The following is a 55393-nucleotide window of genomic DNA, read 5'->3' as shown; positions in this document are numbered from 1 at the left end:
GACCTGCGCAACATGGTCTGGCGCGGCCACTATCTCGGCTATGGGCCGGCCGACGTGATGCTGCACGTGCCGGTCGACCGCGCCTTCATGCGGGAGAACGACAAGGCGACGATCTTCGCGCCGTACTATCGCGAGCAGTTCGTGCTGGTGCACGACACCGCGCGGCTGCCGCGGATCCGCGACCTCGGCGATCTGGCGGGCCTGCCGCTCGGCGCCGAAGCCGGCTCGGCCGGTGCCAATGCCCTGCTGGCCGGCGCCGGCGGCGCGCTGCGAGACAAGGTCCGCATCTATTCGTCGCCGCGCGACAGCTTGCGGGCGCTGTTCGCCGGCGAGATCGCGGCGGCGATGGTCACGCGTTCGCAGTACGAGAGCGCGCTGAAGGACGAGGGTCGCGCCGCTTCGCAGTACGCGGCCGCGGAAGTCTCGTCGCCGCTGCTGCCGCCGCGCGGCTGGGCGGTCGGCATGGCGGTCAAGGCCGACAACAAGGAACTGGCCGACGCGGTGCAGCGCGCGCTCGATGCGCTGCGCGGCAGCGGCGAACTGCAGCAGATCTTTACCGCGGCGGGACTGACGCCGGTGGCGCCGTGAGGTCGTGATGTCGTGATCCCCGATGCAGTGATGCCGGCGGGTCTCAGGCTTTCGAGGGCCCCGCGGGCCTGGCGCGCGACTGGCGCGCTTTGCCGCGCGCGGCCTTGGCCGGATTGGCGGCGGGCGGTGTGCCCTTGCTGTCGGCGGCGCTGTCGGCGTTCATCCGCTCGAGCCGCGACAGCGTATCGACATAGGACAGCAACTGCTGCAGATAGCCCGGCGACAGCTCGCGCATCGCGGACAGCGCACGGTGGATCAGATGGTTGGAGTTCAGCGGTCCGGCGTTCTCGGGGACGCGTTCCAGCGATTGGCGCCAGGCGCGATCGGCGCTCAGACGGGTCCATGTGCGGCGCACATAGTCGACCAGCGCGGGATCGGGCTGCGGCGGATGCCTCGGCGCGATCGCCGCGGCTCCCGTGACCTCGCCCTGCGCGTCCATATCGCCTCGGAGCTCGCGGGCCAGCGCCGCAAGCGGCCCGGGCGTGCGTGTGCTTCGCTGCGGGTTGGACTCGCGCTGACGGGACTCGCCGGACTCGCCTGCTGCGCGCTGGAGCCGGTCCTCATAGGCTTGCACCAGCCCCGCGAGCCGGTCTTCCAGGCGCCGCCGGGCTTCGCCGCGGTGGGCGTCCATCCGGCGCGCCAGCGCCTCCAGCAAGCGAAAGCGGACCGGGTCGACGCGATCGGCGCCGCTGTCGCGCCATGCCTCGATGCGCGCGCGCATGTCGTCGGCGCCCAAGCTAGCCACCGGACTTCCCTGTTCCCATCGACACGCGCGGAATCGGCGCGATCTCGACGCGGCGGTTGCGGGCGCGGCCTTGCGCGTCCTTGTTCGACGCGACCGGCTGTTGCGAGCCGAAGGCGGCCGAGAACACCGACGCGGCCGGCACACCTGCATCGATCAGCGCGCGGGTCACCGTCAGCGCGCGCTGGGCCGACAGCTCCCAGTTGTCGGCGAACTGGCGGTTGCCGTCGCGCACCTGCCGGTCGTCGGTGAAGCCGCTGACCATCAGGATTTCGTCTCGATGACGCAGATAGGCCTTCAACGGCGCCGCCAGGCTCTTGAGCACCTCCTGGCCTTCGGGCTGCAGCTCGGCGGAGTTCAGCGAGAACAGCACGCTGCCGCTGATGCCGATGCGTCCGTTTACCAGCGTCACGCGCCCCGCCGCCAGCGGCCCGGCCAGCGCCTGCTCCAGGCTCTGGCGCCGGTGCATCTCCTGCTGGCGCTGCTTGACTTCGTTGTCCAGCCGCGAGGCGAGCTCGAGCTGGATGCCGATCACGCCCAGCAGAATCAGCACGAAGGCGCCGAGCACCACCGACATCAGGTCGCCGAAGACGGCCCAGGTCGGCACGGTCGGCTCGACGCCGGCGTCGATCTCCTCTCTCATGCCGCCTCTGCGTCCGGTGCGCGTTGGCCGGCGACCTGCTGCAGGTCTTCAAGGATCTGCTTCTGCGACCGCATGCTCAGGTCCACCACTTCGCGCGCCTGTGCCACGTAGTAGGCAAGCTGCTCGTCGCTGCGGGCCATCGACTTGTCGAGCGCGGCCTCGATGCGCTGCAGATGCGCGACCAGCTTGTCGTTCGATTCGCTGAACAGCTGCACCGCCACGCCGAACGCTTCCCCCAGGCTGGCGACTTCTGCCGCGCTGCCGTTGACCTGCGCCGCCACGTCGGTCAGCTTGCCGGTCTCGGCTTCGACCTTGTCGGTGAAGCGCGAGCCGATGCGCTCGAGCAGTTCCGCACTGGTGGCGACCAGCGTGTCGACTGCCTCGCGTTGCGCGGTCGAGGTCCGGCCGACTTGCTCCAGCAGCGTGGACAGGCTCTCCATCAGGCGCGTGCGTTCCTCGAGCATCGCGTTGTCGCGCGCCATTTCATCGGACAGCTTGCGCCGCAGTTCGGCAATCGCATCGGCCGCGACGCGCGGCGCTTCGCCGGCGACCTGGGCCAGACGGGCGACTTCGGCGATGGTCGAGGCAGCCTGCGCCTGTGTCTGCGCGGTGATCTCGTGCGCGGTGCGCTCCAGCGTCTCGCAGATCTGCTGCTGCCGGCTCGCGGCCTGCGCACCGGTCTGTTCCCATTGCTGGCGCAGTGCGGCGGCGATGCCGTCCAGCGTCGCGCTCCAGTTGGCAAGGCGCTGCTCGTCGTGCGCCGCCAGTTGCGCGCGCAGTTCGGCCTGCGCCTGTGCCACCGTGGTCAGCAGCGTGCTCGCATTCTGTTCGAACGCGCCCGTGGCGGCCGCCAGTGCCTGCTGGTTCTCGGCCGCGATCGCGCCAATGGCCCGCTCATGGCCGGACAGCGTCGCGCTCCAGTTGGCGAGCCGCTGTTCGTCCTGCGCGGCCAGTTGCGCGCGCAGTTCGGTCTGTGCCCGCGCCACCGTGGCCAGCAGCGCGCTGGCGTTCTGTTCGAAGGCGCCCGCGGCGGCCACCAACGCCTGCTGGTTCTCCGTCGCGATCGCGCCGATCGCGCGCTCGTGGCTGGACAGCGTCGCGCTCCAGTTGGCGAGCCGCTGTTCGTCCTGCGCGGCCAGTTGCGCCCGCAGTTCGGCCTGGGCCTGTGCCACCGTGCCGAGCAGCGCGCTGGCGCTCCGCTCGAACGCGCTCGCGGCGTTGGCGAGCGCCTGCTGGTTCTCGGCCGCAATCGCGCCGATGGTGCGTTCCTGGCCGGACATGGCCTCGTTCCAGCGGGCCGACACGGCCTCTGCCGCGGTGTCCATGCGCTGAGCAACCTGCTCGAGCAGGCCGGCCGAGCGCTGCTCGAAGCTGGCGGCGAAGCCATCGAGCGTGCCGCGCAGACCGTCGGCCAGCGCCGCGCTGGTACGCCGGTGGTCGGCCAGCGCGTCGTTCCACAGGCCGCTCACCTGCGCCGTAGTGGCATCGAAGCGCGACGCCAGGCTTTCCAGTTGCTGCCGCATCGACTGCGTGACGGTGTCGCGCAGCCCGGCCGCTTCACGGGCCAGGCCGCTCATGGTGGCCTCCACCGCTGGCTGGATCGCCGCGCTGGCGGCACGCGCGCTCTCGGCGACGCCGTCCTTCAGCGATTGCTCGACCGACGCGGCCAGGCGGGTGTAGACCGCTTCGGTCTTGCCGTGGAACGCGTCCTGACTGGCGGCGAGCCGTTCGGTCAGCGCCTGGCTCTGCTGCTCCATCGCGGCCATCATCGCGTTCAACCGGTCCACCAGCACCGGCATCGCCTCCGCCTGGCTCTGCATCAGGCGGAACGCCTCCTCGCGCTGATGGGCGCGCGAATGGACCCGCAAGGTCGTCGCGATATGGGCGTCCAGCGCCTGCGCGGCGTCGATACGCTCACGCCGGCACAGCGCCGACAGCAGCCCCAGCATGGCCGAGGTCGCCACGCCAGCGACCGAAGTACCGAACGCAAAACCCAGGCCCTTGACCGGCGCGGCCAGCGAGGCGCGGATCGCCTGCAGATCGGTCGCGGTTTCCAGCGCGAGGCCGGTCCCCTTCAGCGTGGCGACCATGCCCAGAAAGGTGCCGAGCATGCCGAGCAGCACCAGCAGGCCGACGAAATACGAGGTCAGCGCGGGCCCGGGCAAGGCCACGCGTTCGCCTTCGACACGCAGCCGCACCGCCTGGCGCAGGCCCGGATCGATGCGATCGAGCCAGGCGCCGAGGCTCGCCGGCGTCTCCGACAGGCCGTTGACCGCCTGCGTCAGGCTCGCCGTCGCGCGGCGATAGCGTTGCAGCTCGAAGGCGCCCCCGACATAGAAGCCGCCGATCAGCAGCGTCACGGCGAACGCCAGCGCATTCGAGCCCGCGTAGCCGGCACCGATCCAGCAGACGGCCAGCAAGCCGGCGAGGAACACAACAAGTTGAATAGGGAATCGGGTCATGATGTTCGGATTAGCTGCCGGATCGGTTGCGGCCCAAGGCTGCGACCAGTCCCTCGACGGGTTGGAAACGCAGGTCCAGCTCGGCCAGCAGCAGGTCTTCCATGTCGCGGCGGAACACCCGGCGCCATGCGCCAGGCGTGATCGCCGCCGCCACGCCACCAGGCTCGGGCCTTTCGACGATATTGGCGGCATTGGCGGTATTGGTGTCTTGCGCGGCTTCGGCGCTTTCGGCAGCTTCGGTCGCCGCAGTCCGGGCCAGCGCGCTTTCCTCGGCATGCCGCAGGCGCTGGTAGTGCGCCTCCAGCACGGCCGGCAGGTTGGCCAGCAAGGCCTGCTCGCGCGCGCCCATCACGCGTTCCATCACCGCATCGAGCATCGCCAGCCTGCCCTGGCCGGGCCGACGGGCCAGCGCCGCCCGCAGCCGGCCGCGCAGATCGCCGATGGCAGTTTCCATCCGCTGCTGCAGCGTCAGATAGCGCTGGCGGTAGATCGCAAAGTCGGCCGACGCGTCGAGCGCCTCCGCCGGCAACGGCCGGACCGGACTGCGCCGCCCCCGGGCCGAAGCGCGATCGTCGCGGATCGCCTCGACCAGCATCGCCCGAACCCGCTCGCTGTCGGCCGCTTCGTTGCTGGCGATGGCGCGCGCGCCGGCAGCCGGCACGGCCGGCGGATTGCCATTGAGCGCCGACGACAACGCGATCGCGTCCGTCCAGCCCAGCCATTGGCTCAGCTGGCCGGACAGCGACGGGGCCGATTCGGGGGCCTGGGCTTCGGCCAGGTGCGCAAGCAGCCGGATCAGCGTCTGTCCGCCGGGGCCTGCGCTCGGGGGCACTTGCAACATAGCGCCTGAGTGAAAAACCCCGCAGTTTACACTGCCGAGCCCTCGATTCGGCGCTGGCGCCGGCAACTCGCTGACGGCTATGGTCAGGGCTGCGGCTTGAGCTGGTCGTTCGCCAGTTCGAGCATGCGCAGCGCTTCGTCGAAGACGCCGGTATCGCGCAGATCGGTCAGCCCCTGGGCTTGTGCGCTGTCCCGGTCCGCCGCGACCCCACGGATCAGTGCGTCGAGCAAGCCGGGCTGCAGCTGTTCCGCGCGCTGCAGCAGCATGTGCAGCAGGTAAACGCAGGCGCCGATGCGGCGCTCGTCGGTGTGTTGGGCAACTGGGGCGCTCATCGTCATCCTCCCTGGTCGGTGTCGCCGCAAATATGGGCTTGCAGACGGGCATCGTCCGGCGCGTGGGCATTCTACCGCCGCCCGGAAGGCCGCTCGCCATATGGCGTTGGGCAGCAAGGCCTGCTTCCGTCCGTTGCCGCCGCAAATCGGAAGCGCGCTGCGGCGGGGCTCGTCAGAATCGCGCGGTCCGCGTCGCGGACACGAGCCGGACCGCGGCGGCGCAGCGGCACGCCTGCCGGCGCGGCGCGGTTTCCCCTCAACGCCTACCCTCCTTCCTTCACCCATGCACACCACTTCGACGGGCGCCGCCGCGCCCCAGCAAGCCATTTCTCTTCCACGCCTTCTCGAGTCCGACGCCAGCCCCGCGGCGGCACGAGAATTACCTCACACGGCATTCGGCGCCGGCGAAGCGCACGTCGCGCTCGAAGCGCGCCACGACCGCCTGTCGCTGAATGCGGTATTCGAGGCGCTAGAGCAGGAAAGGCAGCGGCATGCCGATGCACACCCGCGCGATCTGCTTGGCGCACTGCTGGAGAGCCACAACCTTCGGCTGAGCCACTGCCTCGTGCACGACGTCCTGCAGGCCGCCGGCCATGCCAACCCGCCGTGCGGCACCACGCCGGCAGACACGCCGACCGCGCGTTTGGCGCGGGTCCTCGCGGAGCCGAATCCTTCGCTGGAGGAAACGCTCAGGGCGCGCCTGGCCCGGGTCCTCGCCGAACGCGAGCGTCCGCAGGCGGCCGGCACGACGACCGCGGCTGCGCGCCTGTTGGAGCAAGCCGCGCACCTCGCGGCGCGCCCAGGGGCCCGCCCTTCGCTGGTCTCAGCCATGGAGCAAGGGCTTGCCGCCATGCCGGCAGATCTGCAGGCCGCCTGGCTGGCCGAATGGTTGTCGTGGCCGCAGCCGCCGGCCGGTATCCAGGACAAGGCAATGGCACTGATCCACAGCGGTCAACTGAGCGATGCGGCGCGGACGAACCTGCTGGCCAAGATCACGGTGCGCAATCTGATGAGTTCGCCGGCGAATTCGCCGGCGGCGCTGCATCCGCTTTGACGGCCGACCGCTAACGTCCGGGGGGCGGTGCAGGAACTGCCGCCCTCGCTTTCTGCCGCAGTTCCTCGGCGTTGCCGACCTGGCGGAACAGCGGCCCGCCGGGCGCGAAGCTGTCGGCGATCTTCAACGGGCCGACGACGACCGGCTCGAAGCCGGCGGCGCGTACCAGTTCGGAGGCGGTGTCGAGCGCGGCCCGATCGTCGCCAGCGATCGGGATTGCAATCCGCGGTTCCTGGTGGTGCCGGGTCGCGAAATCGCTGGCGCTGGTGAAATTGAAGGCCCGCACGATGCGCGCACCGGGCAGATACTTCGCCGTGGTCGGACCGATCCCGTTGGCCAGTGCGTCCTCGCCTGCCGCGCCATCGCGATGGCGATAGGCGTTGGTGGCGTCGAGCACCACCTTGCCGGCCATCCCTCGGCCATGCTCCTTGCCGACCTCGGGCAACGCGCCGTAGGGCACGGCGATGAACAGCACGTCGCCGAAGGCGACCGCCTCGGCCACGGTGCCGGCGCGTGCAAGCGGGCCGAGCCCGTCGACCAGCGGCTTCAGTTGCTCCGGATGCCGCGACGAGAACAGGACCGGATAGCCGGCCTTGACCCATAGCCCGCCCACCGTGCCGCCGATGCGGCCGCTGCCGATCACGCCGATCTGCATCGGCTTGCTGCCCGATGGCCTGGGCACGGCCTGCTGTGGCGATGGCGATGGCGATTGTGCCGCGGCCGGTCCGGGCCATGCGGCCGGCAGCAGCATCGCGCCCCCGGCAATGGCCAGCAGCCGTCGCCGGCGGGGATTGGGCCGCTGCAGCGGCGGCAATCGATGCGAAGGCCACAACAGGCGCGCGGGCCGACGCATGAACAAGCGATCCATGGCGATGTCCTCCGAACGGCGAGCCGCGGCAGGCGGACCGGCGCGAACGCTGCGTTGCCGCGGTGACTGTCGCCACTCTAGGCCAAAATGCGGCCGCTCTCCATGTCGCACTACGATGGCTGCGGCCCGGATTGCGCTGTCCAGAGCCGCCGAATCCCGCCGCCCCATTCCGCCAGGCGGCCGCGCAGCGCCGATCGATTTTCCCGCATGGGCCGAGTCTGTGCAGCCGCGCCATGTCACGTGCCTGGACCTCGGTCCGTGGGGAGCGGTGCTGACCGAGGGCTGGCAGCGCGAGGTCCGGCTGGCCGGTGCGGCAGCGAACGCGCTGAAGCGGCAGATCAACCAGCAGTGGATCTGTCCGCCGCTGGCGCATCGCGGCACGGCCTTTGCCGTGGCCGAGCCCGGATATCACCCGACGGCCGCTTGACGACCAGTGCGGCTTCGTCGTGGCGACCCGTGGATCATCGGATTGGCCGCTCCGCCAGGTTCAGCAGGCATCCCGCGACGCAGCCGATCAGCACATTGCCCAGCCCGAACACCGAGGCGGCGGCGGCCCAGTCATGGGTGGCGGCGAAGGTGGCGCCGCTCGCCCCTGCTACCAGGCCGAACGCGACACCGGCAACCGCCCCGGCTGCCACCCGCGGGTAATCGGACCAGAAGCGGCTACAGAGGCCTTGCTGGCGGGCATCGGCATCGACCCGAATGCGGGATTCCTGCAGCAGTCCGTAACCATCCTCCCAGGGGCGATTGACATCGATCGCCGCCATGTCGATTGCGAGATGGGTCGGAAGCAACGGGGTACGGTTTGTTTGCATGATCGGACTCCTGTCGTCTGGTGATTCGGAAATGGTGGGAGGCGCGGGGCGCCGATCGCCGACCGACTACACGGAACGGCGATGCGCGGATCGTAGGTGTCGCGCCGATACCGGCGAAGTGGTTCGTCCTGCATGCCGCCCAATTACGTACAAGGCAAACGCAAAAGCACAAGTACGCGGTTCGTTCGCACCGGCGTTGGGCAGCCGAACGGTTGGCGTCCGCAGCGCGTCGGGCCGCAGCGAACTCGCGTCGCCGTGCGGGCCCCCGCCGTCTACGATGAACTGGCAGGCCAAACAAGCGGCGAGCGCCCTGCTCCGCAGCCTGCCAGGAGACTCACCATGACCACACCGAACACCGACAAGCTGTTCACGGGCCCGATTCCCGAGCTGTACGAGCAATACCTGGTGCCGATGATCTTCCAGCCCTATGCCGACGACATCGCTGGCCGTGTCGGCGCGCGGCGCCCTGCCCGCGTGCTGGAGATCGCCGCCGGCACTGGTGCTGTCACACGCGCGATGGCGAAGGTGCTGCCCGACGAGGCGGAACTCGTCGTCACCGACCTGAATGCGCCGATGCTGGCGCGCGCCGAGGCGATCGGCCTGAGCGGCCGCGTGGCCGAATGGCGCCAGGCCGATGCGTTGCAATTGCCGTTCGACGATGGCAGCTTCGATCTGGTGGTGTGCCAGTTCGGCGTGATGTTCTTTCCGGACAAGGCCAGGGCATTTGCCGAGGCACGCCGGGTACTGCAGCCCGGCGGCACCTTGCTGTTCAATGTCTGGGATCGCATCGAGGAGAACGAGTTTGCGCACGCGGTGTCGCGCGCGCTGGCCGAATGCTTTCCGGACTCGCCGCCCGACTTCATGGCCCGCACCCCGCATGGCTACCACCAGCGCGACCGTATCGAAGGCGACCTGCGCGCCGGCGGCTTCGCCACGGCGCCCGATTTCGACACGGTCGCCAGGCGCAGCCGTGCCGAATCGGCGCGCGTGCCGGCGCTCGGCTTCTGCCAGGCAACGCCGATGCGCGCCGAGCTCGAGGCGCGCGGCGGCGACGCGATGCAACGGGCCACCGACTATTGCGAGGCCGCGCTGCGCAGCCAGTTCGGCGAGGGACCGATCGAGGGCCGGATATCGGCGCATGTCGTTGCGGTGACCGCTTGACGACGCGAGTGGCATGACGGAGCAGCGCGATCGCTGGTGTATGCTTGCCACGGCGCCTGTCGTGCCGCGCTGCCACATCGCCCTGCCCCATCACCCTGCTCCGTTGACCGCACCGCATGAAAGACCCGAGGCCGAGCGCATCCGTCCCGCCCCGACGCATCACCATCCATGACGTGGCCCGGGAGGCCGGCGTCTCGTTGACGACGGTATCGCATGCGCTGAACGATCGCGGCGTGGTCGATCCGGCCACGCGGGCGCGGGTCAAGCAGATTGCCCAGCAACTCGGCTACCGGCCCAGTGTCCGCGCGCAGCGGCTGCGTTCGGGACGCGCCAACAGCATCGCGCTGGTGTCGTCGATGCCGTTCGCGGTGGCAGGCGGCACCTCGCGCCTGGGCTTCATGATGGAAGTGGCGGCAATCGCCGCCGAAGCGGCGCTGGGCCGCGGCATTGGCGTGGTGCTGGTGCCGCCGCTGGAGGGTGCGGGCGGCCTGCTGGACAGCCTGGACATCGATGGCGCGATCGTCATCGAGCCGGTCGCCAACGACGCGCATATCGCGCTGCTGCGCCAGCGCGGCGTCAGCATCGTGTCGATCGGCCGCGAGCCCGGCACCGACGATCCGGTGCCCTTCGTCGATCTGCAATCCGAATACACCGCGCGGCTGCTGCTCGAGCATCTGCACGCGCAGGGCCGGCGCCGCATCGGCCTGCTGATCGGCGCCACGCCACGCCAATCCTATGTCGAGACCGAGCGCGCCTATCGCGCCTTCGTCGCCGAGGCCGGGCTGCCCTGCCATATCGTCACCGCGCAGGAGAGCGAAGGCGAAGCGGGCGGCGCGGCCGCTTGCGCGGCGCTGCTGCGCGAGCAGCCGGACATCGATGCGCTGTGCGCGCCGGTCGATGCGTTCGCGGTCGGCGCGATCGCGCATGCGCAAGCGCTCGGCAAGCAGGTGCCGCGGGACCTGATGGTAGTGACCCGCTACGATGGCATTCGGGCACGGAGCCATCGGCCGCCAATCACGGCGGTCAATCTGCATCTGGAACGGGTTGCGTCGCAGGCCGTCGAGCTGCTGTTCGAACATGTCTCGGGCCGGCACGAACGGTCTTGCGTTGCGGCGCCGTTGCCGGAGCTGGTGCCGCGCGAGTCGTCCGCTACATCGGCTGCGTCGGCGGCGTAAGCAGCGTCAGCCGCGCACCAGCACCACCAGTCCCGATACCAGCGCGAACACCAGCACGCCGAGGCGCAGCATGCGCTGGTTGATGCGCCGGTGCACCAGATGGCTGGCCAGCATGCCGGCGCCCAGCACCGGCAGCATGCCCAGTGCGTAGTGCCACTGCGGCGCGCCGAGGCGCTCGCTCACCGCCAGCACGATCAGCGAGATGACCTCGCCCACCAGGAAGCACAGCGCCACGGTCGCGCGCAGCGTCGCCACCGGTGCGTGCTGGTAGGCCAGCGCCAGCGGCGGCCCGCCGACGCCGGTGGCGGTCTCCGTCACGCCGGTAATCAGCCCGGTCGAGGCGAACGTCACCCTGCCCGGCGTGAAGGCCGGCGCAAGCAGCGACACCACTGCCGCCAGGATCGTGCTGCCGCCCACCAGCGCATTGAGCCAGGCCATCGGCACCGCCACCAGCACCCACAGGCCGCCGAAGGTGCCGGCCAGCCGTCCGGCGCTGATCCAGCCTGCGCCGCGCAGATCGATCGCATGCCGCTCGCGCCAGGCGACATAGGCGTTCAGCGGCAGCATCGCGATCAGCAGCGAACCGGGCAGCATCGCGGGCGCGGCCAGCGCCAGCACCGGCACCACGATCAGTGCGAAGCCCATGCCGGTGGTGCCCTGGACCAGCGCGCCGGCGAACACGGCGAGCCAGACGCTCAGCATCGTCGTATCGAGCATCATGCCTGCGCCCCGCCCTTTGCGGTCCGCAGCGAAGCCGCGCAGGCGGCGCGATGGACGTCCGCCGGATCGTGCAGCTTGGTGATCGGCGCGTTGGCGATGGTCTGCTCGGCCATCTGGCGGATCTCCGCCATCAGCGCACGCGCGTCCCAGTCCAGCGGCCAGCCGTCCCACAGGCGCAGCCGCCCGTCGACGAAGACGCCGCGGATCTGGTCTCGATTGGCCAGCCGCACCAGCTCCCAGCTCAGGTCCCACGACGGCGTCAGCTCCGGTACATCGCAATCGAGCAGCAGGAAGTCCGCCTGCTTGCCGGCCGCGATCTCGCCGGTGAGCTTGCCCAGGCCCGCCGCATCGGCGCCATCGTGCGTCGCCATGTCGAGCCAGCGCCAGCCTGCGCCGCAGGATGAATCGCCGACGCCGATGCCGAAGGCAAAGCGCTGCGCGGCCTCGGCATGGTCGAGCAGGCGGAAGCCGTCGCTGCGGGTGCCGTCGGTGCCCAGGCCCAGGCGTACGCCGAAGGTCGCCATGGTTTCAGCAGGCGCTACCGCATTGCCCTTCCAGGCGCTGGCGACGGGGTTGTAGGCGACCGCCGCGCCCCGCTCGGCCAGCAGGCGGATTTCGTGCGGCGTCACCAGCGTCGCGTGCGCCAGCAGCGCGGCCGGCCCAAGCGCGCCGACCGCGTCAAGATGTTCGATCGGCCGCTGGCGGCGTGCATTGAGCGAACGCTCCACGGCGACCAGATGCTCGTTGGCGTGCGTCTGGAAGACGCGGCCCGCTTCCTCGCACAGCCGATAGACGTCATGCAGCATCGCATCGCTGGCCACCTCGGGAATCGAGATCGCCAGCGACGGCACCACCAGCGGGTGATCGTCGTACATCGCCAGATGGCGTTCGGCACGGCGCAGGATCGGCGCGGCGTCCAGAGTCTGGCCGCCGGGACGATCGTTGCAGATCAGGCCCAGCACGCAGCGCACGCCGGCCTCCCCGACCGCCTGCGCGATCGCCTCCAGTCCCGCATCGGCACGCGTGCCGGCATCGCAGACCGTGGTGAAGCCGCCGCGCAGCGCCTCGAGCGCGGCGAGCTTGGACGACAGGTACAGATGCGTCTCGGTCAGGCTGCCCTCCAGCGGTACCCAGACGCGCCGGAAAATCTCCGACGGCTCGCCGAATACCAGCGACTTGCCGAACGATTGCGTCAGATGATGATGGGTGTCGATCATGCCGGGCATCAGCAGCATGCGCGGCAGCGCCAGCGTGGGCAGATGCGGAAATTGCGCGGCGATCTGCGCGCCCGGGCCGACCGCGGCAAAGCGGCCGTCCTGCACCACGATCGCGTGGTCGCGCACGATGCCGTCGCGCAGCAGCGTCCATTCGGGCAGCAGGACCTGCGGGCGGTCGAAGGACGCGGGACGCAGTGCGGCGTGCTCGGGATTGGAATTGGGATCGGGCAAAGCGGAAGGAAAAAGCGACATACGTTCTACGGGTTGCGGCGCATGCATGCAGCGGCATGCGCCTGGATGAATCGCACCCTCTCCCGCTTGCGGGAAAGGATCGGGGAGAGGGAAACCGGCGGTTGTTCAGCCAGCCGCAGCCATGACGAAGGCCCTTTCCTTCTCCCCACCTCTGCCGCAAGCGGGAGAGGGAAAAAAACCGGCGCGACGATCAAACGCGAACTCAATGCGCGACCGGCACCTTCCCCACACCGCGGCGCAGCCCGGTATGGAAGAACAGGAAGTTCATCAGCGCCGCGGTAATCGCGCCCATCGCCACGCCGTTGCCCACCAGGATGCGGATGTTGGCCGGCACGCTGGCATAGATGCCGGGCACCAGGATCGGCAGCAGGCCGACGGCGAGCGCCACCGCGACGATGTACATGTTGGCGTGGTCGCGCAGATCGACCTTGCGCAGCATGTCGATGCCCATGGTGCCGACGATGCAGAACACGATCAGCCCGGTGCCGCCGACCACCGCTTCCGGAATCGCGGCGATCAGCGACGACACCGGCGCCAGCAGGCCGAATACCACCAGGATGCCGCCCGAAACCGCGGTGACGAAGCGCGAGCGCACGCCGGTCGCCCGCACGATGCCGATGTTCTCGCCGCTGGTGATGATCAGCGAAGTGCCGAACAGCCCGCCCAGCAGCGAGGTCAAGGCATCGCCGCGAATCGTGCGGGGCACGTCGCGCTGTTCGTCGATCGGCTTGCCGACCGCATCGCCGATCGCGATGGTCTGACCGGTGGCCTCCACCATCGACACGATCGAGAACACCATCAGCGGTATCGCGGCGATCAGGTCGAACTTCGGCATGCCGAACGGCAATGCGGAGGGCAACGCCAGCACCGGCCACAGCGACAGATGCTCGCTGTGGAAGGCGCCGATTCCCACCGCCACCAGCGCCCCGCCGAGCAGCCCCAGCAGGATCGCCAGCTGCCCCAGCATGCCGGTCAGCACGCGCGAGAACAGCACGGTGAAGGCGATCGTCGCGAATGCCAGCAGCAGGTTGATCGGCGCGCCGAAGCCGGGCGTGCCCGGTTGCCCCGCGATCAGCTTGCCCGATACCTGCGCGAGATTGATCGCCACCAGCAACAGCATGGTGCCGACCACCGCCGCGGGGAAATAGCGCAGGCAGCGGCGAAACACCGGCAGCACGAGGAAATAGAACACGCCGGTCAGGATCACCGCGCCGGCGGCGGTCTGCACATCGGTCTGCTGCGCGATCAGGATGAACAGCACGATCGGCGCCCCGCCCGGCAGCATGATGAACGGCAGCCGCGCGCCGATGCCCTTGGGCCCGAACGACTGCAGCAAGGTGCCCAGGCCGCAGATCACGAAGGTCGCGCTGAGCAGCTGCATCGCCAGCGCGGGCGGGAAGTTGAGCGCCTTGCTCATCAGGAATACCGAGGCGATGGGCGAGGCGGCCATCACCAGCACATGCTGCATGCCGAAGGCGAACAGCCGCCGCCATGGCAATACCTCGTCGACGGCCGCGATTGCGGGTTGGGACATGGGGTCTCCTCCTTGGATGACAGCGGCGTCTATTGGTGAATGCGTCGGTGGCGCGGTCGGTGAGCCGCGCCGGCGTGTCCATGCGTCTATGCGCCCGTCTGTGCGTATTTCGCCGCTGAATGTTAGAAAACTGCCGAACCAAAACGTTTTGGTTAGTCTATGCGAAGGCCGGCAGCCATGCAAGCGGCCGGCCGAAACCAGCGGTATCGGCTGTGTTGCCCGCTGCTGCGGGCCACCAAGGCCTGGCGCAAGCGTGAGGTGGATGGGTGCGAAGGAAACGCGTGAAGGAATCAGGCCGGCAAGGATCCAGCCGCGGTCGCGTTCAGGCCCAGCGTGGACTTGAGCATCTCGTAGACCTGCCGCGTGGCCGGATTGATCACGTCGGGACGCATCCACAGGTAGTACGCGACGTCCGGCAGGCGCGGCATGCCGTCGTTCTCGCCGAGCACGCGCATGTCGGGTCCGAGCAGCTCGATGCTGCGTGCGGTCACGCCCAGGCCGGCGCGGATCGCGGCCTTGATGCCGATCAGGTTCGGCGCCAGATAGCCCGGCCGCCACGGCACCTGGGCCAGTTCCAGCGCCTCCAGCGCGAGCCGGCGGAACAGGCTGGGCTCGTCGGCCAGGATCAGCGGCACCGGCCGCGAAATGTCATGCACGTAGTCGGCCGCGCAGATCCACACCGTCGGTGAAGTCCGCAACACCACGCCTTCCAGCGTCGGATCGCTGCGCGTCGACAGCGTCAGATCGATCTCGCCCCGGCGCAGCGATTCCATCAGGAAGGGGCTGCGTCCCACATGGATTTCCAGCTGCAGCTTCGGCGAGCTGCGCGCGATATGCGCCAGCAGCGGCGGCAGCATCGTGTCGGCAATATCGTGCGGCGCGCCGATGCGCAGCGCCCCTTCCAGATTGCCCTCGCGCAGCGCGCGCAGCGCCTCGTCGTTGATCGCCAGCATGTGCTTGGCGTATTCGAGCAGCTTCTGGCCATGCGGCGACAGCCGCTTGCTGCGGCCCTGCTTGTCGAACAGCGGCAGCCCGACCTGCTCCTCCAGCCGCTGCATCTGCTGGGTCACCGCGGACTGGGTCTTGTGCGTCGCGTCGGCGGCGGCCGCAAAGGTCGTGTGCTCGGCGATGGCGACCAGCGTCCGCAGCAGTTCGAGGTCGAGATGGCGCATGAAGGATATATAAGGGATGCTTATATGATTGCGCAATATTCTAAGTTGTTCGGCCCTGACGCGTTCAGTACAGTGTGGCACCAGACCCGCACCTATTCCGCATCTTTCAGGAGTTGTTCGATGAGCCTCGCTCCCGCGCGCGCCGAATCCCGCACCGCAGCCGTCCAGGGCGCCATTCAAAGCATTAAGGATATTGTTGAAAACAAGGCGCTGACGCGCGAGGCGCTGGACCGGGTGCTGACCGTGGTCAAGGACCTGGCGGCGCACCGCGAATGGTGGGGCGAGGCCGATTTCGCGCCGCCCGAGGCCGGCGAGCGTCAGGCGCGCTATCTGATCACCGAGGACCCGGACCAGCGCTATGCGCTCTATCTGAACGTGATGCGCCCGGGCAAGCGGATTCCGCCGCATAACCACACGACCTGGGCCTGCATCGCCGCGGTCGAAGGCGAAGAACAGAACTACGTCTATCGCCGCGTCGACGACGGTTCGCAGCCGGGCATCGGGCAGCTCGAGCAGACCGATACCGTGCGCGTCGGCCCGGGCGAAGGCATCGCGCTGATGCCCGACGACATCCACTCGGTCGAGATCCAGGGCGAACAGATCATCCGCCATCTGCACATGTATGGCCGCGCGCTGGAAACGCTGAAGGAACGCATCGCGTTCGACCTCGAGACCGGCCGCTACCAGGTGATGTCGGTCGGCGTGCAGACGCGCCGCTGATTTCCGCGCGGCCCGTCGATCCGCGCCAGCGCATCGGCGACCACCGCCGCCTCCGAACGATTCCCCTCCCCTTGCCACCTATGGCTGTCCTCGGCCAGGGGAGCGTTTTGCCCGAATTCCGCCGGCCACCAGTGTCGCAACCGCTGGCCCATGAACCTGCAATGCCCCGCAATGACCCCGCAATGACCCAATACGTAGACGCCCCGACCCTGAAGGCCTGGCTGCATGACGGCGCCGAGATAGCGCTGCTCGATGTGCGCGAACACGGCCAGTACGGCGAATCGCACCTGTTCCTCGCGGTGCCGCTGCCCTACAGCCGCCTCGAGCTCGAGGTCGGCCGCCTGGTGCCGCGCCGCGCCGTGCGCGTGGTGGTCTACGACCACGATGAAAGCGTCGCCGTGCCGGCGGCCGCCGCACTGCGCGCCGCCGGCTACACCGACGTGCACGTGCTGCGCGGCGGCACCGCGGCCTGGGCCGCGGCCGGCTATGCGCTGTTCGCCGGCGTCAACGTGCCATCGAAGACGTTCGGCGAGCTGGTCGAACACAGGCTGCATACGCCGCGCATCGGCGCCCAACAGCTGCATGCGATGCAGGCGCGCGGCGACAAGCTGGTGGTGCTCGACGGCCGGCCGCTGTCCGAATACCGCAAGATGAATATCCCCGGCGCGATCTGCTGCCCCAACGGCGAGCTGGCCTACCGGCTGCGCGACCTGGTGCCGGACGACGACACGCCGATCGTGATCAATTGCGCGGGACGCACGCGCAGCATCATCGGCGCGCAGACGCTGATCAATCTGGGCGTGCCCAATCCGGTCTACGCTCTGGAGAACGGCACGCAGGGCTGGTATCTGGCCGATTACCAGCTCGAGCATGGCAACGATCGGCACTACCCCGACAAGACCGAGGCGAACACCGCCGAACTCGAGCCGATGCGCGCGGCGGCGGCACGGCTGGCCGAACGCCACGGTGTGTCGACCGTCGACGTTGCGACCGTGCAGGGCTGGGCCCGCGACACCACGCGCACGCTGTTCCTGTGCGACGTCCGCACGCCGGAAGAATTCGCGCGCGGCACGCTGCCCGGCGCGCAGCACACGCCGGGCGGCCAGCTGATCCAGGCCACCGATCAGTACGTCGGCGTGCGCGGCGCGCGGCTGGTGCTGTTCGACGACGACGGGGTGCGCGCGCCGGTGGTCGCGAGCTGGCTGCGGCAGCTGGGACACGACGCTCATGTGCTGGCGGACGGCTTGCGCAGCGGCCTGGCGCTTTCGCCCGCTCCCGCGGCCGCACTGCCGGCACTGGCCGCCATCGATGCGGCACGTCTGGCGCGCGAGCTCGACAGCGGCGAGGTCGTCGCGATCGAGCTGCGCGCCAGCATGGATTACCGCAAGGCGCATGTCCCCGGTGCGCGGTGGTCGATCCGGCCCCGGCTGGCACACGACTTGGCCGGCGAACTGCGCCCGCTGGTGCTGATCGCCGATCAGCCGGACATCGCCGCGGCCGCCGCGCTGTCCTTGCCCGCGCCGCAACGCGCGCTGGCGCGCGTGCTCGACGGCGGCATGGCGGCGTGGAAGGCCGCCGGCCTGCCGCTGGCCGCCTCGCCGACCGAGCCCGCCGACCCCGACTGCATCGACTACCTGTTCTTCGTGCACGACCGCCACGACGGCAACAAGGCCGCCGCCCGCCAGTACCTGGCGTGGGAAACCAATCTGATCTCCCAGCTCGATGACGCGGAGCTGGGCAGCTACCGCCTGCCGTAGTACCACCACGCCTGGAGGAGTCCCCATGAAAAGAACCATATCCCTGTCGATGCTTGGCCTGCTGACCGCGGTGCAACTGAGCGCGGCTCCCATCGCCAGTGCCAGCGCGCAGCCGCTGGCGCCGGTCGGCGGCTATCCGAGCCAGCCGATCCGCTTCGTGTCGCCGTTCCCCGCCGGCGGCGGCAACGACGCGATCACGCGCATCGTCACCAACAAGCTGGCGGCCGTCACGGGCCAGCCCGCGGTGGTCGACAACCGCGGCGGCGCGGGCGGCAATATCGGCGCGAAGCTGGTCGCCGAGACCAGGCCGGACGGCTATACGCTGCTGACCTCGCAGGTCTCGCTGATGGCCGTCAATCCGACGCTGTACTCGTCGGCGGGCTTCGATCCGATCAAGAGCTTCACGCCGATCACGCAGTTGAACGCCGCGCCGCTGGCCATCGTCGTCGCCGCCGATTCGCCGCTGAAGACCTTCGCCGACCTGGTGACGCAGGCCAGGGCCGAGCCGGGCAAGCTGACCTACGCGACGCCGGGCAACGGCACGCTGTCGCATCTGGTCGGCGTCGTCCTCGACAAGGACCACAAGATTGCGCTGACGCATGTGCCGTACAAGGGCGCTGGCCCGGCCATCACCGATCTGCTCGGCGGCCAGGTGGCGACGCTGATCACGTCGACCTCGTCGGTCGCGGGCTTCGTGCAGAACGGCAAGATGCGCGTGCTGGCGGTGACGAGCCCGAAGCGCCTCGGCGTATTCGCCAAGGTGCCGACGCTCGACGAGCTCGGCTACAAGAACGCCAGCTTCGAGGACTGGTACGGCATCTTCGCGCCGGCCGGCACCTCGCCGGAGCGCGTCGCCTACCTGCGCGCCTCGATCGCGCAGGTGCTGCAGTCGCCCGAGGTCGTCAAGCTCATCCACGACGGCGGCAGCGAGGTCGTCGCCAGCACGCCCGACGCATTTGCCGCGCAGCTCAAGAGCGATATCGCGAAGTGGTCGCGCATCGTCAAGCTGTCGGGCGCGAAGATCGACTGATTGCCGATGCCGACGCCGTTGCGCGCTGCCGGATCCGTTCGCGGCCAGCACCGCGCAACGGCCACCCGCCTTCGCCGCTTCCGTCTCACACCATTCCGCATCCATTCCGCGCCGACGCTCCGCCGTGATGGCCGCCTTGATGCCGCTTTGACGCCATGCCCGATCCCACGAGACATTCGCCGCTGACCACGCTGATCCACGCCGGCAAGGCGCTCGACTACCCAGGCGGCCGCCCGGTCAATCCGCCGGTGGTGCGCAGCAGTACCGTGCTGTTCGACACCGTCGCGCAGCAGCGCGAGGCGCGCGCCCGGCGCGGCGAGGAACGCCTGTTCACCTACGGCGCGCGCGGCACGCCGACCAGCTTCGCGCTCGAGGACGCGGTCTGCGCGCTCGAAGGCGGCTACCGCACGCGGCTGTATCCAACCGGGCTTGCGGCAATCGGCATGACGCTGCTGGCCTATCTGCGTCCGGGCGACCATGTGCTGATGGCCGACTGCGTCTACGAACCGGTGCGCAATCTGGCCCACACCTTCCTGCGCGACCACGGCATCCGCGTCGATTTCTACGCCGCCGACGGCCGCGATATCGAGGCCCGCATCGAACCGAACACGCGCATGCTGTACGCCGAATGTCCGGGCTCGCTGGTCTACGAGATGTGCGACCTGCGCCAACTGTCGGCGCTGGCGCGCCAGCGCGGGCTGCTGCTGGTGGCCGACAACACCTGGGGCTCCGGCCTGCAATACCGGCCGCTGGCGCTCGGCGCCGATGTCTCCATCATGGCCGCGACCAAATACCTGTCGGGCCATTCCGACGTGATGATGGGCACGGTGACGACTACCAAGGACGCCTGGCAGCCGCTGTCCACACTGGCCGACAGCTTCGGCATCGCGGTCAGCCCCGACGACGCCTATCTGGTGCTGCGCGGCATCCGCAGCCTGGCGCCGCGGCTGGCGATGCACGAGGCCAATGCGCTAGCGGTGGCCGACTGGCTGACGCAGCGCGCGGAGGTCGCCACGGTCTTCTGCCCCGCACTGCCCGGCGATCCAGGCCATGCGCTGTGGCAGCGCGATTGCACGGGTACCAACGGCCTGCTTTCCTTCGAACTGCGCGGGCACGGCGTGGCCGCGGCGGAGCGTTTCATCGACGCGCTGACGCTGTTCGGCATCGGCGCGTCCTGGGGCGGCTACGAGAGCCTGGCCACGCTGTCCGACCTGGGGCGCGCCCGCAGCGTGGACGACTGGTCGGCGCGCGGGCCGATCGTCCGGCTGCATATCGGCCTCGAGGATCCGCGCGACCTGATTGCGGATCTGGAGCGGGGCTTGGCGGCGATGGCGCGATGACATCTCGGTTCATCGAGCAGTTCGCTTGCTCCACCACGGCCTGCGCGCCATCCTTTGACCACGATATGGCGAAAACCGAGTTTTCTTCGTATGAGGGTACCGAGAGCCGGCAGCTGGATCTGAGCCCTACTCTTCGGCCGCGTCTGCATTGCGTTGAAGTGGACCCGTACCACCAAAGTCCTTGAAGGCGTTTCTCAACGCCATCGCGGATCTCCTCGGCGTTTAAACGCACCTGTTTACCGATTAAATATAGCCCATTCTTAGAAAAATTATTTAAACATCACATTTCAGTCGCCCTGCCGGGTATTCGGTCGAGCGGGTTTCGGCCGGTCGATGGCGCGTGTCATCGTGCCGTCAAAACCGCGTTTTCGGGCCCGCTCGGCAAAGCAGGTAAACTACCGCCCGTTCGCCGTACCGGGGACGACCCGGAACATGCCTTCACCGTCCGCCCTGCGATAGCCGGAACGACGCGCGAGGTGGGCGCCGGCGAACCCAGCCACAGGGCCCTCGGGTCCACTCCCGCGGCGCCGGACCGTCCGGCATCGCACAGGCTTGCCCGGCTCCACTGCCGGCATTCGCCGCCAGCAAGGCAACGTCGCCCATCTCGACCTTCGCCCGGGACACGCGCCACCGCGCACGTCCCGATGACGACCCGCGTGCCCGCGCGGGACTGGTACCGCAGGCCATCGGCCTGACGGGTCCGCCGGCGCCCCGCGCACCGGACGGGTCCGACCTCGGAGGACAATCCATGAAAAAGACAGCCAGCCCCTGGCTGCTGGCGGCCGGGCTATTGCCCGTCGCCGCTCTCCCCGGCGCCGCGCAAGCCGAGCCCGGCGTCACGCTGTACGGCATCGTCAGCTCGGCGGTGCGCTACACCTCGAATCTCGACGGCCATCACAACGACCAGATCGGGCTGGTCTCCGGCGGCATGGTCGGCAGCCGCTTCGGCCTGAAAGGCGACGAAGACCTCGGCGGCGGCAATCACGCGATCTTCCAGCTGGAAGCCGGCGTCGGCAGCGACGACGGCCGCCTCGGCTACAACGCGTTCTTCGGCCGGCAGGCCTATGTCGGCCTCAAGGGCGGCTGGGGCAGCCTGACCTTCGGACGCCAGTACAACGCGCTGAACAATATCGGCTGGGCCTTCAATCCGCTGGACCAGGGCTGGGGCAACTTCTGGTCGGACCCGCTGTATCTCGGCGGCGACATCTTTATCCAGGACTACCGCATCAACAACAGCGTGGTCTACCAGCACACGATGGGTCCGCTGACCGTGCAGCTGGACTACGGCGCCGGCGAGCAGCCCGGCAGCATGGTCCGCGGCACCACGCTCGGCGGCGGCGCGCTGTACCAGCAGGGACCGGTCGCGTTCGGCGTCGCCTACGACCAGCGCAAGAACGACGATGGCAGCGGCACGGTGCGCAACTACACGGTCGGCGGCTCGTATGCGTTCGGCAAGGCCAAGGCGTTCGTCGGCCATATGGGCCGGCGCGAATCGGCCAACGATGCGCGCTACGCGATCGCCTTCGCGGGGCTCGGCTACCAGTTGACGCCGGCGCTGCATCTGTCGGGGGCCTACTACCGCTATTGGCAGAACGGCAACGTCGCCACGCAGTTCCAGGACGTGCCGGTGCCGCTCGGCAGCGGCAATGCCGACAGCATTGCCGTGGTGGCCGACTACGCGCTGTCCAAGCGCACCCACGTCTACGTCGAGGCCGATGCCGCGCGAGCGCGCGGTGGCGCGGTCGGGCGCGAGACCGAGTACTGGGCCGGCACGCCGGCGCTCGATATCGACAGCACCACGCGCATCGGCGTGATGGTCGGCATGCGCCATCACTTCTGAGCGCCCTGAGCGCTCCTGGCGCTGCGCTGGCCGCGGAACAGCAGCCAGCGTTCGACGACCTCGAAGAGGCCCTGCGCCAGCAGGGCCAGCAACGCCGAGGGAATCGCGCCGGCCAGCAGCAGCGTGTCGTCGTTGAGCGCGAGGCCAGTGGCGATGCGTTCGCCATAGCCGCCGGCACCGACGAAGGCGGCCACGGTGGCGGTGCCGACGCTGATCACGACCGCGGTCTTGATGCCGGCGAGGATCACCGGCAGCGCCAGCGGCAATTCGACATGACGCAGGCGCTGGCGGGCGGTCAGTCCCAGCGCGCGGCCGGCGTCCGACAGGCCGGCCGGCACCTGCTGCAGCCCGGTGCAGGTATTGCGCACGATCGGCAGCAAGGCGTACAGAAACAGCGCGACCAGCGCCGGCCACAGGCCGATGCGGCCGAGCAGCGGAATCAGCCCGGCCAGCAGCGCGAGCGAAGGTATCGTCTGCAGCATGCCGGCGATGGCCAGCACCACCTGTCCCAGCCGGCGTCGGCGCGCGGCAACCACGCCCAGCGGCACGCCGGCCACCACCGCGGCGCCGACCGCGCCCACGACCAGCGCCAGATGCTGGCGGGTCAACCGCCAGGTGTCCGGGCCCAGCAAGGTGCCGAGCAGCCCGGCCCGCTTGTCCGCCGCGTTGTCCGACGCGTTGTCGGCTGCCATGCCGGCTGCGTAGCCGGTCGATTTGCCGGCTGCGGCACCATCGCCCGCCAGAAAGCGCCGCGCCACCGCGGCGAAGCTGGCGCCGTCCAGTTCGGCCTGCGCGTTCATCGCGATCATCCGTTCGCCGTCGATGCGGCCTTCGAGCGCGGCGATCGCGCGCCATGCCGCCGGATGGCGCTGCGGCACGTCGAGCCGGTACAGCACGATCGCGTCATAGCGCGGAAACACCTGGCGGTCGTCCTCGAGCACCCGCAACCGATAGGCGCGGATCTTGGCGTCGGTCGAATAGATGTCGATCGCATCGACCTGTCCGGCCGCCAGCGCTTCGTAGGCGATGCCGTGGTCCAGGCCGATCGGCTGCTGCGGCAGGCGGTAGCGGCTGGCCAGCGTGGGCCAGCCGTCGGCGCGGCCAAGGAATTCGTGTGACAAGCCAAGCCGCAGTCCCGGTGCGTGCGCCAGGTCCGACAGCGTGCGCAGGCTGTCGGGCGCCGCCGCAGCCTGGGCGCCGTCCCCTCCCTTGCCGCCCTTGCCGCCCGTGGCGCTCTGATCGCGCACGGCGATCGCATAGGTGTTCTGGAAGCCGAACGGCACCGCCGCGCCCAGGCCCAGCGGGACCAGTGCGGCCTGTATCTGCGCCAGTGTCGCGGTGGGCGGCAGCTTCAGCAGCTCGGCCGCCACGGTGCCGGTGTAGTCGGGGTACAGGTCGATGCTGCCGGCGCGCAGCGCGGCGAACACGATCGCGGTGTTGCCGAGCCCGGCCAGATGGCGGGCCGGTCCGGCGGTTGCGGCGGTCCGGGTCAGGATTTCGCCGAGGATGTAGGACTCGGTAAATCGTTTGGAGCCGATCTTCAGCGGCGCGATGGCAGCGGGCGGATCGCCCTGCGCCTGGCTGGGCAACGGCATGCCCGCCCCAAGCAGCAGCACCGCCATCGACAGCGCCGCCAGCAGCCCGGAAAGCGGCGCCGACCGCGCTCCCCATCGCGAACCGAAACGCCGGCCGCATGATTGCCTCATCGCATTTCTCCACGCGAACGATCGGCCCATGATAGCGACCCGCCGCCCGGCCGCGCCGGCAGGCACGACCGCCACCGGCGCCCCGCGGCAGAAGCGTATGCCGAAATAGTATTTGCGTTTGGCATCATAAGCGCGCAAGAATGCGATATACGCATAGTCAACCGCCATGGAAATCCGCCAGCTCGAAGCCTTCGCCGCAGTGATGTCGACCGGCAGCGTCACCGCCGCCGGCCGCCTGCTGGGCCGCTCGCAGCCGGCGATCACGCGCTCGATCCAGGAGCTGGAGAGCGAGCTGGGCTTCGCGCTGTTTGCCCGCAGCGGACCGCGGGTCAGCCCGACCGAGCGCGGCTTCCTGCTGTACGAGGAAGTCGAGCCGGTGCTGCTCGGCATGCAGCAGATCCGTGCCAGCGCGGCGGTGATCGGCCGCGAAGGCAGCCGCTCGCTCAATGTGGTGGCGACGCCGGCGCTGGCCGCGGGCCTGGTGCCCGCCGCCCTGGCCGCCGATCCGGCGCTGCCGGCGCAGATCCATCTGCACAGCGCCTCGCCCGAGAAGGTGGTGCACGCGGTGCTGACCGGCGCCGCGGAGGTCGGCGTCACCAGCCTGCCGCTCGAGCATCGCGGCGTGGCGGTGCACTGGATCGGCGAAGTGCAATGCGTGGCGGCGCTGGCCGCCGACGATCCGCTGGCGGCAGCCGATACCGTGCCGCTGTCCGCCTGCGCCGACCGCGCGCTGGTCACGATGCAGAACCCCTACCGGCTGCGCCAGCTGGTGGACCGGGCGCTGGAGAGCGCCGGCATCGCGGTGCCGCGCCGCATCGATACCAATACCTCGCTGAACGCGCTGGCGCTGGTGCGCGCCGGGCTGGGGCTGGCGGTGCTCGAGCCGGTGACGGCCTATGGCCTCCCGGTCGACGGCGTGGCGGTGCGGCCGATCGACGTGCCGATCCCCTTCCATTTCTGCGTGATCACGCCGCAGGGACGGCCGCCGACGCCGGCGGTGCATACCCTGGCCGAGCAATTGGCGCTGGCCGCGGCGCGGCGGCTGCCCGGCTTCGTTCGGCGCGATGGCGGCAGCCTTGCGCCGGCATACGAAGCGGACAGCGATGCCGGCACCCGCACCGTACGGGAGCCGGCCCGTCCTGCCCTGTCCCGACAGAACGATTGATGTCAGCCTGAAGCGCTCTCGATGTCCACGACCGAATCCACCCTCTCTCCCGCTCCCGCCGGCCTGCCCGCGCTGGAAGCCCGCCTGCGCCAGGACCTCGCCTGGCTGGACCTGCCCGCCAAGCCGTGGGTGCCGCCGCGCCAGTTCGACGGCGCGCCGGTGCTCGACGTCGCCATCATCGGCGGCGGCATGGCCGGCTTGGCCGCCAGCGCGACGCTGAAGCACCTCGGTATCGCTGCGCGCATCTTCGACCGTGCGCCGGCGGGTTTCGAAGGGCCATGGGCCACCACCGCCCGCATGGAAACTCTGCGCTCGCCCAAGCAGCTGACCGGCCCGGCGCTCGGCCTGCCCGCGCTGACGTTCCGCGCCTGGTACGAGGCGCAGTTCGGCACGGCGGCATGGGACGCGCTCGACAAGATTCCGCGCCTGCAATGGATGGACTATCTGCGCTGGTATCGGCGGGTATTGGACCTCGACGTTGCCAACGAACACACCGTCGATACCGTGCTGCCACGCGCCGACGGGCTGGTCGAACTGCGGATGACGACGCCCGCCGGTCCGCAGCGCGTGATGGCGCGGCGCGTGGTGCTGGCCACTGGGCGCGATGGCCTCGGCGGTCCGCTGCTGCCGGCCTTCGCGCAGGATCTGCCGGCCCATCTGTGGGCGCACTCGTCCGACCCGATGGATTACCGCGTGCTGCGCGGCAAGCGCGTCGGCGTGGTGGGCGCCGGCGCGTCGGCGATGGACAGCGCCGCGACGGCGCTGGAGGCCGGCGCCGCGAGCGTCGACCTGTTGATCCGCCGCGCCGAGATTCCGCGCATCAACAAGAGCAAGGGCTCGGGCAACCCCGGGCTGACGCACGGCCACTACGGCCTGCCCGACCAGTGGAAATGGCGGCTGCGCCATTACATCAACAGCGAACAGGTGCCGCCGCCGCGCGGCAGCACGCTGCGCGTGTCGCGCCACGACAATGCGCGCTTCCATGTCGGCTGCCCGATCGAGCGGATCGAGGTCCGCCGTGCGGGCACTGGCGATACGTTGCGCGTGCACACCGCCAAGGGCGTGTTCGAGCTCGACTTCCTGCTGCTGTCGACGGGCTTTCGCGTCGATTTCGGTGCGCGGCCGGAGTTCTCGGTCATCGCACCGCAGATTCGGCTGTGGGGCGACCGCTTCCAGCCGCCCGCCGGCCAGGAAGACCCGGAACTGCGCGATTCGCCGGACCTTGGCCCGGTGTTCGAATTCCAGGAGAAGACGCCCGGCGCCTGCCCCGGCCTGTCGCGCGTGCATTGCTTCTGCTATCCGGCCGCGCTGTCGCACGGCACGATTTCGGGCGATATCCCGGCCATCAGCGACGGCGCGCGCCGGCTGGGCCAGGGCATCGCCGCGCTGCTGTACCAGGAAGACGTCGAGACCCACTTCGCCGTGCTGCAGGCCTATGCCGAGCCGGAGCTGTACGGCGACGAATGGACGCCGGCGCCGCCGCCTTCGCACCCCGGCCAATGAATGGGCCGATCAATGCCCGATGAATGGGCCAATCCGTGCCGCCTCGCTCCGCTGACCGCTGACTTTTTCACCCCGACACCATGACTGCTTCGTCCACTCAAGCCAACGCCACGTCCGAACTCGACCTGATCGACCGCCTCGCGGGCCTTGCCGCCGGCAGCGCCACGCATGCGCTGCGCCATCAGCGCGACAAGGTCGCCGTCGCGACCGAGGGCAGCTATCGCACGATGTTCGATCCGGCCCTGCCCGGCCTGACGCTGACCGAACGCCTCGCGGTCGCGCTGTATGCGTCGCGGCTGACGCCCTCCGCCGAGCTGGCCGCGCACTATCTTGACCGGCTGCAAGCGGCCGGCGCCGATGCCGAGACGGTGGCAGCGGTCGACGGCGCCCGTGGCGACGCCGTTGCCGATGCGCGGCTGCGCGCGATGCTGGCCTTCACGCGCAAGCTGATCGAAAAGCCGGTCGAGGGAGACCGCGCCGCGCTGCTGAGCTTGCCGGCCGCCGGGCTGTCGACGCCCGAGGTCGTGACGCTGGCGCAGCTGATCGCCTTCCTGTCGTATCAGGCCCGGCTGGTCGCCGGCCTGCGCGCGTTGAGCGGTGCGTCGCAAGGCGAGGCGCTGCCGAGCGACCTGGCGCCGGCCGCTGCGGCGACCACGAAGCCGGGCGACATCATTCGCATCAATGGCTTCACCAACGAAGTGCTCGACTGGAAGGCGTGGCTGGATGTGGTGCCGGTCGAGCGGGCGACGCCCGAGCAGATTGCCGTGCTGGAGGAAAGCCATCCGAAGGCCAAGGTGTCGGACTACTACCTGTTCCTGGTGCACCAGCCGGAAATCCTGCGGCAGCGCTCGGCCGCCTTCAACGCGATCATGTACGCGCCCGGCGGCATGGCTCGTGCCGAGCGGGAACTGGCGAGCACCGTGGTGTCGTGCATCAATGGCTGTGTTTACTGCGCGTCGGTCCATGCGCAACGCTTCGAACAGCTGGCCAAGCGCAACGACGCGATCGCGCAGGTCTTCGACAATCCGCGCACGGCGGGCACCACCGCGCGTGAACAGGCCATCGCGCGCTTCTCGGTCGCGCTGACCGAGCACCCGCACCGCATCGGCGCGGCCTCGCTGGCGGCGCTGCGCGAAGCCGGATTGAGCGATGCCGAGATCCTTGACGGCATTCACGCGATCGCGATCTTTGCGTGGGCGAACCGGTTGATGCTCAATCTCGGGGAGCCGGTGTTGGCGGCGCAGGCGTAAGCGCGGATCGGGGCGGGAGGACGCTCTCCCGCCATGGCCATCCCGGCCCCTGCTACAGCGCCCTACTCCTGCCCCCCAGGCGCGAGCACATCCCGCGCCCCATTGCGCCCCATCGGCGAAACCAGTCCCGCCACCTCCATCTGTTCGATCAGCCGCGCCGCACGGTTGTAGCCGATGCGCAGATGGCGCTGGACCGCGGAGATCGAGGCGCGGCGCGAGGTCAGCACGAAGGCCGCGGCCTCGTCGTACAGCGGATCGGCCTCGGCATCGCCGCCGGGCCCGTCGCCGAACAGATCGCCGCCGCCGGCCTCGGCCGGATCGGGCGCCAGGATCGCGTCGTCGTAATCGGGTTCGCCGAACTGCTTCCAGTGCTCGACCACGCGATGGACTTCGTCGTCGCCGGCAAAGGCGCCGTGCACGCGTTGCGGATAGCCGGTGCCCGGCGGCAGGAACAGCATGTCGCCCTGCCCCAGCAGGCTTTCGGCGCCCATCTGGTCCAGGATCGTGCGCGAGTCGATCTTCGACGAGACCTGGAAGGCCACGCGCGTCGGGATATTGGCCTTGATCAGCCCGGTGATCACGTCGACCGACGGGCGCTGCGTGGCCAGGATCAGATGGATGCCGGCCGCGCGCGCCTTCTGCGCGAGGCGCGCGATCAGCTCCTCGATCTTCTTGCCGGCCACCATCATCAGGTCGGCCAGCTCGTCGATCACCACCACGATCAGCGGCAGCGTCGACAGCGGCTCGGGCGCGTCCGGGGTCAGCGAGAACGGATTGCGGACCTTGTCGCCGGCGGCCTCGGCAGCGCGGATCTTCTGGTTGTAGCCGGCCAGGTTGCGCACGCCGAGCGCCGACATCAGGCGGTAGCGCTTCTCCATCTCGCCGACGCACCAGTTCAGCGCGTGCGCGGCCTGCTTCATGTCGGTGACCACCGGCGCCAGCAGATGCGGGATGCCCTCGTAGACCGACAGCTCCAGCATCTTCGGGTCGATCATGATCATCCGCACATCGTCCGGCGTGGCCTTGTACAGCATCGACAGGATCATCGCGTTGATCGCCACCGACTTGCCCGAGCCGGTGGTGCCGGCCACCAGCAGGTGGGGCGCGCGCGCCAGATCGGTGACCACCGGATTGCCGGTGATGTCCTTGCCCATCGCCAGCACCAGCCGCGAGGCATGGGCCTGGAACGATGAGGCCGCGACGATCTCCGACAGGCGGATCATCTCGCGGCGGGCATTGGGCAATTCGAGGCCCATGCAGGTCTTGCCGGGAATCGTTTCGACCACGCGGATCGAACTGACGCCGAGCGCGCGCGCCAGATCCTTCATCAGCCCGACCACCTGCGCCCCGCGCACGCCCATCGCGGGCTCGACCTCGAAGCGCGTGATGACCGGACCGGCCGACGCGCCGACCACGGACACCGGCACCTTGAACTCGGCCAACCGCTGCGCGATCAGCTCGCCGGTCTCGGCCAGATGCTGTTCGGAGACCTGCTCGGCGTGTTCGACGGCCGGCTCCAGCAGATCGATGCCCGGCAGGCGATAGTCGACGATGCGGGGCGGCGGCGGGACGACCGGCTGAGCGGGTACGGCCGGCTTCGCCGCGACGACGGTGCTCGCGGGCGGCGCTGCGGCGTCCAGCGGCACCGCGCGGCCGACCACGGCCGGCAGCACGATGCGGGGCTTCTGCGCGGGGGCCGGCGTGGGCCCGGTCGTCTCGGATGTTGCTGCGGGCGCGAGTTCGGATGCGGCTTGCACCGTGACGGCGGACGCGGCCGCTGAGGACGCTGCCGAAGCTGCGGCGATATCCGCCGGCGATTCTTGCCACGGTGGTTCCCAGGCTGGCGCGGGCATCGCCACTGGTGGGGGCTCCGCATTCGGCTCCACATTCGGCTCGGGATTCGGCCCGGAAGCCAGCTCGGCATTGGGCCCGGCTTCGAGGGCCGGCGGCAATGCCACGGTCGGCGTCGCGGCATCGGGCTGCGTCGGCGCAGCCTCGGGGACAGCGGGGACCGCGATGTCGTGCGCTTCGGCCGGATCGCCCGGCAGGGTGTCGGCCGTGTGCTCGCTGTCCAGCTGGTCCTGTTCGGCACCAGCCAGGGCGCGCAATTCGGCAAGCAGCGCCTGTGCCTCGGCGCGGATCGCCTCGTAGGCCGCGCTCTGCTCGGCCTGCGCTGGCTCGGCTTCGGCCGGATAAGGTTCGGCCGGCCCGGCCATCGCTTCGGCCATGGCCGCGGCTGTGGCCACGTCAGCGATCGGCGCGGCGGTGCCCTGCTCCGCGGCCGTCGTCGTCGGGGAAGCCGTCGCTACGTTGCCGCCATTCGCCGGCACAGCGCTCGCCGCCTTCGCCAGCGGCTGCGCTTCGGGCAACGTCGTGATCGCGCTGCGCAAACCCAGTTGCGGCTGATGGAAGGGGCTGGCGACAACGGTCGCGCGCAATGGCGTGCGCGAGGACGCGGGGGCGGCAGGGGTCGATGCCGCGGCGGCCGTCGGCCGCGATGGTGCCGAAGCGGCGGTCCTGGCCGGCGCGGGCTTCTGCGCAGGCGCCGTTGCCGCGGGCCGCGCCGGTGCAACGGTCCGGGTCGGTTGCGTCGGATGCAGCCAGATTTCGCCGGGCTGTGGCGGCGATACGCGGGTTCGCGGCGGCGGTTGCCACGCGGGCGCCCGGCGCGCGGATACCGCTTCGATGCCCTTGTGGCGGGCGGTCGGCCGCCGGGCGCTGTCGTCTGCCACCGGCGTCCATCGCGTTGCCGCAGGGGCCGGCATGGAAGCTTCGCGCACGGGCCGCGAGACCGGGGGTGCCGCTGCGTCGCCCGGATCGCCGGCAGCGGCATGGCGCCGCGGCTTGCGCGCGAACAGGCTGGGCCAGGTCTCGCCGAACACCATCGGCGCGGCCAGCGCCAGCACACCCAGCATCAGCAGCAGCGCGCCGGTCCAGCCGAACAGATCGGCCGCGATGCCGGCCACCCCTGCCCCCGCGGCACCGCCGGAGGACGCGGTGGGCTCCACGTCGGACGAGGCCGACGTACTGGCAGTCAGCGCTTCGAGCGCCGCGCTCGCGCACAGCGTCAGCGCACTGCCCAGCCAGACGCGCAGCGTGCCGGGCCCGGAAAACACCGGCTGCCCCGCCAGCATGCGCGCCACCATGCGCCACGCCAGCGGCAATAGCCAGAAGGTCGACAATCCGAACCAGCCCAAACCCATATCGCTACGCCATCGAAAAAACCACGGGCAGCGATTGTAGCGGTTATGCCGCCGGAGCCGGCCCTGCCACTGCCAAAAAACGCCGCACGCGGCGTATCAATTCAGCGGCCCGCCCGCTCCGCCGACGCTGAAGCGGCCCGCGCCGAGCAGCATCACCGCGATGGCGGCGCCGAGGAACATGCCCTGCAGCTCCAGCTCCCAGCCACCGCTCTTGTTGAGCATGCCGAGCTGATGCATATGGACCAGGCCGATCGCGAACAGCATGTTGATGACAATCACCAGCGCCGCGGCGCGCGTCCACAGGCCGATGATCAGCAGCACGGGCGCCAGCACTTCGCCGATGTAGACGCCATAGGCGAGGAAGGAAGGCAGGCCCGCCTGGTCGACCATCTGCACGATGTGCCCGGGGCCGTTGATGACCTTCGCGATGCCGTGCAGCAGGATCAGTATCCCCAGCACGATGCGCAGCACCGCCTTGCCCAGATCCTGAGAACCATGAGTAGCAGCCATCGATGTCACTCCTTTGGTGGTTGACGCAAACGGGTCCCCGGTTCGATCCGTGCGCAGAGGTTGTAGGCGCCTTGCGCTGCACGCGCGGCGCCCCTGTACCTTAGCGCCGCTTCGCGTGAAGGTAAAGCCGCAAATGCGGCCCAAGCCTTGCTGGGCGCGGGCTGTGGCGGGGACCGCAACACGGCGGCGCACCGCCCGCTCCCACGCGCGGGACGGCCAGCGGTCAGCCCGGTGCGGTCGGCGGCAGCGGCTGGTGCATGCCCGGCGGCATGATCGGCTGCATGCCGGCCTGGCGCACGTTCTCGGGCAGGATCTCGGTCAGGAAATCGAGGAAGCGCCGCACCGCCGGCGGCATGCCGTGCCGCGACGGAAACACCGCATGCAGCGTGCCGACCGGCATGCGCCATTGCGGCAGCAGCACCTCCAGATCGCCGCGCTCGATCGCCTCGCGGCAATACATGCGCGGCAGCATCGCGACGCCGATGCCTTCGACCGCCGCCGACAGCAGCACCGCGAACTCGTCGCAGACCAGCCGCGGATCGTACGGAATCTGCGTCGGCGGCTCGTCGCCGATGGACAGGTTCCATACATGGCGGCCATCGTGCGGCTTCTGTCCGACGCCCGGCACGCCGGCCAGCGCCTTGGGCGTGCGCGGCCGGCCGATCGCGTCGAGCAGGCCGGGGCTGGCCACCAGCGTCAGCGGGCTGGAGCCGAAGGTGCGGATCGCCAGCGACGAGTCGTCGAGCACCTCGCGCACGCGCAGCGCCAGGTCGTAGCCCTCGCCGATCACGTCGACGCGCCGGTTGGTGGCATCGATCTCGACCCGCACGCCGGGGTTCTCGCGCATGAAACGTCCGATCGACGGCGCCAGCAGGTTCTGCGCGATGCCGACGGCGCAGGCCACGCGCAGATGGCCGCCCGGTTGGGCGCGCGCCTGCTCGACGACGTCGCGCGCGGCCTGTGCCTCCGACAGCATCGCCTTGCAGCGCTCGTAGAAGGCCTCGCCCAGCGGCGTCACGCGGACCTGCCGCGTGGTCCGGCGCAACAGCTGCACGCCGAGCTCCTTTTCCAGCTGGGCGATGCGCCGGCTCAGGCGCGACTTGGGCACGCCGGTGGCGCGGCTGGCGGCGGAGAAGCTGCCGTGCTGGACCACCTGGGCATAGAGATAGAGATCGTTGAGGTCTTGCATGGTCGCCATCGTAAGGGCTGGACGGCCGGCGTGGCCGGTGTAGTTCGTTCTACAGGCAGAACAATAATTTCCATTATGGATCACTACCGACATCAATCGCCAGCCATTATCTTTCCTCACATCCAAACCAATTCCGATGTGGAGAGCGTGATGAAGATTCTGCAAATCGATTCGAGCGTACTGGGCGACAACTCGGTGTCGCGCAGCCTGACGGCACAAGTGGTGGCGGATCTGCGCGCCCGCCATCCGGAGGCCACGGTCACCGTGCGCGATCTGGACAAGGAGGCCGCGCCTCACCTGTCCGGGCATCTGCTGCCGGTGCTGGGCGGCCCGAAGGAAGGGCTGGACCCGGTGCAGCAGGCCGAACTGGAGCGCACCGAAGCCTGGCTGAAGGAATTCCTCGAGGCCGACGTGCTGGTGCTGGGCGTGCCGCAATACAACTTCGGCATCCCGAGCCAGCTCAAGGGCTGGATCGACCGGATCGCCCAGGCCGGCCGCACCTTCCGCTACACCGAGAACGGTCCGGTGGGCCTGGCCGGCGGAAAGAAGACGATCGTGGTCTCCTCGCGCGGCGGCGTGCGCCAGGACCCGAACGGCCTGGACCTGCACGAGGTCACGATCGACACGGTGCTGCGCTTCCTGGGCATCACGGACATCAGCTATGTCCGCGCCCACGGCCTGGCGATGGGTCCGGAATACCGCACTGCAGGCCTCGATGCCGCCCAGCGCGAGCTGGCCGCGCTCAACGACGAGGATGGCCGCCTGGCGGCCTGATCGCGGCGCCGCGGACATGCCGCTGGCGGCAAGCGCCGTCAGAGGCTGTCCGACTCCCCCGGGGTGGGATCGCGTCTATGATGGAGCGGTTCATACCTGCGGTTTCGGCGTACGCCCACTCGGGGGAGCAGGCGCTGCCGCGCGATGCGCGGGCTGGCCGGAACCGGCCACGGCGACGGTGCCAGGCAGGCATCGCCGCGCCATCGACCCCGGAGCCCGCATGCCCTCTTCCCTGTTGCCCGCCAGCGTCGTCCCCCCTCCGCAGGAGCCGGCGCTGCTGTCCCGGTATCGCCATATCCGCGCCGCCACCGAAGCGATGGTGGCCGATATCAGCGACGCCGACGCGACGGTGCAATCGATGGACGATGCCAGCCCGGCCAAATGGCATCTGGCCCATACCACCTGGTTCTTCGAGGAATTCGTGCTGACGGCGCGCATCCCGGACTACGAGCCGGTCGACGCGCGCTACCGCTATCTGTTCAATTCGTATTACGAGGCCGTCGGCGCGCGCCATCCGCGCCCGCGCCGCGGCCTGCTGACCCGGCCCACGCTGGACGAGGTGCTGGCCTACCGGGAAGCGGTCGACGAGGCGATGTTCGATCTGCTGATGCGCGCGCAGACCGACGAGGAAGCGGCGCTGATCGAGCTGGGCCTCAATCACGAGCAGCAGCATCAGGAACTGCTGCTGACCGACATCCTGCATCTGTTCGCGCAGAATCCGCTCAAGCCCGCGTTCGCGCCCGAACTGGTGGCACCGGTGATCGCCGATCCGCGGCCCGCGCCGGAATGGCTGACCTTCTCCGGCGGCGTGGTGTCGATCGGCCATGAGCTCGGCCAGGATCGCGCCGGCTTCGCGTTCGATTGCGAGGGGCCGCGGCACCAGGTGCTGCTGCGCCCCTACCAGTTGTCTTCGCACCCGGTGACCAACCGGCAGTGGTTCGAATTCATCGAGGATGGCGGCTATCGCAGCGCCGGGCTGTGGCTGTCGGACGGCTGGCGCTGGGTCGGCGAGCAAGGCATCGAGGCGCCGCTGTATTGGGAGGAGCGCGACGGCACCTGGTGGCAGATGACGCTGCGCGGCATGCACCCGGTCGATCCGGAGAGCCCGGTGACGCATATCAGCTACTACGAGGCCGATGCCTTCGCCCGCTGGGCCGAGCGCCGGCTGCCGACCGAGGCCGAGTGGGAACACGCGGCGCGCAATCTGCCAGCCACCGGCAATTTCCTCGAGGGACGCGCGCTGCGGCCGCTGCCGGACCGGCAGAACACCGCCGGCGCGCTGCGGCAGATGTACGGCGACGTCTGGGAATGGACCGCCAGCGCCTTCCTGCCTTATCCGGGCTTCCGCCCCAGCCCCGGCGCGGTCGGCGAGTACAACGGCAAATTCATGAGCAACCAGATGGTGCTGCGCGGCGGCTCGTGCGTGACACCCGAGTCCCATATCCGCGCGACCTACCGCAATTTCTTCTATCCGCACCAGCGCTGGCAGTTCACCGGCGTGCGGCTGGCGGACGATGCCTAGCCGGCCGTTGCCGCGATCCGCTTGATCGCTCGGCCGGATCGCCGGCGGTAGCGAGGGTTGGCGCCCTCTCCCGCTTGCGGGAGAGGGCAGACAAGCCGGCAACGCCTTACGCCCCCGCCAGCGGGAGAGCGAATCTTCCAGGTCTTACCACCCCGCCTTGCCCTTCCTCTTGCCGCCGTCCATCGGCGTGTCCGGAAACTGCTTCTGCCAGCGCGAGCGCAGCCCCTGGGCGATCTCGGGCTGGTTGTAGCGGTCGGCGAAATCGATCGCCGTCATGCCCTGCTGGTTGCGGATCCGCAGATCGGCGCCCTCGTCCAGCAGCAGCTTGACCGTCTCGATATGGCCGCCGCGCGTGGCCATCATCAGCGGCGTGGTGCCGTTCGGGCTTTCCGCGTCGACATAGGCCGACTCTTCCAGCAGGTAGCGGACGATCTCCAGATGGCCGTTGGTGGCGGCGTAGTGCAACGGGGTCCAGCCTGTCTTGTTGATCTCGACCTGGCGCTGCTCGACCATCAGCTTGACCATGTCCAGCTGGCCTTGCAGCGCGGCCATCATCAGCGCGGTTTCGCCGGCGGCATTGGTCTTGTCGAAATCGAGGTTCTTCGCCTGGATCAACGCTTCGGCGGCCTTCAGCGACTTCTCGCGCAGCGCCGCCACCAGCAGCGGATCGCCACGGCGGTCGGTCAGGTTCGGATCGACGCCGCGCGACAGCAGCTTCCGCACTTCATAGCCGTTGTCCAGTTCGACCGCCAGCCGGAGGTCGTCGGCCGGCGCAGCCAGCGCGGGCAGCGCACCGCCGGTCAGCGCCGCGGCCAGCACCGTGGCCCGCATCGACGCCAGCAAAGGGCTGCGCAGCGACTTGATATCAAGCATTAGCAGTCCTTTCTATGTGCTTGAACACGTTGAAGAAGTTGTCCGTCGTCTGCTGCGCGACCTGCTCCACCGGCAGCCCGCGCAGCGTGGCGATGAACTCGCCGACATGCCGCACCCAGGCCGGCTCGTTGGTCTTGCCGCGATACGGCACCGGCGCCAGATACGGCGAATCGGTCTCGATCAGCATCCGCTCGAGCGGCACCTTGCGCGCGGTCTCCTGCAGATCGACCGCGTTCTTGAAGGTCACGATGCCCGAGAACGAGATATGGAAGCCCATGTCCAGCGCCTGCCGGGCGACGTCCCAGGTCTCGGTGAAGCAGTGCAGGACGCCGCCGACTTCGCCGGCATTCTCTTCACGCATCAGCCGCAGCGTGTCCTCGGCCGACGAACGGGTATGGATGATCAGCGGCTTGCCGGTCTGGCGCGCGGCGCGGATATGGGTGCGGAACCGCTCCCGCTGCCATTCCATCTCGTCGATGCTGCGGCCGTTGAGCCGGTAGTAGTCCAGCCCGGTCTCGCCGGTGCCGACCACGCGCGGATGGTTCGACAGCGCGACCAGCCGCTCGACGGTCGGCTCCTCGGCGCCCTCCTCGTAGTCCGGATGCACGCCGACCGAGGCATACAGGTTCGCATGCTGCTCGGCCAGCGCCAGCACGCGCGGGAAATCCTCCAGCGTCACCGAGATGCACAGCGCGTGGGTGACCCGGTTCTCGCGCATATGGGCCAGCAGCTCGGGCAGCCGCGCGGACAGGTCGGGGAAATCGAGGTGGCAGTGGGAGTCGACAAACATGGCAGATCGGGCAATCGGGCCAGGCGGACGGGCCTGGCGGGTTAAGCGGAGATGGCCGAGCGGGCGTCCTGCTCGACGCGCCGCCCCACGATGATCAGGTCGCGCTCGATGCCGTCGAGCACCGCGACCCGCGGCAGCTCGCCCCAGCGGGCAAAGCCGAGCCGTTCGAACAGTGCCAGGCTCGGCGCGTTATGGCCAAAGATGAAGCCGAGCAAGGTGCTGACGCCGATCGCCGGCGCATGGGCCATCGCCCGTTCCAGCAGCAGGCGGCCCAGGCCCTGGCCGCGATAGCGCTCGTCCAGGTAAATGGAAACCTCGCTGGTGGCGCCATAGGCGGGCCGGCCATAGAAGTCCGAATAGCTGAGCCAGCCGGCCAGTTGGCCGCCGGCGTCCTCGACCACCCACAGCGGCCGGCGCTCGGGACCGTGTGCGTCGAACCACGGCTGGCGCGAGGCGACGCTGACCGGCTCGGTGTCGGCGGTGACCATCCGCGACGCGACCGTGCCGTTGTAGATCGCGACGATGCCCGGCAGGTCCTGGCGCTGTGCGTCACGCACGGTGAAACCGCTTGCTTCCATGTTTCTCTTCTTTTAAATCAAGTTGTTATGGCAGGTACTTCAGGTTTTTTCTGAGGTGAGCATCGCCGATGTGCGGGCGACGATCAGGCCGGATGCCGCTGGAACAGATGCCGGTAGTCCATCAGCACGGCCTCCATCACCAGCCGCGCGGCCAGCGGATGCTGCTCGTGGCGGCGGTGCTGGATGAGCCGTGCCGCGAAGGCCTGCAGCCGATGCGCGTCGGTTGCGCCCGCGCAGCGCCGCAGCGCCGCCATCTCACCCGGGAAGTAGCGCGCGCCGCCCTCACCGCCGAGGCACAGCGCCAGCAGATCGTAGGTCCAGCGCTGCAGGATGCCCAGCACCGACGGCACCGGCAGCTTCTGCAGCTGCTCGGCGGCGGCCAGCGCGTCCAGCGCGGGACCCGTGGCAAGCTGTCCGACCAGCCAGCGCTGCAGCGGCAGTTCTTCGGCCTCGGCCGCATGCAGCGCCGTCAAGGGCGCCCCGCCGGCCTGCGCCAGCTGGGCCGGCGCATCGGCGACACCTTGCGCGCGCAACCATTCGAGCGCCGCCTGCTCGCCCGGCCGGCGCAGCGCGACCTGGCGGCAGCGCGACAGGATCGTCGGCAGGATCCGGTCGATGCGGTCCGTGACCAGCAGGAACACCGTCGCGGGCGGCGGCTCCTCCAGCGTCTTCAGCAGCGCGTTGGCGCCCTCGTGCTGCAAGGCATCGAGCGGGTAGATCACGACCGGCCGCAGCCCGGAGCGGTGCGTGCCGATGCCGACCGCCTCGATCAGCGCCCGCACCTGCTCCATCCGGATGATCTTGCTGGGCGCCTTCTTCTTGCCGCCGCCATCGTCCGCCTTGGCGTCGGCATCCGCATCGCCGCCTTCCATCGCCTCGGGCCGGACCACGGTGAAGTCCGGGTGATTGCCCTGGCCAAACCAGTGACAGGCGGCGCAGGTGCCGCAGGGCTGGCCGTCGGCCAGCGGCGTATCGCACAGCAGCGCCTGGGCAAAGTGCAACGCCAGGTCGCGCTTGCCGATGCCTTGCTGGCCATGCAGCAGCAACGCGTGCGGCAGCCGGTCGCGCAGCGCCATCAGTTGCCGCCAGTCTTCGGTTTGCCAGGGATAGAGCATGGAAATCAACGAGTTATCGGCAGAATTTGATGTTGTTTGAGAGCATGGAACGTTGTTCCGGATTCGGCAACGACGATAACCCGCCCCCTATCATCGGATCTTGATACTGTATGTGCTTCAAAGACTTGCGAGAATTTCCTCAAGCGTCTTCTGAATATCTGCGATCGACCGCGTGCTGTCGATCAGACGGAAGCGCATCGGTGCCTCTTCTGCCCGCCTCAGGTATTCGGCCCGGGTCCGCGCAAAGAAGGCGGCCGACTCGGCCTCGAACTTGTCCGGCTCGCGCGCACCGGCCAGGCGGGCGCTGGCGACCTCCAGCGGCACATCGAACAGCAGCGTCAGGTCCGGCTGCAGGTCGCCCTGCACCCAGCGCTCCAGCGTCTCGAGCCGCTCCCGGGCCAGGCCGCGGCCGCCGCCCTGGTAAGCGAAGGTGGCATCGGTGAAACGGTCGGAAATGACCCAGTCGCCGCGTGAGAGCGCCGGCTCGATGACCTCGGCCAGATGTTCGCGGCGCGCGGCGAACATCAGCAGCGCCTCGGTCTCCAGATGCATCGGCCGGTGCAGCAGCAGCTGGCGCAGGTCCTCGCCCAGCGCGGTGCCGCCCGGCTCGCGCGTCGTCACCACTTGCCTGCCCTGCCCCAACCGCTGCTGCAGCCGCTCGGCGAACCAGGCCAGATGCGTGCTCTTGCCGGCGCCGTCGATGCCTTCGAAGGTAATGAATGTTCCGCGCATGGCGATCGTGTTCGAGATTATTTGCCGCGCTGGTATTGATCGACCGCGCGATTGTGTTCGGGAAGCGAGTTGGAGAAGTGGCTGGTGCCATCGCCGCGGGCAACGAAATACAACGCGTCGGTCGGCGCCGGCGTGGTCGCCGCCGCCAGCGACGCGACGCCCGGCAAGGCGATCGGCGTGGGGGGCAGGCCGGTGCGGGTGTACGTATTGTACGGAGTGTCCGCCTGCAGATCGCGCTTGCGCAGGTTGCCGTCGAACATCTCGCCGATGCCGTAGATCACGGTCGGATCGGTCTGCAGCATCATGTTCTTGCGCAGCCGGTTGATGAAAACCCCCGCGATCATCGGGCGCTCGGCCGCCTGGCCGGTCTCCTTCTCGACGATCGAGGCCATGATCAGCGCCTCGTAGGGCGTCTTGTACGGCAGGTCGGGCGAGCGCGCGTTCCAGGCCTCGTTCAGCCGCCGCTGCATGGCCCGGTAGGCGTGCTTGTACAGCTCGACATCGCTGCTGCCGCGCGCGAACAGGTAGGTGTCCGGGAAGAACAGCCCCTCGGCCGAGGTCTCGGCGGCGCCGATCGCCTTCAGCAGGTCCGCCTCGCTCATCCCCCTGGTGTCGTGACGCAAGGCGGGATGGGCATCGATGGCCGCGCGCATGCGGCGGAATTCCCAGCCCTCGATCACCGTCAGCACATGGTGATTGACCTCGCCCCGGGCGATGCGGCCGATCACCTGCAGCGGCGTGACGCCGCTCTCGAACTGGTAGCCGCCCGCCTTCAGGCTGGCGTGATTGCCGGTCGCCCGGGCGAGCAGCATGAACAGCCGGGTATCGATCGGCACGCCGCCGCGGGCTACCTGGCGGGCGACGCTCGGCACGCTGGAGTTGGGTTTGATGATCACCTCGAGCGGCGAGCTGCGCAGCGTCAGCGGCTGGTTGGCCCACCAGGCGAAGGCGCCGGCGGCGGCCAGCGCGAATGCCACGGCGGCCAGGACCAGCCGGGAAAGAAAACGTTTCATCGACAAGCTTGGGTAAATGCGGGTCTGAATGCGGGTGAATGCGGGCTTAAGTCGGGAGCAACCGCGGGTCTGCGTGAATCGAGGCCGCCGCGGCTGCCGGGCACCCGCAAGACGGGGCAGGCGGCGCGCCGCAGGCTCGACAGGTGACCGAAGTCGGCCGCCGGCCGCAATGGCGGCAGACCCATATAATACCGGGAGCCTTGTCAGGAGCCGCCGCTCACCGAGTCACAAGTTGTGACAGGCCCTGCACAAGCCATCCGCCAACCCGTGCCGGCCCGCGCGCCGGCTCCGAATCGAAGTCCATCCATGCACGCCCCCAATCCCGCCCGCGCCGCCCAGTTCGCCGCCCTGCGCCAGGACGGCGTCGTTTGCCGCCCCGCCGATCTGGGCCTGATCCGCGTGGCCGGCGATGATGCCGCCACCTTCCTGCACAGCCAGCTGACCAACGCCGTCGAGGACCTGCCGCAAGGGCAGGCCCGGCTGGCCGGCTATTGCTCGCCCAAGGGCCGCCTGCTGGCGACGCTGCTGATCTGGCGCGACGCGCAGGGCATCGCCATGCAGCTGTCGGCCGACCTGCAGCCGGCAATCCAGAAGCGGCTGTCGATGTTCGTGCTGCGCGCCAAGGCCAGACTGTCGGACCTGGGCGCGGAGGCCGGCATCGTCGGCGTGGCCGGCGCCAAGGGTGACAGCGCGCTGGCGGCCGCCGGCCTGCCCGCGCCGGCAGAACCCTGGAGCACCGCCGGCGCCGGCGAGGCGACCGTGATCCGCCTGCCCGACGCCGACGGCGTGCCGCGCTGGCAGGTCGTGGCCCCTGCCGCGCAGGCCGATGCCCTGCGCGAAACGCTGGGCACCACGCTGCTGCGAGCCGATGCCGAACTGTGGGACTGGCTCGAGATCCGCGCCGGCATCCCGCGCATCGTCGTCGCCACCCAGGAACAGTTCGTGCCGCAGATGATCAATTACGAGCTGATCGGCGGCGTCAATTTCCGCAAGGGCTGCTACCCGGGCCAGGAAGTCGTCGCGCGCAGCCAGTACCGCGGCACGCTCAAGCGCCGCATGTGGCTGGTCAGCGGCGAAGGCGAGACGCCGGACGAAGGCGCCGAGATCTATCGTGCCGACGATCCCGGACAGCCGAGCGGCATGATCGTCAACGCGGCGCCCAAGCCGGACGGCGCCGGCTGGGACGCGCTGGCCGAGCTGAAGATCGATGCGGCCGGCGCGAGCCTGCATCTGGGCCATGCCGAAGGGCTGGCGATCACCGTGGGCGAGCTGCCCTACCCGGTGCCGCTGCTGGCGACCGATCCGGCCGCCTGAGGCCGGCCTTCCCACGGCCCGCAGCAAGACGCCGCAAGGAGACGCCACGATGAGCGAGCACCTGTTCGTCTACTTCCGCGTGCGCGAGCAGGATGCCGCCGAGGCGCTGCCGCACTGGCACCGGTGGATGGCCACGGTGGCCGAAGCCACCGGGATCGGTGGTACGCTGATGCGCAGGCCCGAAACCCGCGCCGGCCTGCAGACCTGGATGGAGGCCTACGCCGACGTGCCACCGGCCTTCGATGCGACGCTCGACGGCCTGTGGCGGCAAAGCGGTTTGCAGCACTGGCTCGAAGGCGAGCGCCAGGTCGAACGCTTCGTCGACCTGGACCTGTTGTAGCGCGGTGCCGCCCACAGCGATGCGGCGGCCCGCAACAAGGAATGGCTTATGTGTTTGATCCTCGTCGCCTGGCAGGCCCACCCCGACTATGCGCTGGTGGTCGCGGCCAATCGCGATGAATTCTATGTCCGCCCGGCGGCACCGGCGCACTGGTGGGACGACGCGCCCGAGGTGCTGGCCGGCCGCGACCAGGCGGACGTGATCGGCGAGCCGGGCACCTGGATGGGCGTGACCGCGGGCGGTCGCTTTGCCGCGCTGACCAATTACCGCGCGCCTTCCGAGAAACGCACCGATGCCCGCTCGCGCGGCGAACTGGTGGCCGGCTTCCTGCGCGGCGAGGCGTCGCCCGAACAATACGTCGGCGATCTCGCGCGCGGCGCCGGCATCCGCAGCCCCGGCGCCTACAACGGCTTCAACCTGCTCGCGGGCGATCTCGACGCGCTGTGGTGGTACAGCAACCGCTCGCCCGATGGCGCCCCGCAGCGGCTCAAGCCCGGCCTGTACGGGCTGTCGAACGCGCTGCTCGACACGCCGTGGCCCAAGGTGCGCAGCCGCGTCGGCGCGCTGGCCGAGACGCTGGCCGCCGACACCGGCGCGCCCCATGCCAGCGTCGAGCCCTATCTGGCGCTGCTGGCCGATACCCGCCAGGCCTGCGATTTCGAGCTGCCGCAGACCGGCGTCGCGCCCGAATGGGAAAAGCTGCTGTCGTCGGCCTTTATCCGTTCGCCGTCTTACGGGACGCGCGCCAGCACGGTGCTGCGCGTACGCCACGATGGCCGCTTCGACCTGAGCGAGCGCAGCTTCGATGCGTCCGGACCGATCGGCGAGGTCTCGTACCAGGGCCAGATGAACGTGGTCAGCAGCGCGGGCACGATTCCGGCGCCGCGCTAAAGTCCAGCGGTCGCGGTGTCTGCGCTGTCAGGCGGCAAGATAGCGCCGCACCGTGCGCGCCCCAGCCAGCGCGATCCATCCCATCGTCAGCGCCACCAGGCCGAGCCCATAGCGCAGATCGCTGGCATGCGCGACGCCGCCGATCATCACCGGCCCCAGCATCAGCCCGATATAGCCAAAGCGTGCCACGCGCGAGATGCCCTCGGCCGGGGGCACCCCGGGCAGCCGCGACGCCGCGACGAAGAAGATCGGCACCATATTGGCCGCCCCCAGGCCCATCATCGCGAAGCCCAGCAGGCTCGCCCAGGGCGCGGGCCACAGCAGCGCGAGGCTGATGCCGACGAAAGCCAGCCAGGCGCTGGCCGTCAGCGTGCCGGCGTCGCTCCAGCGCGCCCGCGCCAGATCGCCGGTGAAGCGGCCGATCGCCATGCCGCCCGAGAAGGCCGCATACCCGAAGCTGATCCAGGCGATCGGCGCCTGCGCGATCTCGCGCATGTAGACGCTGGTCCAGTCGTACATCGCCCCCTCGCCCACCAGCCCGAGAAACGCCATCAAACCCAGCAGCCACAGTGCCCGGCCCGCATGGTCGTGCCCCTTGTCGGCGTGCGGCGCGGTCGGATGGTCGGGCAGCAGCCAGCGCTTCGAGGCCAGCCCCACGCCGGCGGTCAGCAGCGCCATGCCGATTGCGTGCTCCAGCGGTGGAACCTGCAGCGACAGCAACAGCCCGCCAACGGCCGCGCCGACCATGCCGCCGAGGCTGAACATGCCGTGCAACGCGGACATGATCGGCTTGTGGCGCCGGGATTCGACCGTGGCGGCCTGCGCGTTCATCGCGACGTCGAACACGGCGCTGGCCATGCCGAACGCGATCAGCGCGGGCACCAGCGCGTAGAAATGCGGCATCGCCAGGATCGCGATGGTGGCCACGCCATAGGCCACGCCGCCCGACATGCAGGCGCGCGTGCTGCCAACCCGCGAGATCCAGCGGCCCACCGGACCCATCGCGACGATGGCGCCGAAGGCCACCGCCAGCATCGCCATCGACAGCACGGCATCGGACAGGCCGAAGCGCGCCTTGATCGTTGGAATATGGACGCCCCAGGTGGCGAAGGTCGCGCCATTGACGAAGAACAGCGCCATCGTGGCCCAGGTGGCCGGCGCGGTGCGCACCGGCGGCGGATCGGCCGGTGCGGGGGAATGCGGCTGCGACGAAGCGGACGGCCGCGGCAGATCGGTGGACAGGTCGTTCATGCGAAACGGTGGGTACGGCGCGGTATGGCCATGCATGGTCTCATACCGCCGCCGCCGCGGCCGTCGGCCGATGGCTGACGCGCGAGCGACGCTAGAGCGACGCTCGAGCGTCTCGCGCCCTTGGAGGCTAGCCCCGCAGCCGCTTGCGCATCTCGATATGGGGAATGCCCGCTTCCTCGAACGGCTCGCCGACCTGCTGGAAGCCGACGCGCGCGTAGAACGGCGCCGCATGCGACTGCGCGTTGAGCACCAGTTCGGGATAGCCGAGTGCCTCGGCCTTGGCCATCAGCGCATCGAGCACGCGGGCGCCGACGCCGGTGCCGCGCGCGCCGGCCAGCACCGCCATGCGGCCGATATGGCCGTCGGGCAGCAGCCGGCCCGTTGCCACCGCGACGCCCTGCGCGTCATAGGCAATCGCATGCCAGCTCGGCTCGTCCCATTCGTCCCATTCGAGTTCGACCGGTACGCCCTGCTCTTCGACGAATACGGCATAGCGGATCGCGCGCGCGGTCTCGCGCGCTTCGGACCAGGGCAGCAGGCGAACGGTGAGGGTCATGATGAAAGGATGACGCGTCGGTTGGCGAGGATCGGCATGATACTCGCGTCGCGCCGATCTTTCAGGGGACGCGGGGGTGGCCCGTGCCGCGGCCCGTCATCTTGTCGAGATGGGCAGGCTTACTGCTCCGGCGCCACCGTCTCGTACGCGACGATCGCCTCGCGCACGGCCGCCGGCACCGGCGCCGAACGCTGCGTCGCCGGATCGGCGCAGACGTAGACGATCTCGCCGGTGATCAAATGCTCGTCGCCGCGGTACATCTCGACGCGGAACAGCATGCTGGAGCGGCCGATGCGCGCGATGCGGCCGCGGATGTCGAGCATGTCGTCGAAGCGCGCCGAGCCGTGGTACTCCAGCGTCGACTTGACGACGTACATGTCCACGCCATGCGCGTGCAGCACGTCCTCGGGATAGCGGATACCGACCGCGCGCCAGTACTCGGTCACGCAGATATCGCAATAGGTCAGGTAATGCGCGTTGAAGACGATCGACTGCGGATCGACCTCGGCCCAGCGCACGCGCAGCGGCATGCTGTGGCGATATTCTTCCTTGGCCATGCGGGGTCCTCGGGTAAGACAGCGTCCGGGAATTCGTCGCCCCCGCGAATGCGGGGGCCCAGCGGCTTTTCCCATTTCCGCGTGGCGAGGCAAGCCACTGGGTCCCCGCCTGCGCGGGGACGACGGGATCAACGGCCCTCGGCGAGGGCCAGCGCGCATATTGCTGCCGCGGCTTACTGCGGCCGAGCCAGGCCCAGCTTCTCGATGATCGCCTTTTCCTTCCTGACCGTATCGGCCGCGAACTTCGCGTACTGCTCGCTGTTCATGTAGAACGGCTCCATGTCGAACTTGGCCAGCGACTCGCGGTAGTTCGGCATCTCCATCGCCTGCTTGAACGCGTCATGCAGCTTCTTGACGATCTTCGGGTCGGTGCCCTTGGGCGCGGCCAGGCCGAACGGCGAGGTCTGCACGATGCCCAGGCCCAGCTCCTTGAGCGTCGGCACATTGGGGAAGCGCGGCGAACGCTTGTCGCCCCACACCGACAGCAGGCGCAGGCGGCCCTGCTCGACGTACGGCGCCCAGGCCGGCGTGTCGGCCACCGACATCACGTGGCCGCCCAGCAGCGCCTGCATCGACTCGGAATTGCCCTTGAACGGGATGTGCGAGAACTGGACGTTCTGCTTCATCGCCAGCTCTTCCATCGTCAGATGCAGCGTCGTCATCGAGCCGGGCGTGCCGTAGGTCAGCTTGCCGGGATTGGCCTTGGCGTAGGCGATGTACTCCTGCATCGTCTTGATCGGCGAATCGGCCGGCACGACCAGGCCGAACGCATAGCCGGCCAGGTTGATCACATAGGTCAGGTCCTTGACCGGGTCCCAGTTGATCTTGGTCGTGTACGGCAGGCGGAACACCGGCAGCGGGATCTGCGCCAGCGTATAGCCGTCGGGCGGCGTGGCCTGCATCATCTGCGCCGGCAGCACGCCGCCGGCACCGGGCTTGTTCTCGACGATCACCGGCTGGCCCAGGATCTTCGAGGCGTTCTCCGCGAGCACGCGGAACGGGATATCGGTGGAACCGCCCGCGGTATAGCCGATGATGAGGCGGATCGGCTTCTGCGGGAAATTGTCCGCCTGGGCGTGGGCCGCGGGGGTGGCGGCCAGGCCGGTTACCGCGGCGGCGGCGATGGCGCCCGCGCGGGCGAGGAAGTGGCGGCGTTGCATCTGTAGTCGTCTCCTGTTGCTACAAGGTACTGCTCGGGTACTCGTGGATTGCCTGAAAAAACCGGGGTTCTGCGACCGCCTTGGCTTGGCATCGAGCGCGGCCCTAGATGGGCGGCGCGGTGCCGAAGGCCGTCCGCAACGCGCGCACGGCATCGTCATGCGCGCGCGCCACTGCCGGGACGAAGCGTCCCAGCTTGAAGAAATCATGGATCATGCCGGGGTAGTCCGCCACTTCTGCCGGCACGCCCGCGGCGCGCAGCTTGCCGGCATACGCGACGCCTTCGTCGTGCAGCGGATCGTAGCCCGCCACCGCGATCCAGGCCGGACAGCACCCGGCCACATCCGCACCGCTGCCGCCGCCGTCGAGCGGCGCAAAGCGCCAGTCGTCGCGGCTCTGCTCGCGGTCCAGATACTGCGCGAAGAACCATTGGATCATCGACGCGGTCAACAGATAGCCGTCGGCCAGCGCCCGCTGCGACGGCGTGTCCTGGCGCGCACTAGTGCCGGGATACAGCAGCATCTGCAGCACGGGCGCGAGGCCGCGGTCGCGCGCCTCGACCGCGCAGGCCGCCGCCAGCGTGCCGCCGGCGCTATCACCGCCCAGCGCAATGCGATTCGCATCCACGCCCAGCCGCGGCGCCTGCTCGAAGACCCAGTGCAGCACGTCGAACGCATCGTCGACGGCCGTGGGGAATTTCCATTGCGGTCCGAGCCGGTAGTCGACCGACAGCACCATCGCATCGGCACGCGCGCACAGCAGCCGGCACAGCGGCTCGTGCGTGGCGATGCTGCCCACCGTGAAGCCGCCGCCATGGAAGTACAGCAGCAGCGGCAACGGGTCGGCCCAGCTGGCCTCGCGCGGCGCATAGAGCCGTACCGGAATCGGATGGCCGTCGCGCGCCGGTACCGTCATGTCCTCGACGCTGTGCACCGGCGCGGGCGCCACGTCCAGGATCAGCGCGCTCTTCTCGTAGGCGATCTTCGCGTCGGCCGGCTCCAGATGATGCAGCGGCGGCCGCTTGGCGCGCGCCACCATGTCGAGCAGCTGCGCGATCTGCGGATCGAGCGGCTGCGCCGGCATGCCGGGCGGCAGCGATGACGCGGAGGGCGCGGGGAACGCGGACGGGACGGCTGACATGAAGCGATGCGGTGCACGCGGTACGGCCATGGCCTGCGCGCTGGAATTCCGGTGAAGTTCGAATTGTGAACGAGCGTTCGATTTTAGTATGATGCCAGCGCTTTGTGGGCATATCGGCGTGGAAAATGTGGCAATGCGACACCGCGTTTGCCCCCTCCCCACCCGATTGAAAACGCTGCGACAATCGTCCGGGCCCGGCTCTGCACCGCCGCGCCGGCATGGCACGCATCCGTCAGCCGCCACCCGCGCGCCCTCGCCCACATAACAATCACGGAGACAAGCACGATGGCCTTTATCTATTACCTGACCCATATCCATCTCGATTTCGGCGCGGTCAAGCTGCTGAAGTCCGAATGCGAGCGCATCGGCATCCGCCGGCCGCTGCTGGTCACAGACAAGGGCGTGGTCGCCGCCGGCATCGCGCAGCGCGCCATCGACGCGCTCTCCGGGCTGCCGGTGGCCGTGTTCGACGACACCCCGTCGAACCCCACCGAGGCGATGGTGCGCCAGGCCGCCGCGCAATACCGCAGCGAGGGCTGCGACGGGCTTATCGCGGTGGGCGGCGGCTCCTCGATCGATCTGGCCAAGGGGATCGCGATCCTGGCCACGCACGAGGGCGAGCTGACCACCTACGCCACCATCGAGGGCGGCAGCGGCAGGATCACCGAGCGCGCCGCGCCGCTGATCGCGGTGCCGACCACCTCGGGCACCGGCAGCGAGGTCGCGCGCGGCGCGATCATCATCCTCGAGGACGGGCGCAAGCTCGGCTTCCATTCCTGGCACCTGCTGCCCAGGTCGGCCATCTGCGATCCCGAGCTGACGCTGGGCCTGCCGCCCGGGCTGACGGCCGCCACCGGCATGGACGCGATCGCCCATTGCATTGAAACCTTCCTGGCCCCGGCCTTCAACCCGCCCGCCGACGGCATCGCGCTGGACGGCCTGGAGCGCGCCTGGACCCATATCGAACGCGCCACGCGCGACGGCAGTGACCGCGAGGCCCGGCTGAACATGATGAGCGCGTCGATGCAGGGTGCGATGGCGTTCCAGAAGGGGCTGGGCTGCGTGCATTCGCTGTCGCACCCGCTCGGCGGCCTGAAGATCGACGGCCGCACCGGCCTGCATCACGGCACGCTGAACGCGGTGGTAATGCCCGCGGTGCTGCGCTTCAATGCCGATGCGCCGAGCATCGTGCGCGAGGACCGCTATGGCCGCCTGCGCCGCGCCATGCATCTGCCGGCCGACGCCGATGTCGCGCAGGCGGTGTACGACATGACCGCGCGGCTGGGCCTGCCGACCGGGCTGGCCGCGATGGGCGTCACCGAGGCGATGTTCGACAAGGTCGTGGCCGGCGCGCTGGCCGACCATTGCCACAAGACCAATCCGAAGGAGGCCAGCGCCGACGACTACCGGCGTATGCTGGCGGAATCGATGTAGGGCTCAACCGCTGCAAGCCGCGGTTGATGTAAGCCGCGGTTGATGTAAGCCGCAGTGGATGTAAGCCGCAGTGGATGTAAGACGCAGTCGGTGTAGGGCGCAATCGTGTAAGGCTCGATCCGATGCCACCCGCATCGGGCGCAAGGAGGCAGGCATGGCTGGCGAACACTTGCAGGTGGTGCACGGCGATATCACGCGGATGGAGGTCGATGCCATCGTCAACGCGGCCAACAGCGGGCTGCTGGGCGGCGGCGGCGTCGATGGCGCGATCCACGGCGCCGGCGGCCCGTCCATCATGGCGGCCTGCCGCGAGATCCGCGAGCGCCAGGGCGGCTGCCCGACCGGCGAGGCGGTGATCACGACCGGCGGCCTGCTGCCGGCGCCCTATGTGATCCACGCGGTCGGCCCGGTCTGGCGCGGCGGCAGCGACAACGAGGATGCGCTGCTGGCCAGCGCCTATCGCAGCAGCATCAAGCTCGCGGCCGAGCATCGGCTGCGCACGCTGGCGTTCCCCAATATCAGCACCGGGGTCTACGGCTTTCCGCGCGAACGTGCCGCCGATATCGCGATCGCCGCGGTGCGCGAGGCGCTGGCCGACGCCGACACCATCGAACAGGTGACCTTCGTCTGCTTCGACGACGAGAACTACCGGCTGTACCGGGAGCGGCTGGGGGCGTTTGGCGGGCTTTGATGTACCGGCGGGTCAAGGGACGCCCTTGCCCCCGTCCCTTTCGCTAGCTCAACGCGCTCCGGATCAGCAGATTGATCCGCTCCGGCTGCTCGTGCACGACCCAGTGCGTGCCTTCGGGAATCCGTTCGAGCCGCAGCTGTGGCACGAAGCGGTCGAGCCCGTCGACCAGCGACTTCGGCAGCGCGCGATCGTTCTCGCCCCAGATCACCAGCGTCGGCACGCGCACGACGAAGGCCTCCGGATCGAGGCGCGACAGATCGGGCGGCGGCTCGCCCGGCGCCGGGGGATGCAGCGGCGAGGCGCGATAGTAGTTGACGCTGCCGGTCAGCGGATGCGAACCGCCCTCGCCCGGCTGCGACCACGCGGCCAGATACTTGTCGCGCGTGTCGCCGCTGAACCAGTCGGGCGGCGCGTCGCCGCCCGACAGCAAGGCGGCCAGCTTCGCATGGTTGTCGGCCGCCAGCACCTCCTCGCAGCCCGGCTTGCGCAGCCAGTTCATATAGGCCGACGCCGCCTGCTGCTGCGGGTCCTCGGCCAGCGCGCGGGCGAACAGATACGGGTGCGGCGCGTTGATGATGACCAGCTGCTGCACCAGCGCCGGAAACTGGATCGCCAGGTTCCAGCACACCGCCCCGCCCCAGTCGTGCGCGACCACCACGCAGCGGTCATAACCGAGCGCCGCGACGAACTGGACCAGATCTTCGACCAGATGGCGCGGCTTGTAGGCCTCGACCGCGGCGGGCTTGCTCGACAGATTGAAACCGCGCAAATCGGGCGCAACCGCGAAATGGGTCCGGCCGAATTCGGCGAGCTGGGCTTCCCACGCGTACCAGAACTCGGGGAAGCCGTGGACGAACAGCATCAACGGCTTGCCGCGCTGGCCCGCGCTGGCATAGTGCAGCCGCGTGCCATTCGGCAGCGAGGCGTACTGCAGATGATGGATCACGGCCGAAGTGCTCATGGTCTCCTCTCTGTGGTTTGCCGTTGTCGTCCCGCCCGCCCCATGCGGGCGAGGCGCCGGCCGTGCCGATGCACGCTCCGTGCCTGCGCGCGAATCGCCTGCCTCAGCCCCGCAGCGCCGCCACCAGCTCGTCGCGCACCTGCGGCTTGCCGGCGAACGGATCGCCGGGATTGCGCTGGCCGACGATGTCCTCGAAACGCTGCTGCACCGGCGCCAGCGCGTGCGGATGCGAATAGATGTAGAAGCGCTGCTCGCGGATGGCGTCGAAGGTCATCCGGGCCACGTCCTCCGCGCTGACCTTGCCCGACGTGACGGCCTTGTCCGACAGTGCCTGCGCAACGCGCTGCGAGCGCGTCGGCGGCGCCTCGTTGCTCAGGTCCGCGGGGCGATTGCGGTGCGACTGATGGATGCCGGTCGGCACGAAATACGGGCACAGCAGCGAGCAATGCACCTGTTCGGTCACCAGTGCCAGGTCCTGGTACAGCGACTCGGACAACGACACCACGGCGTGCTTGGACACGTTGTAGATGCCCATCGCCGGCGGGTTCAGCAGCCCCGCCATCGATGCGGTATTGACGATATGGCCCTCGTACGAGGCGTCGCGCGCGGCCGCCTCGAGCATCAGCGGCGTGAAGATGCGCACGCCGTGGATCACCCCGTGCAGGTTGACGCCGAGCACCCAATCCCAATCCTTCTGCGAGTTCTCCCAGACCAGCCCGCCGGCGCCGACGCCGGCATTGTTGAACAGCAGGTTGACCTCGCCGAAGGCCTGGATCGCGGCATCGGCCAGCGCCTGCACCTGCTCGGCCTTCGATACGTCGACGCGCAGCCCGATCGCGCGCGCGCCCTGCGTGCGCAGCTCGGCCACGGTGGCATCGAGCGCGTCCTGCTGGACGTCGGCCAGCACCAGCCGCATGCCGAGCGCCGCCCCGAGCCGCGCGAATTCCTTGCCGAATCCCGACGCGCCGCCGGTGATCACGGCCACCCTTTCCTGGAACTGCTTCATGGCGGTCTCCTTCGCGCGTCAGTCGAGCAGGTCGGGCTGTTCCTTGACGATCCGCGCGTACAGCGGCTGGAACTGGAACCAGCCGGCCTGCGCGGTGCCGACGATCGAGTAGGCCTGGCGCGCGGCCGCGTCCGAGATCGTCTTCGGCGCGCCGCCCGTGCGCGCCGCGGCCGCCTCGGCCAGCAGCTGCACCTGGCACGAACGCTCCATCGTGATGAACCACCAGGCCGCCTCGTCGACCGTGCGGCCCACGGTCAGCAGGCCGTGGTTCTGCAGGATCACGGCCTTGTTGGACCCCAGCGCATTGGCGATGCGCTGGCCCTCGTCCAGCTCGACCACCACGCCGCCGAAGTCGTCGTAGACCGCATGGTCCTGGTAGAAGGCGCAGACGTCCTGCGTCAGCGGATCGAGCGGCCGGCCCAGCGTCGACCAGGCGCGCCCATAGGTGCTGTGCGAATGCGCGGCGGCGACCGCGTCCTCGCGGGTCTGGTGCACGCGCGAGTGGATCGCGAAGGCGGCGGCGTTGACCGGGTGATCGCCCTCGACCACGTTGCCGTGATGGTCGCAGCGGATCAGGTTCGACACCTTGACCTGGCTGAAGTGGACGCCGAACGGATTGACCCAGAAGGTATCGGGAAACTCGGGGTCGCGCGCGGTGATATGGCCGGCCACGCCTTCGTCGAAGCCGAACTTCGAGAACAGCCGGAAGGCCGCCGCGAGCCGCTGCTTGCGATGCAGGCGCTCCTCGGCATGGGTCTCGAAGCGTGGCGGTCGCGGCAGCACGCGGTACTTGGCCTTGATTTCCTCGGGCAGATCGGCACCGATCTCGTCGGTGCGGCCGGCACGCTGCGGTGCCTGGATGGGAGCGTTCATCGCGGTCTCCTGCGGCTAATGAGCGGATAACGAGGGCCGATCAGATCAGCTTGACCAGCTGCTTGCCGAAGTTCTTGCCCTTGAGCAGGCCCATGAAGGCCTCGGGCGCGCTCTCCAGCCCCTGCGCGACGCTCTCGCGGAACTTGAGCTTGCCCTGCGCCACCGCGCCACCGAGCTCGGACAGCGCCTGCGGCCACACGTCCATGTGCTCGGAGACGATGAAACCCTCGATCTTCAGCCGCGACACCAGGATCAGCTGCGGATTTTTCATCGGCAGCGGCTCGCCGTCATAGCCGGCGATCATGCCGCACACCGCGATGCGGCCGAACGGGTTCATCCGCGACAGCACGGCATCGAGGATCTCGCCGCCGACGTTCTCGAAGTAGCCGTCGACGCCCTGCGGCGTGGCTTCCTTGAGCATCGTGTACAGCGCCTTGGGATCGGACGCCGCCTTGTAGTCGACGCAGGCATCGAAGCCCAGCTCGTTGACCACGTAGTCGCACTTCTCCTTGCCGCCGGCGATGCCGACCGCGCGGCAGCCGGCCATCTTGGCGAGCTGCCCGACCACGCTGCCCACCGCGCCCGAGGCCGCGCTAACCACCACGGTCTCGCCGGCCTTCGGCGCGATGATGCGGTTCAGGCCGTACCAGGCGGTGACGCCGGGCATGCCGACCGCGCCCAGATAGGCAGACAGCGGGATCCGGCTGGTGTCGACCTTCTGCATGCCGCTGCCGTCGCTGACCCCCATCTCCTGCCAGCCGAACATGCCCAGCACCTTGTCGCCGACCGCGTACTTCGGATTGCGCGAGGCCACCACCTCGCCGACGGTACCGCCGATCATCACCTCGTTCAGCGGCTGTGGTGTCGCATAGGACTTGCCTTCGTTCATGCGGCCGCGCATGTACGGATCGAGCGACAGATAGTGGTTGCGGACCAGCACCTGGCCGTCGGCCAGCTCGGGTACCGGCACCTGCTCGAGCCGGAAATTGTCCGGCGAGACGGCGCCGCTGGGACGGGAGGCGAGGACGATGCGCTTGTAGGTGTCGGACATGGGCTTTCCTTTGTCAGGGAGTCGTGGGACGTTGGACTTCGATGTTGGCGTCGGATCTGGTGTCGATCCTGCCGCTCAGCGCTGCATCAGCGCGAGCGCCAGCGCACGATAGGCGCGCAGCGTGATCGGGTCATTCGCGGCATTGCCGGCGATCGGGTGCGAGGCATAGCGCACGATGGTCATCTCGGCCTTCGGATCGACATGGATGCGCTGGCCGAAGATGCCGCGCGCCTCGAACACGCCGTGATCGTCGTGCGAGACCCACCACATATCGCGATAGCTCCAGCCAGGCAGATGAGCATAGACCGATTTGGCGAACTTCGCGCGGTCGCCGCCGCCGCGGATCTCGGCCACCACCGCGCTCGGGATCACCTGGCGCCCGTTGAAGCGGCCGTCGTTGCGCATGGCCTCGCCGAAGCGGGCCAGGTCGCGCAGCGTGGTGCTGATCGCCCCGCCGCCGCCCGGCGTGCCGATGCTGTCGACGGTGAAGTAGGCGTCCTCCTCGGCGCCGAGCGGCTGCCACAGCTTGTCGGACATCAGCTTCGGCAGCGCCACGCGCGACGCGCGCTGGACGATCCACGCCAGCACCTCGGCATTGACGGTCTTGTAGGCGAAGGCGCGGTCGTGCTCGCCCTCCTTGCGCAGCGTGGTCAGGAACTCGTAGAAGGTGCGCGGGCCCGCATAGTCGGGCGCGCGCGGGATCATGCCGCCGGCGCGCGCATAGTCGTTGACCTCCGCCTTCGGATCGGCGTAGTCCTCGGAGAATTTGACGCCGATCGTCATGTCCATCACCTGGCGCACGGTGGCGTCGCCATAGGCGGTGTCGGCCAGCTCGGGCACGTAGCGCGTGACCGGCGCGCTCGGATCCAGCTTGCCCTCGACCGCCAGCATCGCCGCCAGCGTGCCGACGAAGCTCTTGGTGATCGAGAACGCCGCGTGCGGCAGCTGCGGCTGCAGCGCGCCGAAGTATTTCTCGTAGACGACCTTGCCCTTGTGCATCACCAGGATGCCGTCGGTATAGGTCAGCGCCAGCATGTCGGCGAAGGTGCGGCGCGTGCCGTCGGCATCGACGAACGGAACGCCGCCGATATCGCGCTCGGCGCGCGGCAGTGCCGAAACGGGGCCCGGGCCGCGCCAGACCGAGACGGTCGGCACCAGCTCGCGCACATGCGAGAAGGTCCAGCGGTGCCGTGGGAAACCGTTGCTCTTGCCGCTGAAGCTGATGACCTTGTCCGGCGCCGGCGGAAAGCCCTGCATCCATCCCAGCGTGATGGGATCGGTCGCGGCCGCGTCGGCATAGGTGCGCGCGGGTGGCGTCTGTGCTTGCGTGGGCGTCGTCATGGCGGTCAGCAGCACTGCCGCGACGGACAGCACGGAGCAAGCGATACGGCGACCGCGATGGCGAAGGCGCGTACGCCCGCGTCGATTGGCCTGCATGGTGTCTCCATTTGTTTTTTCTCTTTGGATCAGGTTGGTACCGCCATACTCTCGACCCCGGGCAGCGTCAGCCTTCGGCGCCGGTATCCGCCGCGGTGTCGGCACGCTGCGGCGGCGAGCGGCGCACGTACTTGAACGTGCCGGAACTGCGCGCCACCAGCTTGCCGTCCGCGTCGACGATCTCCGCCTCGCAGAACGCCATCGAGGTGGTGCGATGCACGCAGTCGCCGCGCGCGATCAGCGTGCCGCGGCCCGGCGCCATGAAGCTGGTCTTCATCTCGATGGTCACCACGCCGCGGCCGTCCTCGGTATCGGCCGAGCGGCAGGCCACCGCCATCGCGACATCGAGCAGCGTCATCAGCACGCCGCCGTGCGCCATTTCCCAGCCGTTGTGATGGCGTTGCTCGACTTCCAGCTCGAGTTCGCTGACGCCGCCGCCCATGTGCGTGCAGCGCAGGCCGAGGTTATCGACGAAGGGGATCGGGATCGGGAAGCCTTTGCGGGGCTCGGTCATGGTGTGATGGTCCTCAGGGGGTGGCGATGGCCA

General features: G+C 69.3%; 51 protein-coding genes and 1 pseudogene (1 of these 52 running past the window's edge). 20 read left to right on the top strand and 32 right to left on the bottom strand.

Translation table 11 applies throughout. The features are described from left to right. Window positions 1–588, top strand: the 3' portion of a protein-coding gene (locus F7Q96_RS08465; protein WP_082371475.1) for a substrate-binding periplasmic protein. It extends 306 nt beyond the left edge of the window; the window shows 588 of its 894 coding nt (coding positions 307–894); the start codon falls outside the window, past its left edge; the stop codon is at window positions 586–588. Between the two features lie 43 nt (window positions 589–631). Here the strand turns inward: F7Q96_RS08465 and F7Q96_RS08460 are convergent, their stop codons facing one another. The 5 genes from F7Q96_RS08460 to F7Q96_RS08440 all read right to left on the bottom strand — a co-directional run bounded on the left by F7Q96_RS08460 (window position 632) and on the right by F7Q96_RS08440 (window position 5608). Next, window positions 632–1333, bottom strand: coding sequence for a DUF2894 domain-containing protein (locus F7Q96_RS08460; protein ID WP_249041657.1), 702 nt, complete (start codon window positions 1331–1333; stop codon window positions 632–634). Then, entirely contained in the window at window positions 1326–1973 is a 648-nt protein-coding gene (locus F7Q96_RS08455; RefSeq protein ID WP_053821847.1) for an OmpA family protein, read from the bottom strand. Before F7Q96_RS08455 ends, F7Q96_RS08460 begins: the two co-directional genes overlap by 8 nt. Next, window positions 1970–4435, bottom strand: a complete 2466-nt coding sequence (locus F7Q96_RS08450) for a DUF802 domain-containing protein (RefSeq protein WP_053821848.1) — start codon at window positions 4433–4435, stop codon at window positions 1970–1972. The genes F7Q96_RS08455 and F7Q96_RS08450 overlap by 4 nt, the downstream gene beginning before the upstream one ends. 10 nt (window positions 4436–4445) lie before the next feature. Further along, window positions 4446–5276 carry a DUF3348 domain-containing protein gene (locus F7Q96_RS08445; RefSeq protein ID WP_053821849.1) on the bottom strand — a complete coding sequence of 277 codons (831 nt, stop codon included), beginning with the start codon at window positions 5274–5276 and terminating at the stop codon, window positions 4446–4448. Between the two features lie 83 nt (window positions 5277–5359). Beyond that, window positions 5360–5608, bottom strand: coding sequence for a hypothetical protein (locus tag F7Q96_RS08440; protein ID WP_053823099.1), 249 nt, complete (start codon window positions 5606–5608; stop codon window positions 5360–5362). A 283-nt stretch (window positions 5609–5891) separates the two neighbouring features. Here F7Q96_RS08440 and F7Q96_RS08435 point away from each other — a divergent pair, with 283 nt between their 5' ends. Then, window positions 5892–6662: a hypothetical protein gene (locus tag F7Q96_RS08435; RefSeq protein WP_053821850.1), complete on the top strand. Its 771-nt coding sequence runs from the start codon at window positions 5892–5894 to the stop codon at window positions 6660–6662. Window positions 6663–6672: 10 nt separating this feature from the next. Here the strand turns inward: F7Q96_RS08435 and F7Q96_RS08430 are convergent, their stop codons facing one another. Then, on the bottom strand, window positions 6673–7413 hold the full coding sequence (locus F7Q96_RS08430; protein ID WP_390885743.1) for an NADPH-dependent F420 reductase: 741 nt from the start codon (window positions 7411–7413) through the stop codon (window positions 6673–6675). A 340-nt stretch (window positions 7414–7753) separates the two neighbouring features. On the opposite strand from F7Q96_RS08430, the pseudogene F7Q96_RS08425 reads away from it, so the two are divergent. Beyond that, window positions 7754–7957 (top strand): annotated as a pseudogene (locus tag F7Q96_RS08425) (NAD(P)/FAD-dependent oxidoreductase); the annotation flags it as partial. 34 nt (window positions 7958–7991) lie between these two features. On the opposite strand, the gene F7Q96_RS08420 reads toward F7Q96_RS08425, so the two are convergent. After that, a complete protein-coding gene (locus tag F7Q96_RS08420) occupies window positions 7992–8345 on the bottom strand; it encodes a hypothetical protein (protein ID WP_151022455.1) in 354 nt (117 codons plus the stop codon). 339 nt (window positions 8346–8684) lie between these two features. Between F7Q96_RS08420 and F7Q96_RS08415 the strand changes: the two genes are divergently transcribed. Together F7Q96_RS08415 and F7Q96_RS08410 are read left to right on the top strand one after the other, a co-directional pair. Beyond that, window positions 8685–9506, top strand: a complete 822-nt coding sequence (locus F7Q96_RS08415) for a class I SAM-dependent methyltransferase (RefSeq protein WP_053821853.1) — start codon at window positions 8685–8687, stop codon at window positions 9504–9506. A 116-nt stretch (window positions 9507–9622) separates the two neighbouring features. After that, window positions 9623–10681: a LacI family DNA-binding transcriptional regulator gene (locus F7Q96_RS08410; RefSeq protein WP_053821854.1), complete on the top strand. Its 1059-nt coding sequence runs from the start codon at window positions 9623–9625 to the stop codon at window positions 10679–10681. Between the two features lie 6 nt (window positions 10682–10687). Here F7Q96_RS08410 and F7Q96_RS08405 read toward each other — a convergent pair whose 3' ends face one another. The 4 genes from F7Q96_RS08405 to F7Q96_RS08390 form a co-directional block, all read right to left on the bottom strand. Further along, window positions 10688–11398: a sulfite exporter TauE/SafE family protein gene (locus F7Q96_RS08405; RefSeq protein WP_390884838.1), complete on the bottom strand. Its 711-nt coding sequence runs from the start codon at window positions 11396–11398 to the stop codon at window positions 10688–10690. Continuing rightward, window positions 11398–12870 carry an amidohydrolase family protein gene (locus F7Q96_RS08400; protein ID WP_151022453.1) on the bottom strand — a complete coding sequence of 491 codons (1473 nt, stop codon included), beginning with the start codon at window positions 12868–12870 and terminating at the stop codon, window positions 11398–11400. Before F7Q96_RS08400 ends, F7Q96_RS08405 begins: the two co-directional genes overlap by 1 nt. A 202-nt stretch (window positions 12871–13072) precedes the next feature. Beyond that, window positions 13073–14404 carry a uracil-xanthine permease family protein gene (locus F7Q96_RS08395; protein WP_053821856.1) on the bottom strand — a complete coding sequence of 444 codons (1332 nt, stop codon included), beginning with the start codon at window positions 14402–14404 and terminating at the stop codon, window positions 13073–13075. Window positions 14405–14694: 290 nt separating this feature from the next. After that, window positions 14695–15576 (bottom strand): LysR substrate-binding domain-containing protein, encoded by an 882-nt coding sequence (locus F7Q96_RS08390; protein ID WP_053821857.1) that lies wholly within the window; start codon window positions 15574–15576, stop codon window positions 14695–14697. A 120-nt stretch (window positions 15577–15696) separates the two neighbouring features. On the opposite strand from F7Q96_RS08390, the gene F7Q96_RS08385 reads away from it, so the two are divergent. From F7Q96_RS08385 to F7Q96_RS08365, 5 genes are all read left to right on the top strand, one after another. Beyond that, complete coding sequence (locus F7Q96_RS08385; RefSeq protein ID WP_053821858.1) at window positions 15697–16296, top strand: cysteine dioxygenase family protein; 600 nt, start codon at window positions 15697–15699, stop codon at window positions 16294–16296. Window positions 16297–16478: 182 nt separating this feature from the next. Continuing rightward, window positions 16479–18053, top strand: a complete 1575-nt coding sequence (locus tag F7Q96_RS08380; protein ID WP_053821859.1) for a rhodanese-like domain-containing protein — start codon at window positions 16479–16481, stop codon at window positions 18051–18053. 49 nt (window positions 18054–18102) lie between these two features. Further along, on the top strand, window positions 18103–19083 hold the full coding sequence (locus F7Q96_RS08375) for a Bug family tripartite tricarboxylate transporter substrate binding protein (RefSeq protein WP_053821860.1): 981 nt from the start codon (window positions 18103–18105) through the stop codon (window positions 19081–19083). Between the two features lie 155 nt (window positions 19084–19238). Continuing rightward, a complete protein-coding gene (gene metC / locus F7Q96_RS08370; RefSeq protein ID WP_053821861.1) occupies window positions 19239–20423 on the top strand; it encodes a cystathionine beta-lyase in 1185 nt (394 codons plus the stop codon). Window positions 20424–21171: 748 nt separating this feature from the next. After that, entirely contained in the window at window positions 21172–22263 is a 1092-nt protein-coding gene (locus F7Q96_RS08365) for a porin (RefSeq protein WP_053821862.1), read from the top strand. Here the strand turns inward: F7Q96_RS08365 and F7Q96_RS08360 are convergent. After that, window positions 22254–23858: a glycine betaine ABC transporter substrate-binding protein gene (locus F7Q96_RS08360; RefSeq protein ID WP_144425889.1), complete on the bottom strand. Its 1605-nt coding sequence runs from the start codon at window positions 23856–23858 to the stop codon at window positions 22254–22256. The genes F7Q96_RS08365 and F7Q96_RS08360 overlap by 10 nt on opposite strands. 277 nt (window positions 23859–24135) lie before the next feature. Here F7Q96_RS08360 and F7Q96_RS08355 point away from each other — a divergent pair, with 277 nt between their 5' ends. From F7Q96_RS08355 to F7Q96_RS08345, 3 genes are all read left to right on the top strand, one after another. Continuing rightward, a complete protein-coding gene (locus F7Q96_RS08355) occupies window positions 24136–25134 on the top strand; it encodes a LysR family transcriptional regulator (protein WP_151022451.1) in 999 nt (332 codons plus the stop codon). A gap of 21 nt (window positions 25135–25155) precedes the next feature. Next, complete coding sequence (locus F7Q96_RS08350) at window positions 25156–26637, top strand: SidA/IucD/PvdA family monooxygenase (protein WP_053821864.1); 1482 nt, start codon at window positions 25156–25158, stop codon at window positions 26635–26637. A gap of 80 nt (window positions 26638–26717) precedes the next feature. Continuing rightward, window positions 26718–27887, top strand: a complete 1170-nt coding sequence (locus F7Q96_RS08345; RefSeq protein WP_082371476.1) for a CMD domain protein — start codon at window positions 26718–26720, stop codon at window positions 27885–27887. A gap of 62 nt (window positions 27888–27949) precedes the next feature. Here the strand turns inward: F7Q96_RS08345 and F7Q96_RS08340 are convergent, their stop codons facing one another. From F7Q96_RS08340 to F7Q96_RS08330, 3 genes are all read right to left on the bottom strand, one after another. Further along, window positions 27950–31090, bottom strand: a complete 3141-nt coding sequence (locus F7Q96_RS08340; protein WP_053821865.1) for a DNA translocase FtsK 4TM domain-containing protein — start codon at window positions 31088–31090, stop codon at window positions 27950–27952. A 96-nt stretch (window positions 31091–31186) separates the two neighbouring features. Next, window positions 31187–31600, bottom strand: coding sequence for a DoxX family protein (locus F7Q96_RS08335; RefSeq protein WP_053821866.1), 414 nt, complete (start codon window positions 31598–31600; stop codon window positions 31187–31189). 223 nt (window positions 31601–31823) lie between these two features. Beyond that, on the bottom strand, window positions 31824–32789 hold the full coding sequence (locus F7Q96_RS08330) for a LysR family transcriptional regulator (RefSeq protein ID WP_053823102.1): 966 nt from the start codon (window positions 32787–32789) through the stop codon (window positions 31824–31826). A 150-nt stretch (window positions 32790–32939) separates the two neighbouring features. Here F7Q96_RS08330 and F7Q96_RS08325 point away from each other — a divergent pair, with 150 nt between their 5' ends. Together F7Q96_RS08325 and egtB are read left to right on the top strand one after the other, a co-directional pair. Next, on the top strand, window positions 32940–33563 hold the full coding sequence (locus tag F7Q96_RS08325; RefSeq protein ID WP_053821867.1) for an FMN-dependent NADH-azoreductase: 624 nt from the start codon (window positions 32940–32942) through the stop codon (window positions 33561–33563). A gap of 220 nt (window positions 33564–33783) precedes the next feature. Continuing rightward, window positions 33784–35085, top strand: a complete 1302-nt coding sequence (egtB, locus tag F7Q96_RS08320; protein WP_023263599.1) for an ergothioneine biosynthesis protein EgtB — start codon at window positions 33784–33786, stop codon at window positions 35083–35085. Between the two features lie 144 nt (window positions 35086–35229). Here egtB and F7Q96_RS08315 read toward each other — a convergent pair whose 3' ends face one another. The 6 genes from F7Q96_RS08315 to mltG form a co-directional block, all read right to left on the bottom strand. Then, window positions 35230–35958 carry an ankyrin repeat domain-containing protein gene (locus F7Q96_RS08315; RefSeq protein ID WP_390885739.1) on the bottom strand — a complete coding sequence of 243 codons (729 nt, stop codon included), beginning with the start codon at window positions 35956–35958 and terminating at the stop codon, window positions 35230–35232. Further along, window positions 35951–36748: a TatD family hydrolase gene (locus F7Q96_RS08310; protein ID WP_053821868.1), complete on the bottom strand. Its 798-nt coding sequence runs from the start codon at window positions 36746–36748 to the stop codon at window positions 35951–35953. The genes F7Q96_RS08315 and F7Q96_RS08310 overlap by 8 nt, the downstream gene beginning before the upstream one ends. A gap of 41 nt (window positions 36749–36789) precedes the next feature. Continuing rightward, on the bottom strand, window positions 36790–37326 hold the full coding sequence (locus tag F7Q96_RS08305) for a GNAT family N-acetyltransferase (protein ID WP_053821869.1): 537 nt from the start codon (window positions 37324–37326) through the stop codon (window positions 36790–36792). Between the two features lie 83 nt (window positions 37327–37409). Then, complete coding sequence (locus tag F7Q96_RS08300) at window positions 37410–38441, bottom strand: DNA polymerase III subunit delta' (protein ID WP_053821870.1); 1032 nt, start codon at window positions 38439–38441, stop codon at window positions 37410–37412. Between the two features lie 117 nt (window positions 38442–38558). Next, complete coding sequence (tmk, locus tag F7Q96_RS08295) at window positions 38559–39173, bottom strand: dTMP kinase (protein ID WP_053821871.1); 615 nt, start codon at window positions 39171–39173, stop codon at window positions 38559–38561. Between the two features lie 17 nt (window positions 39174–39190). Then, window positions 39191–40186: an endolytic transglycosylase MltG gene (gene mltG / locus F7Q96_RS08290; protein ID WP_151022449.1), complete on the bottom strand. Its 996-nt coding sequence runs from the start codon at window positions 40184–40186 to the stop codon at window positions 39191–39193. A 306-nt stretch (window positions 40187–40492) separates the two neighbouring features. Here mltG and ygfZ point away from each other — a divergent pair, with 306 nt between their 5' ends. From ygfZ to F7Q96_RS08275, 3 genes are read left to right on the top strand one after another with little or no spacing between them, the layout of a single operon-like run. Further along, window positions 40493–41500, top strand: coding sequence for a CAF17-like 4Fe-4S cluster assembly/insertion protein YgfZ (gene ygfZ / locus F7Q96_RS08285; RefSeq protein WP_053821872.1), 1008 nt, complete (start codon window positions 40493–40495; stop codon window positions 41498–41500). Window positions 41501–41549: 49 nt separating this feature from the next. Further along, window positions 41550–41840, top strand: a complete 291-nt coding sequence (locus tag F7Q96_RS08280; RefSeq protein ID WP_053821873.1) for a DUF4936 family protein — start codon at window positions 41550–41552, stop codon at window positions 41838–41840. 48 nt (window positions 41841–41888) lie between these two features. After that, a complete protein-coding gene (locus F7Q96_RS08275; protein WP_053821874.1) occupies window positions 41889–42731 on the top strand; it encodes an NRDE family protein in 843 nt (280 codons plus the stop codon). 27 nt (window positions 42732–42758) lie between these two features. Here the strand turns inward: F7Q96_RS08275 and F7Q96_RS08270 are convergent, their stop codons facing one another. The 5 genes from F7Q96_RS08270 to F7Q96_RS08250 form a co-directional block, all read right to left on the bottom strand. Further along, on the bottom strand, window positions 42759–43871 hold the full coding sequence (locus F7Q96_RS08270) for an MFS transporter (RefSeq protein ID WP_053823104.1): 1113 nt from the start codon (window positions 43869–43871) through the stop codon (window positions 42759–42761). Window positions 43872–44109: 238 nt separating this feature from the next. Continuing rightward, window positions 44110–44538, bottom strand: a complete 429-nt coding sequence (locus tag F7Q96_RS08265; protein ID WP_053821875.1) for a GNAT family N-acetyltransferase — start codon at window positions 44536–44538, stop codon at window positions 44110–44112. 119 nt (window positions 44539–44657) lie between these two features. After that, a complete protein-coding gene (locus F7Q96_RS08260) occupies window positions 44658–45095 on the bottom strand; it encodes a YbgC/FadM family acyl-CoA thioesterase (protein ID WP_053821876.1) in 438 nt (145 codons plus the stop codon). 173 nt (window positions 45096–45268) lie between these two features. Further along, window positions 45269–46255: a tripartite tricarboxylate transporter substrate binding protein gene (locus F7Q96_RS08255; RefSeq protein WP_053821877.1), complete on the bottom strand. Its 987-nt coding sequence runs from the start codon at window positions 46253–46255 to the stop codon at window positions 45269–45271. Window positions 46256–46358: 103 nt separating this feature from the next. Next, window positions 46359–47336 carry an alpha/beta hydrolase gene (locus F7Q96_RS08250; RefSeq protein ID WP_420889257.1) on the bottom strand — a complete coding sequence of 326 codons (978 nt, stop codon included), beginning with the start codon at window positions 47334–47336 and terminating at the stop codon, window positions 46359–46361. A 342-nt stretch (window positions 47337–47678) separates the two neighbouring features. On the opposite strand from F7Q96_RS08250, the gene F7Q96_RS08245 reads away from it, so the two are divergent. Together F7Q96_RS08245 and F7Q96_RS08240 are read left to right on the top strand one after the other, a co-directional pair. Then, entirely contained in the window at window positions 47679–48827 is a 1149-nt protein-coding gene (locus tag F7Q96_RS08245) for an iron-containing alcohol dehydrogenase (RefSeq protein WP_053821878.1), read from the top strand. A 154-nt stretch (window positions 48828–48981) separates the two neighbouring features. Continuing rightward, a complete protein-coding gene (locus F7Q96_RS08240) occupies window positions 48982–49518 on the top strand; it encodes an O-acetyl-ADP-ribose deacetylase (protein ID WP_053821879.1) in 537 nt (178 codons plus the stop codon). Window positions 49519–49561: 43 nt separating this feature from the next. On the opposite strand, the gene F7Q96_RS08235 is transcribed toward F7Q96_RS08240, so the two are convergent. From F7Q96_RS08235 to F7Q96_RS08210, 6 genes are all read right to left on the bottom strand, one after another. Next, entirely contained in the window at window positions 49562–50479 is a 918-nt protein-coding gene (locus F7Q96_RS08235) for an alpha/beta fold hydrolase (protein ID WP_053821880.1), read from the bottom strand. A gap of 103 nt (window positions 50480–50582) precedes the next feature. Further along, complete coding sequence (locus tag F7Q96_RS08230) at window positions 50583–51485, bottom strand: SDR family oxidoreductase (protein ID WP_053821881.1); 903 nt, start codon at window positions 51483–51485, stop codon at window positions 50583–50585. An 18-nt stretch (window positions 51486–51503) separates the two neighbouring features. Then, window positions 51504–52358 carry a class II aldolase/adducin family protein gene (locus F7Q96_RS08225; RefSeq protein WP_053821882.1) on the bottom strand — a complete coding sequence of 285 codons (855 nt, stop codon included), beginning with the start codon at window positions 52356–52358 and terminating at the stop codon, window positions 51504–51506. 40 nt (window positions 52359–52398) lie between these two features. After that, window positions 52399–53409 (bottom strand): NADP-dependent oxidoreductase, encoded by a 1011-nt coding sequence (locus F7Q96_RS08220; protein WP_053821883.1) that lies wholly within the window; start codon window positions 53407–53409, stop codon window positions 52399–52401. A gap of 75 nt (window positions 53410–53484) precedes the next feature. After that, window positions 53485–54750 carry a serine hydrolase domain-containing protein gene (locus tag F7Q96_RS08215; RefSeq protein ID WP_226994876.1) on the bottom strand — a complete coding sequence of 422 codons (1266 nt, stop codon included), beginning with the start codon at window positions 54748–54750 and terminating at the stop codon, window positions 53485–53487. A gap of 163 nt (window positions 54751–54913) precedes the next feature. Next, window positions 54914–55360 carry a PaaI family thioesterase gene (locus tag F7Q96_RS08210; RefSeq protein ID WP_053821885.1) on the bottom strand — a complete coding sequence of 149 codons (447 nt, stop codon included), beginning with the start codon at window positions 55358–55360 and terminating at the stop codon, window positions 54914–54916. Between the last annotated feature and the right edge of the window lie 33 nt (window positions 55361–55393).

Source organism: Cupriavidus gilardii (assembly GCF_008801915.1).
GTDB classification, from domain to species: domain Bacteria; phylum Pseudomonadota; class Gammaproteobacteria; order Burkholderiales; family Burkholderiaceae; genus Cupriavidus; species Cupriavidus gilardii.
The sequence above is the reverse complement of the archived record's forward strand: the minus strand, read 5'-3'. Positions and strand labels throughout refer to the sequence as shown.

Bases quoted from the DNA above. Each gene is read 5' to 3' on its own strand.
- F7Q96_RS08455 (WP_053821847.1), bottom strand. From the start codon at position 1,973: ATGAGAGAGGAGATCGACGCCGGCGTCGAGCCGACCGTGCCGACCTGG.
- F7Q96_RS08450 (WP_053821848.1), bottom strand. From the start codon at position 4,435: ATGACCCGATTCCCTATTCAACTTGTTGTGTTCCTCGCCGGCTTGCTG.
- F7Q96_RS08445 (WP_053821849.1), bottom strand. From the start codon at position 5,276: ATGTTGCAAGTGCCCCCGAGCGCAGGCCCCGGCGGACAGACGCTGATC.
- F7Q96_RS08440 (WP_053823099.1), bottom strand. From the start codon at position 5,608: ATGAGCGCCCCAGTTGCCCAACACACCGACGAGCGCCGCATCGGCGCC.
- F7Q96_RS08435 (WP_053821850.1), top strand. From the start codon at position 5,892: ATGCACACCACTTCGACGGGCGCCGCCGCGCCCCAGCAAGCCATTTCT.
- F7Q96_RS08430 (WP_390885743.1), bottom strand. From the start codon at position 7,413: ATGCTGCTGCCGGCCGCATGGCCCGGACCGGCCGCGGCACAATCGCCA.
- F7Q96_RS08420 (WP_151022455.1), bottom strand. From the start codon at position 8,345: ATGCAAACAAACCGTACCCCGTTGCTTCCGACCCATCTCGCAATCGAC.
- F7Q96_RS08415 (WP_053821853.1), top strand. From the start codon at position 8,685: ATGACCACACCGAACACCGACAAGCTGTTCACGGGCCCGATTCCCGAG.
- F7Q96_RS08410 (WP_053821854.1), top strand. From the start codon at position 9,623: ATGAAAGACCCGAGGCCGAGCGCATCCGTCCCGCCCCGACGCATCACC.
- F7Q96_RS08405 (WP_390884838.1), bottom strand. From the start codon at position 11,398: ATGCTCGATACGACGATGCTGAGCGTCTGGCTCGCCGTGTTCGCCGGC.
- F7Q96_RS08400 (WP_151022453.1), bottom strand. From the start codon at position 12,870: ATGTCGCTTTTTCCTTCCGCTTTGCCCGATCCCAATTCCAATCCCGAG.
- F7Q96_RS08395 (WP_053821856.1), bottom strand. From the start codon at position 14,404: ATGTCCCAACCCGCAATCGCGGCCGTCGACGAGGTATTGCCATGGCGG.
- F7Q96_RS08390 (WP_053821857.1), bottom strand. From the start codon at position 15,576: ATGCGCCATCTCGACCTCGAACTGCTGCGGACGCTGGTCGCCATCGCC.
- F7Q96_RS08385 (WP_053821858.1), top strand. From the start codon at position 15,697: ATGAGCCTCGCTCCCGCGCGCGCCGAATCCCGCACCGCAGCCGTCCAG.
- F7Q96_RS08380 (WP_053821859.1), top strand. From the start codon at position 16,479: ATGACCCAATACGTAGACGCCCCGACCCTGAAGGCCTGGCTGCATGAC.
- F7Q96_RS08375 (WP_053821860.1), top strand. From the start codon at position 18,103: ATGCTTGGCCTGCTGACCGCGGTGCAACTGAGCGCGGCTCCCATCGCC.
- metC (WP_053821861.1), top strand. From the start codon at position 19,239: ATGCCCGATCCCACGAGACATTCGCCGCTGACCACGCTGATCCACGCC.
- F7Q96_RS08365 (WP_053821862.1), top strand. From the start codon at position 21,172: ATGAAAAAGACAGCCAGCCCCTGGCTGCTGGCGGCCGGGCTATTGCCC.
- F7Q96_RS08360 (WP_144425889.1), bottom strand. From the start codon at position 23,858: ATGCCGTTGCCCAGCCAGGCGCAGGGCGATCCGCCCGCTGCCATCGCG.
- F7Q96_RS08355 (WP_151022451.1), top strand. From the start codon at position 24,136: ATGGAAATCCGCCAGCTCGAAGCCTTCGCCGCAGTGATGTCGACCGGC.
- F7Q96_RS08350 (WP_053821864.1), top strand. From the start codon at position 25,156: ATGTCCACGACCGAATCCACCCTCTCTCCCGCTCCCGCCGGCCTGCCC.
- F7Q96_RS08345 (WP_082371476.1), top strand. From the start codon at position 26,718: ATGACTGCTTCGTCCACTCAAGCCAACGCCACGTCCGAACTCGACCTG.
- F7Q96_RS08340 (WP_053821865.1), bottom strand. From the start codon at position 31,090: ATGGGTTTGGGCTGGTTCGGATTGTCGACCTTCTGGCTATTGCCGCTG.
- F7Q96_RS08335 (WP_053821866.1), bottom strand. From the start codon at position 31,600: ATGGCTGCTACTCATGGTTCTCAGGATCTGGGCAAGGCGGTGCTGCGC.
- F7Q96_RS08330 (WP_053823102.1), bottom strand. From the start codon at position 32,789: ATGCAAGACCTCAACGATCTCTATCTCTATGCCCAGGTGGTCCAGCAC.
- F7Q96_RS08325 (WP_053821867.1), top strand. From the start codon at position 32,940: ATGAAGATTCTGCAAATCGATTCGAGCGTACTGGGCGACAACTCGGTG.
- egtB (WP_023263599.1), top strand. From the start codon at position 33,784: ATGCCCTCTTCCCTGTTGCCCGCCAGCGTCGTCCCCCCTCCGCAGGAG.
- F7Q96_RS08315 (WP_390885739.1), bottom strand. From the start codon at position 35,958: ATGCTTGATATCAAGTCGCTGCGCAGCCCTTTGCTGGCGTCGATGCGG.
- F7Q96_RS08310 (WP_053821868.1), bottom strand. From the start codon at position 36,748: ATGTTTGTCGACTCCCACTGCCACCTCGATTTCCCCGACCTGTCCGCG.
- F7Q96_RS08305 (WP_053821869.1), bottom strand. From the start codon at position 37,326: ATGGAAGCAAGCGGTTTCACCGTGCGTGACGCACAGCGCCAGGACCTG.
- F7Q96_RS08300 (WP_053821870.1), bottom strand. From the start codon at position 38,441: ATGCTCTATCCCTGGCAAACCGAAGACTGGCGGCAACTGATGGCGCTG.
- tmk (WP_053821871.1), bottom strand. From the start codon at position 39,173: ATGCGCGGAACATTCATTACCTTCGAAGGCATCGACGGCGCCGGCAAG.
- mltG (WP_151022449.1), bottom strand. From the start codon at position 40,186: ATGAAACGTTTTCTTTCCCGGCTGGTCCTGGCCGCCGTGGCATTCGCG.
- ygfZ (WP_053821872.1), top strand. From the start codon at position 40,493: ATGCACGCCCCCAATCCCGCCCGCGCCGCCCAGTTCGCCGCCCTGCGC.
- F7Q96_RS08280 (WP_053821873.1), top strand. From the start codon at position 41,550: ATGAGCGAGCACCTGTTCGTCTACTTCCGCGTGCGCGAGCAGGATGCC.
- F7Q96_RS08275 (WP_053821874.1), top strand. From the start codon at position 41,889: ATGTGTTTGATCCTCGTCGCCTGGCAGGCCCACCCCGACTATGCGCTG.
- F7Q96_RS08270 (WP_053823104.1), bottom strand. From the start codon at position 43,871: ATGGCGCTGTTCTTCGTCAATGGCGCGACCTTCGCCACCTGGGGCGTC.
- F7Q96_RS08265 (WP_053821875.1), bottom strand. From the start codon at position 44,538: ATGACCCTCACCGTTCGCCTGCTGCCCTGGTCCGAAGCGCGCGAGACC.
- F7Q96_RS08260 (WP_053821876.1), bottom strand. From the start codon at position 45,095: ATGGCCAAGGAAGAATATCGCCACAGCATGCCGCTGCGCGTGCGCTGG.
- F7Q96_RS08255 (WP_053821877.1), bottom strand. From the start codon at position 46,255: ATGCAACGCCGCCACTTCCTCGCCCGCGCGGGCGCCATCGCCGCCGCC.
- F7Q96_RS08250 (WP_420889257.1), bottom strand. From the start codon at position 47,336: ATGCCGGCGCAGCCGCTCGATCCGCAGATCGCGCAGCTGCTCGACATG.
- F7Q96_RS08245 (WP_053821878.1), top strand. From the start codon at position 47,679: ATGGCCTTTATCTATTACCTGACCCATATCCATCTCGATTTCGGCGCG.
- F7Q96_RS08240 (WP_053821879.1), top strand. From the start codon at position 48,982: ATGGCTGGCGAACACTTGCAGGTGGTGCACGGCGATATCACGCGGATG.
- F7Q96_RS08235 (WP_053821880.1), bottom strand. From the start codon at position 50,479: ATGAGCACTTCGGCCGTGATCCATCATCTGCAGTACGCCTCGCTGCCG.
- F7Q96_RS08230 (WP_053821881.1), bottom strand. From the start codon at position 51,485: ATGAAGCAGTTCCAGGAAAGGGTGGCCGTGATCACCGGCGGCGCGTCG.
- F7Q96_RS08225 (WP_053821882.1), bottom strand. From the start codon at position 52,358: ATGAACGCTCCCATCCAGGCACCGCAGCGTGCCGGCCGCACCGACGAG.
- F7Q96_RS08220 (WP_053821883.1), bottom strand. From the start codon at position 53,409: ATGTCCGACACCTACAAGCGCATCGTCCTCGCCTCCCGTCCCAGCGGC.
- F7Q96_RS08215 (WP_226994876.1), bottom strand. From the start codon at position 54,750: ATGACGACGCCCACGCAAGCACAGACGCCACCCGCGCGCACCTATGCC.
- F7Q96_RS08210 (WP_053821885.1), bottom strand. From the start codon at position 55,360: ATGACCGAGCCCCGCAAAGGCTTCCCGATCCCGATCCCCTTCGTCGAT.